The 54614-nt window shown below is 69.0% G+C and carries 56 protein-coding genes, 1 tRNA gene, 2 pseudogenes and 1 riboswitch (2 of these 60 running past the window's edge); of the genes and pseudogenes, 24 read left to right on the top strand and 35 right to left on the bottom strand.

What is annotated here, in order from left to right; all coding sequences use genetic code 11:
* The 3 genes from AB0D34_RS24210 to AB0D34_RS24200 form a co-directional block, all read right to left on the bottom strand.
* Positions 1-132, bottom strand: the start of a protein-coding gene (locus AB0D34_RS24210) for a hypothetical protein (RefSeq protein WP_362664617.1). 327 nt of this gene lie to the left of the window's left edge; the window shows 132 of its 459 coding nt (coding positions 1-132); its start codon is at positions 130-132; its stop codon lies beyond the left edge, outside the window.
* A gap of 225 nt (positions 133-357) precedes the next feature.
* Positions 358-1494 carry a sn-glycerol-3-phosphate ABC transporter ATP-binding protein UgpC gene (gene ugpC, locus AB0D34_RS24205; protein WP_362664615.1) on the bottom strand — a complete coding sequence of 379 codons (1137 nt, stop codon included), beginning with the start codon at positions 1492-1494 and terminating at the stop codon, positions 358-360.
* A 317-nt stretch (positions 1495-1811) separates the two neighbouring features.
* Entirely contained in the window at positions 1812-3101 is a 1290-nt protein-coding gene (locus AB0D34_RS24200) for an RNA-guided endonuclease TnpB family protein (protein ID WP_362664613.1), read from the bottom strand.
* A 175-nt stretch (positions 3102-3276) separates the two neighbouring features.
* Here AB0D34_RS24200 and AB0D34_RS24195 point away from each other — a divergent pair.
* Positions 3277-3352: transfer RNA gene (locus AB0D34_RS24195), tRNA-Thr, on the top strand.
* Positions 3353-3690: 338 nt separating this feature from the next.
* On the opposite strand, the gene AB0D34_RS24190 is transcribed toward AB0D34_RS24195, so the two are convergent.
* The 4 genes from AB0D34_RS24190 to AB0D34_RS24175 all read right to left on the bottom strand — a co-directional run bounded on the left by AB0D34_RS24190 (position 3691) and on the right by AB0D34_RS24175 (position 6735).
* Positions 3691-4269, bottom strand: a complete 579-nt coding sequence (locus AB0D34_RS24190) for an HAD domain-containing protein (protein WP_362664611.1) — start codon at positions 4267-4269, stop codon at positions 3691-3693.
* 31 nt (positions 4270-4300) lie between these two features.
* Positions 4301-4996, bottom strand: a complete 696-nt coding sequence (locus AB0D34_RS24185; protein ID WP_362664609.1) for a class I SAM-dependent methyltransferase — start codon at positions 4994-4996, stop codon at positions 4301-4303.
* Complete coding sequence (locus tag AB0D34_RS24180) at positions 4997-5908, bottom strand: aminoglycoside phosphotransferase family protein (protein ID WP_362664607.1); 912 nt, start codon at positions 5906-5908, stop codon at positions 4997-4999.
* Positions 5909-5985: 77 nt separating this feature from the next.
* Positions 5986-6735, bottom strand: a complete 750-nt coding sequence (locus AB0D34_RS24175) for a hypothetical protein (protein ID WP_362664606.1) — start codon at positions 6733-6735, stop codon at positions 5986-5988.
* 226 nt (positions 6736-6961) lie between these two features.
* Here AB0D34_RS24175 and AB0D34_RS24170 point away from each other — a divergent pair, with 226 nt between their 5' ends.
* Together AB0D34_RS24170 and AB0D34_RS24165 are read left to right on the top strand one after the other, a co-directional pair.
* On the top strand, positions 6962-8317 hold the full coding sequence (locus AB0D34_RS24170) for a tetratricopeptide repeat protein (protein WP_362664604.1): 1356 nt from the start codon (positions 6962-6964) through the stop codon (positions 8315-8317).
* Between the two features lie 35 nt (positions 8318-8352).
* Positions 8353-8853, top strand: a complete 501-nt coding sequence (locus AB0D34_RS24165; RefSeq protein ID WP_362664602.1) for an NUDIX domain-containing protein — start codon at positions 8353-8355, stop codon at positions 8851-8853.
* 115 nt (positions 8854-8968) lie between these two features.
* On the opposite strand, the gene AB0D34_RS24160 is transcribed toward AB0D34_RS24165, so the two are convergent.
* The 7 genes from AB0D34_RS24160 to AB0D34_RS24130 all read right to left on the bottom strand — a co-directional run bounded on the left by AB0D34_RS24160 (position 8969) and on the right by AB0D34_RS24130 (position 17463).
* Complete coding sequence (locus AB0D34_RS24160; protein WP_362664600.1) at positions 8969-10378, bottom strand: hypothetical protein; 1410 nt, start codon at positions 10376-10378, stop codon at positions 8969-8971.
* Positions 10379-10380: 2 nt separating this feature from the next.
* Positions 10381-12318: a DUF87 domain-containing protein gene (locus tag AB0D34_RS24155; RefSeq protein ID WP_362664598.1), complete on the bottom strand. Its 1938-nt coding sequence runs from the start codon at positions 12316-12318 to the stop codon at positions 10381-10383.
* A 26-nt stretch (positions 12319-12344) separates the two neighbouring features.
* Positions 12345-13568 (bottom strand): DNA methyltransferase, encoded by a 1224-nt coding sequence (locus AB0D34_RS24150; RefSeq protein WP_362664596.1) that lies wholly within the window; start codon positions 13566-13568, stop codon positions 12345-12347.
* Between the two features lie 356 nt (positions 13569-13924).
* On the bottom strand, positions 13925-14992 hold the full coding sequence (locus AB0D34_RS24145; protein WP_362664595.1) for an ABC transporter substrate-binding protein: 1068 nt from the start codon (positions 14990-14992) through the stop codon (positions 13925-13927).
* 1 nt (position 14993) lies between these two features.
* Complete coding sequence (locus AB0D34_RS24140; protein ID WP_362664593.1) at positions 14994-16067, bottom strand: DUF4037 domain-containing protein; 1074 nt, start codon at positions 16065-16067, stop codon at positions 14994-14996.
* Positions 16068-16086: 19 nt separating this feature from the next.
* Complete coding sequence (locus tag AB0D34_RS24135) at positions 16087-16569, bottom strand: GNAT family N-acetyltransferase (protein WP_362664591.1); 483 nt, start codon at positions 16567-16569, stop codon at positions 16087-16089.
* A 3-nt stretch (positions 16570-16572) separates the two neighbouring features.
* Positions 16573-17463 (bottom strand): aminoglycoside phosphotransferase family protein, encoded by an 891-nt coding sequence (locus AB0D34_RS24130; RefSeq protein ID WP_362664589.1) that lies wholly within the window; start codon positions 17461-17463, stop codon positions 16573-16575.
* 34 nt (positions 17464-17497) lie between these two features.
* Here AB0D34_RS24130 and AB0D34_RS24125 point away from each other — a divergent pair, with 34 nt between their 5' ends.
* Both AB0D34_RS24125 and AB0D34_RS24120 read left to right on the top strand, forming a co-directional pair.
* Entirely contained in the window at positions 17498-18139 is a 642-nt protein-coding gene (locus AB0D34_RS24125) for a rhomboid-like protein (RefSeq protein WP_362664587.1), read from the top strand.
* Positions 18140-18150: 11 nt separating this feature from the next.
* On the top strand, positions 18151-19548 hold the full coding sequence (locus AB0D34_RS24120; RefSeq protein WP_362664585.1) for an FAD-dependent oxidoreductase: 1398 nt from the start codon (positions 18151-18153) through the stop codon (positions 19546-19548).
* Positions 19549-19582: 34 nt separating this feature from the next.
* Here AB0D34_RS24120 and AB0D34_RS24115 read toward each other — a convergent pair whose 3' ends face one another.
* The gene (locus AB0D34_RS24115) at positions 19583-20563 is read right to left on the bottom strand and encodes a zinc-binding dehydrogenase (protein WP_362664583.1); all 981 of its coding nucleotides are present in this window, start codon (positions 20561-20563) and stop codon (positions 19583-19585) included.
* 42 nt (positions 20564-20605) lie between these two features.
* Complete coding sequence (locus AB0D34_RS24110) at positions 20606-21766, bottom strand: FAD-dependent oxidoreductase (protein ID WP_362664581.1); 1161 nt, start codon at positions 21764-21766, stop codon at positions 20606-20608.
* Between the two features lie 139 nt (positions 21767-21905).
* Here AB0D34_RS24110 and AB0D34_RS24105 point away from each other — a divergent pair, with 139 nt between their 5' ends.
* Positions 21906-22619: a pentapeptide repeat-containing protein gene (locus tag AB0D34_RS24105; protein ID WP_362664579.1), complete on the top strand. Its 714-nt coding sequence runs from the start codon at positions 21906-21908 to the stop codon at positions 22617-22619.
* 33 nt (positions 22620-22652) lie between these two features.
* Here the strand turns inward: AB0D34_RS24105 and AB0D34_RS24100 are convergent, their stop codons facing one another.
* Positions 22653-24044 (bottom strand): M1 family metallopeptidase, encoded by a 1392-nt coding sequence (locus tag AB0D34_RS24100; RefSeq protein WP_362664577.1) that lies wholly within the window; start codon positions 24042-24044, stop codon positions 22653-22655.
* A gap of 39 nt (positions 24045-24083) precedes the next feature.
* Here AB0D34_RS24100 and AB0D34_RS24095 point away from each other — a divergent pair, with 39 nt between their 5' ends.
* Positions 24084-24584, top strand: a complete 501-nt coding sequence (locus AB0D34_RS24095; protein ID WP_362664576.1) for a hypothetical protein — start codon at positions 24084-24086, stop codon at positions 24582-24584.
* Between the two features lie 223 nt (positions 24585-24807).
* Positions 24808-25125, top strand: a pseudogene (locus AB0D34_RS24090) (phosphotransferase); the annotation flags it as partial.
* A 141-nt stretch (positions 25126-25266) separates the two neighbouring features.
* Here AB0D34_RS24090 and AB0D34_RS24085 read toward each other — a convergent pair.
* From AB0D34_RS24085 to AB0D34_RS24070, 4 genes are all read right to left on the bottom strand, one after another.
* The gene (locus AB0D34_RS24085; RefSeq protein ID WP_362664574.1) at positions 25267-25524 is read right to left on the bottom strand and encodes a hypothetical protein; all 258 of its coding nucleotides are present in this window, start codon (positions 25522-25524) and stop codon (positions 25267-25269) included.
* Positions 25521-25868: a hypothetical protein gene (locus AB0D34_RS24080; RefSeq protein ID WP_362664572.1), complete on the bottom strand. Its 348-nt coding sequence runs from the start codon at positions 25866-25868 to the stop codon at positions 25521-25523. Before AB0D34_RS24080 ends, AB0D34_RS24085 begins: the two co-directional genes overlap by 4 nt.
* 132 nt (positions 25869-26000) lie before the next feature.
* A complete protein-coding gene (locus AB0D34_RS24075; RefSeq protein ID WP_362664570.1) occupies positions 26001-26855 on the bottom strand; it encodes a helix-turn-helix domain-containing protein in 855 nt (284 codons plus the stop codon).
* A gap of 140 nt (positions 26856-26995) precedes the next feature.
* Positions 26996-27520 carry an ATP-binding protein gene (locus AB0D34_RS24070; protein WP_362664568.1) on the bottom strand — a complete coding sequence of 175 codons (525 nt, stop codon included), beginning with the start codon at positions 27518-27520 and terminating at the stop codon, positions 26996-26998.
* A 155-nt stretch (positions 27521-27675) separates the two neighbouring features.
* Between AB0D34_RS24070 and AB0D34_RS24065 the strand changes: the two genes are divergently transcribed.
* Both AB0D34_RS24065 and AB0D34_RS24060 read left to right on the top strand, forming a co-directional pair.
* Positions 27676-28518, top strand: a complete 843-nt coding sequence (locus tag AB0D34_RS24065; protein WP_362664566.1) for a helix-turn-helix transcriptional regulator — start codon at positions 27676-27678, stop codon at positions 28516-28518.
* Complete coding sequence (locus AB0D34_RS24060; RefSeq protein WP_362664564.1) at positions 28515-28718, top strand: DUF397 domain-containing protein; 204 nt, start codon at positions 28515-28517, stop codon at positions 28716-28718. Before AB0D34_RS24065 ends, AB0D34_RS24060 begins: the two co-directional genes overlap by 4 nt.
* Positions 28719-28778: 60 nt before the next feature.
* Here AB0D34_RS24060 and AB0D34_RS24055 read toward each other — a convergent pair whose 3' ends face one another.
* Positions 28779-29354 carry a TerD family protein gene (locus tag AB0D34_RS24055; RefSeq protein ID WP_362664563.1) on the bottom strand — a complete coding sequence of 192 codons (576 nt, stop codon included), beginning with the start codon at positions 29352-29354 and terminating at the stop codon, positions 28779-28781.
* 188 nt (positions 29355-29542) lie between these two features.
* Between AB0D34_RS24055 and arfB the strand changes: the two genes are divergently transcribed.
* Both arfB and AB0D34_RS24045 read left to right on the top strand, forming a co-directional pair.
* Positions 29543-29980 carry an alternative ribosome rescue aminoacyl-tRNA hydrolase ArfB gene (gene arfB / locus AB0D34_RS24050; RefSeq protein ID WP_362664561.1) on the top strand — a complete coding sequence of 146 codons (438 nt, stop codon included), beginning with the start codon at positions 29543-29545 and terminating at the stop codon, positions 29978-29980.
* 130 nt (positions 29981-30110) lie between these two features.
* On the top strand, positions 30111-30950 hold the full coding sequence (locus AB0D34_RS24045) for a sigma-70 family RNA polymerase sigma factor (RefSeq protein ID WP_362664559.1): 840 nt from the start codon (positions 30111-30113) through the stop codon (positions 30948-30950).
* On the opposite strand, the gene AB0D34_RS24040 is transcribed toward AB0D34_RS24045, so the two are convergent.
* Both AB0D34_RS24040 and AB0D34_RS24035 read right to left on the bottom strand, forming a co-directional pair.
* The gene (locus AB0D34_RS24040; protein WP_362664557.1) at positions 30947-31426 is read right to left on the bottom strand and encodes a GNAT family N-acetyltransferase; all 480 of its coding nucleotides are present in this window, start codon (positions 31424-31426) and stop codon (positions 30947-30949) included. The genes AB0D34_RS24045 and AB0D34_RS24040 overlap by 4 nt on opposite strands.
* Before the next feature lie 42 nt (positions 31427-31468).
* Positions 31469-32014 (bottom strand): flavin reductase family protein, encoded by a 546-nt coding sequence (locus tag AB0D34_RS24035; RefSeq protein WP_362664837.1) that lies wholly within the window; start codon positions 32012-32014, stop codon positions 31469-31471.
* 371 nt (positions 32015-32385) lie between these two features.
* Here AB0D34_RS24035 and cdgB point away from each other — a divergent pair, with 371 nt between their 5' ends.
* Both cdgB and AB0D34_RS24025 read left to right on the top strand, forming a co-directional pair.
* Positions 32386-34041 (top strand): diguanylate cyclase CdgB, encoded by a 1656-nt coding sequence (gene cdgB / locus AB0D34_RS24030; protein ID WP_362664555.1) that lies wholly within the window; start codon positions 32386-32388, stop codon positions 34039-34041.
* Between the two features lie 120 nt (positions 34042-34161).
* On the top strand, positions 34162-35145 hold the full coding sequence (locus AB0D34_RS24025; RefSeq protein WP_362664554.1) for a carbohydrate-binding protein: 984 nt from the start codon (positions 34162-34164) through the stop codon (positions 35143-35145).
* On the opposite strand, the gene AB0D34_RS24020 is transcribed toward AB0D34_RS24025, so the two are convergent.
* The 3 genes from AB0D34_RS24020 to AB0D34_RS24010 form a co-directional block, all read right to left on the bottom strand.
* Positions 35142-36071, bottom strand: a complete 930-nt coding sequence (locus AB0D34_RS24020) for a 1-phosphofructokinase family hexose kinase (protein ID WP_362664552.1) — start codon at positions 36069-36071, stop codon at positions 35142-35144. The genes AB0D34_RS24025 and AB0D34_RS24020 overlap by 4 nt on opposite strands.
* A 79-nt stretch (positions 36072-36150) precedes the next feature.
* Positions 36151-37362, bottom strand: a complete 1212-nt coding sequence (gene nagA / locus AB0D34_RS24015; protein ID WP_362664551.1) for an N-acetylglucosamine-6-phosphate deacetylase — start codon at positions 37360-37362, stop codon at positions 36151-36153.
* Positions 37362-38306, bottom strand: coding sequence for an ROK family protein (locus AB0D34_RS24010; RefSeq protein WP_362664549.1), 945 nt, complete (start codon positions 38304-38306; stop codon positions 37362-37364). Before AB0D34_RS24010 ends, nagA begins: the two co-directional genes overlap by 1 nt.
* A gap of 106 nt (positions 38307-38412) precedes the next feature.
* Between AB0D34_RS24010 and AB0D34_RS24005 the strand changes: the two genes are divergently transcribed.
* Together AB0D34_RS24005 and AB0D34_RS24000 are read left to right on the top strand one after the other, a co-directional pair.
* A complete protein-coding gene (locus AB0D34_RS24005; protein ID WP_362664835.1) occupies positions 38413-39684 on the top strand; it encodes an extracellular solute-binding protein in 1272 nt (423 codons plus the stop codon).
* A gap of 39 nt (positions 39685-39723) precedes the next feature.
* Entirely contained in the window at positions 39724-39957 is a 234-nt protein-coding gene (locus AB0D34_RS24000; protein ID WP_362664547.1) for a DUF3263 domain-containing protein, read from the top strand.
* Between the two features lie 17 nt (positions 39958-39974).
* Here the strand turns inward: AB0D34_RS24000 and otsB are convergent, their stop codons facing one another.
* From otsB to AB0D34_RS23985, 3 genes are all read right to left on the bottom strand, one after another.
* Positions 39975-40814: a trehalose-phosphatase gene (gene otsB / locus AB0D34_RS23995; RefSeq protein ID WP_362664545.1), complete on the bottom strand. Its 840-nt coding sequence runs from the start codon at positions 40812-40814 to the stop codon at positions 39975-39977.
* Positions 40811-42274 (bottom strand): trehalose-6-phosphate synthase, encoded by a 1464-nt coding sequence (locus tag AB0D34_RS23990; RefSeq protein WP_362664543.1) that lies wholly within the window; start codon positions 42272-42274, stop codon positions 40811-40813. The genes otsB and AB0D34_RS23990 overlap by 4 nt, the downstream gene beginning before the upstream one ends.
* Before the next feature lie 97 nt (positions 42275-42371).
* On the bottom strand, positions 42372-43316 hold the full coding sequence (locus AB0D34_RS23985; protein ID WP_362664541.1) for a glucosyl-3-phosphoglycerate synthase: 945 nt from the start codon (positions 43314-43316) through the stop codon (positions 42372-42374).
* Between the two features lie 136 nt (positions 43317-43452).
* Positions 43453-43611, top strand: a riboswitch (SAM riboswitch).
* 17 nt (positions 43612-43628) lie between these two features.
* On the opposite strand from AB0D34_RS23985, the gene thrC reads away from it, so the two are divergent.
* The 7 genes and pseudogenes from thrC to AB0D34_RS23950 form a co-directional block, all read left to right on the top strand.
* Positions 43629-44909, top strand: coding sequence for a threonine synthase (gene thrC / locus AB0D34_RS23980; protein WP_362664539.1), 1281 nt, complete (start codon positions 43629-43631; stop codon positions 44907-44909).
* Positions 44906-45181 carry a MoaD/ThiS family protein gene (locus AB0D34_RS23975; RefSeq protein WP_123990075.1) on the top strand — a complete coding sequence of 92 codons (276 nt, stop codon included), beginning with the start codon at positions 44906-44908 and terminating at the stop codon, positions 45179-45181. The genes thrC and AB0D34_RS23975 overlap by 4 nt, the downstream gene beginning before the upstream one ends.
* Positions 45182-45624: 443 nt before the next feature.
* Entirely contained in the window at positions 45625-45831 is a 207-nt protein-coding gene (locus AB0D34_RS23970; RefSeq protein WP_007382895.1) for a cold-shock protein, read from the top strand.
* Positions 45832-46438: 607 nt separating this feature from the next.
* Positions 46439-48061, top strand: a complete 1623-nt coding sequence (groL, locus tag AB0D34_RS23965; RefSeq protein ID WP_355744181.1) for a chaperonin GroEL — start codon at positions 46439-46441, stop codon at positions 48059-48061.
* Between the two features lie 364 nt (positions 48062-48425).
* Positions 48426-49547: an NADH:flavin oxidoreductase gene (locus AB0D34_RS23960; protein ID WP_362664536.1), complete on the top strand. Its 1122-nt coding sequence runs from the start codon at positions 48426-48428 to the stop codon at positions 49545-49547.
* A 206-nt stretch (positions 49548-49753) separates the two neighbouring features.
* Positions 49754-50620, top strand: coding sequence for a metallophosphoesterase (locus AB0D34_RS23955; protein ID WP_362664535.1), 867 nt, complete (start codon positions 49754-49756; stop codon positions 50618-50620).
* 16 nt (positions 50621-50636) lie between these two features.
* Positions 50637-51006, top strand: a pseudogene (locus AB0D34_RS23950) (hypothetical protein); the annotation flags it as partial.
* 12 nt (positions 51007-51018) lie between these two features.
* On the opposite strand, the gene AB0D34_RS23945 reads toward AB0D34_RS23950, so the two are convergent.
* The 5 genes from AB0D34_RS23945 to AB0D34_RS23925 form a co-directional block, all read right to left on the bottom strand.
* Positions 51019-51588: a hypothetical protein gene (locus tag AB0D34_RS23945; RefSeq protein ID WP_362664533.1), complete on the bottom strand. Its 570-nt coding sequence runs from the start codon at positions 51586-51588 to the stop codon at positions 51019-51021.
* A 149-nt stretch (positions 51589-51737) separates the two neighbouring features.
* A complete protein-coding gene (locus tag AB0D34_RS23940; protein WP_362664833.1) occupies positions 51738-52592 on the bottom strand; it encodes a hypothetical protein in 855 nt (284 codons plus the stop codon).
* Between the two features lie 272 nt (positions 52593-52864).
* Complete coding sequence (locus AB0D34_RS23935; protein WP_362664531.1) at positions 52865-53398, bottom strand: DinB family protein; 534 nt, start codon at positions 53396-53398, stop codon at positions 52865-52867.
* 25 nt (positions 53399-53423) lie between these two features.
* A complete protein-coding gene (locus AB0D34_RS23930) occupies positions 53424-53618 on the bottom strand; it encodes a DUF397 domain-containing protein (protein ID WP_362664529.1) in 195 nt (64 codons plus the stop codon).
* The gene (locus AB0D34_RS23925; RefSeq protein ID WP_362664527.1) at positions 53602-54441 is read right to left on the bottom strand and encodes a helix-turn-helix transcriptional regulator; all 840 of its coding nucleotides are present in this window, start codon (positions 54439-54441) and stop codon (positions 53602-53604) included. The genes AB0D34_RS23930 and AB0D34_RS23925 overlap by 17 nt, the downstream gene beginning before the upstream one ends.
* A 115-nt stretch (positions 54442-54556) precedes the next feature.
* On the opposite strand from AB0D34_RS23925, the gene AB0D34_RS23920 reads away from it, so the two are divergent.
* Positions 54557-54614, top strand: the 5' portion of a protein-coding gene (locus AB0D34_RS23920) for a hypothetical protein (RefSeq protein WP_362664525.1). Its footprint extends 335 nt past the window's final position; the window shows 58 of its 393 coding nt (coding positions 1-58); the start codon lies at positions 54557-54559; its stop codon lies off the right edge, out of view.

The raw sequence follows: 54614 nt of genomic DNA, 5'->3' as shown, positions 1-54614 counted from the left end.
CCAGTTGACTCGGGTGACCGCGAGGGTCCCGGAGAGCACCAGGACGACGGGCAGGACAAGGGCGAGGGAGCGGCCGATCCGGCGGGCGGGGCCCCGGCCGCGTCGCGTCTGTTGGCTAGTGGAGTGCTTCACGCGTGTGAGGGTAGCGCGTGGTAATGATTTGGCGACATTTAGTCACCGGTTCGGGGGATGAGATAGTGCCGTTTTTTGGGTAGGGCGTTGACGCGCACTGCTCGAAATGACCGGAGTGCCGGGGTATTTGTCGACAACCCCGAGGTCTTCCGGGTGCGAGAAGGGCCCCGCAGACGCTCTGCGGGGCCCTTTTCGTCAACCTGGGTGAATTGCTGCGGTTCGTCCTCAGTCGGTGAGGCGCTCGCCCGTGGAGGTCGAGAACACGTGGGTCTCGCCCGGACGCGGCACGACGTGCAGCGTGGCGCCCTTCTCCGGGACCGCGCGACCGCTGACACGGACGACCAGGTCCTTCAGCTCGCCGTCGACCTTGGCGGACCCGTAGACGTAACCGTCGGCGCCGAGCTCCTCGACGACGTTCACGGAGACCGCGAGACCGGCCGGGGCGTCCTCGGTGTCCTTGGAGAGGGCCGTGGCGGCGGCACCGCCGTGCTCGACCACGTCGAAGTGCTCGGGGCGGACACCGACGGTGACGGTGGTGTCACCCTTGTCGGAGGCGGCCTTGAGAGCCTCGCGGTTGACGGGCACCACGCTGTTGCCGAACTTCACACCGCCGTCGGTGATCGGAACCTCGACGAGGTTCATCGCCGGGGAGCCGATGAAGCCGGCGACGAACAGGTTCGCCGGACGGTCGTACATGTTGCGCGGGGAGTCGACCTGCTGGAGCAGACCGTCCTTGAGCACGGCCACGCGGTCGCCCATCGTCATGGCCTCGACCTGGTCGTGGGTGACGTAGACGGTGGTGATGCCGAGACGGCGCTGGAGCGAGGCGATCTGCGTACGCGTCGACACACGGAGCTTGGCGTCGAGGTTGGACAGCGGCTCGTCCATGAGGAAGACCTGGGGCTCACGCACGATGGCGCGACCCATGGCGACACGCTGACGCTGACCACCGGAGAGGGCCTTCGGCTTGCGGTCCAGGTACTCGGTGAGGTCGAGGATCTTCGCGGCCTCTTCGACCTTCTGCCGGATCTCCGCCTTGTTGATGCCGGCGATCTTGAGCGCGAAGCCCATGTTGTCGGCGACCGTCATGTGCGGGTACAGCGCGTAGTTCTGGAACACCATGGCGATGTCCCGGTCCTTCGGCGGCAGGTGCGTGACGTCACGGTCACCGATGCGGATGGCACCGCCGTTGACGTCCTCGAGCCCCGCCAGCATGCGGAGCGAGGTGGACTTGCCACAGCCGGACGGGCCGACCAGGACGAGGAACTCGCCGTCCTCGATGTGGATGTCGAGACCGTCGACGGCGGGCTTCGTGGAACCCGGGTAAATACGGGTCGCCTTGTCGAACGAAACAGTGGCCATGGCTCAGAGGCCCCCTTCTACCGGCAGGAACGTGCCGGACGATCCGTTGTAGGAAGGTGGTGGTGTAGTCCACGCAGGTGGACTGAGTCAGGACGGTACCCGGCGTTCACGCGTATGTCAGTACCTATGCCCCTGTGAACTTCGCGGAAATTTTCGAACGGGGCAGAGCCACGCACTTTTGACCTCACCTCGCGGCTTCCTGCTTCATCGCCCACCGCAGGCCACGCGCAGCCCTGGTGAGCTGCGCCTGACCCGTCTTACACGGGCTCCACAGGCATTCCGGCCGACGGCCCGTCGGTCCGTACTGCGCCGATCACCTACGCGACCAGCAGACGCAAACCCTCGTCCCGAAGGTTCACGGCGGCATTCACATCACGATCATGCAGAGCCCCGCACCCGGCACACGTCCACTGCCGAACCGAGACATCCATCCTCGGACCCATGACATGACAGGCAGAACACCGCCGTGTCGAAGGGAAGAAACGGTCCACGACCACCAGCGCCCGCCCGTACCACTCGCACTTGTAGCGCAACTGCCGAAGCAACTCACCCCACGAGGCATCGACGATCGCCTGGTTCAGCTTCGCCTTCCGCCGCCGCCCCTTGCCACGCGCCGCCCGCATCAAGGTCCCGACGGACAGGTCCTCCACCACGAGCACTTGGTTCTCGCGCACGAGGCGGGTGGTGAGCTGGTTCAGCACGTCCCTGCGTACGTCACTGATCAGGGCGTAGAGCCGCGCGATCTTCTCCCTGACCTTCTGCCGGTTCTTCGATCCCCGCACCTTCCTGTGCAGCTCCCGCTGCAACCGCGCCAACCTCTCCGCGTACCGCTTCAACAACCGCGGATGATCGAACTTCGTCTCGTCGTCCAGGATGACCAGCGACGCCAGCCCGACATCCACGCCGACGGCCTTCGGCTTCCTCGTCCCCGTCACGAACACCGCAGGCAGCGGAGCTATCCGCTCCTCCACGAGCATCGACACGAAGTACCGGCCGGCCCGATCCCGCGTCACCGACAACCGCACCGGAACCTCCCCGGCAGGCAACGCCCGAGACCACCGGATGTCCAACGGCACCGACTGCTTCGCCAACGTGATCAGCCCGGTCCCCGGCCGCCCCGGATCCTCCACCCACTTGAACCCCGTCCGCACATACGTCGCCGTATCCCGCGCGCGACCCTTCTTCTTCCGCCTCGGATACCTGGCCTCACCCTTGAAGAAACGGCCGTACGCCTGATCCAGATGACGCAGAGACTGCTGAAGGACCGTCGACGACACGTCCCTCAACCACGCCGACTCCTCCTTCCGCTTCCAGCCCGTCAACGCACGACACGTCTCCGCGAACCCCACATTCACCCGATACCGCTCCCAGGCCCCCGAACGCAGCGCCAGACCCTCGTTGTAGACCCACCGACACGCCCCGAACGTCCGCCCCAGCTGCTCGGACTGCTCCTCGGTCGGATAGAAGCGGAACCGGTACAGCCGGTGACGCGTGTCGGGCGCCTTGGCGTGGGACTTCAGCGGAGTCGCCTTGCGCGTGTGGTGCTTTTGGCGGTCGCCGATGCCGAGGACCTCGCGCTTGACGCGCTCGGCCTCTGTCTCCCCCATGACCCCTCCCTGACGATCCGATCTTCGGAACAGCACGTCAGCTCGATCAACGAACGGGTGCGCGGATGGTTACGCGCAGTTTCGGGAGCGTGTGGAGTGCGGAACTTCGTGGCTTGGGGAAACAGGCTCTGTGTACAGTGGTTCAGCCTTCGTGCGTGGCACTGTGACGCACGTCGCCTCCTTAGCTCAGTCCGGCCCAGAGCGGCTGTCTTGTAAACAGCAGGTCGTCGGTTCGAATCCGACAGGGGGCTCTGAAAAGCCCAGGTCATATAGCTCGTGACCTGGGCTTTTGTGTTGCTCGGGGCCTGGCTCGTCAGGCGGGCGGGTGTCGGGATGGGGCCTGCGTGGGAGGAGTGGCCCGCGGCTACTCCTCAGGCTTCCGCTTGGGCTTCTTTCGGGCACTGGCCTGGGCGTTCGCCTCGTCATTCGGCTTGCTGCTGCCTGTCGACCTTGACCTTCTTGATGGCCTTCGCGGCTTTGCGGGCGGCCACGATCGCAGGTTCGGTTTCCACCCAGCAGAACCGGGAGCCCTGTCCTCAGCGGTGGCGATGACGATTGCCGTAGGTGCGAGATGCTTGGCTTGCCCGCTCTATGCGGCTTCCGCTTCGGACGAAGCGTCGGAAGTAGCAGGCGGTGCGATGGGCGACAGCGCGGCCCACCCCATAACCTCGACCAGATGCTCGGCCAAGAGGCCGACATGAGGATCGGGCTGAATCAGTGCGGTTGCCCGGCCGTGGGCGGTGCGTTCTGCGGCCCATTCGTGGTCGAGGGTGGTGAAGTCGTCGTCGATCCAGATGACGGGTGAGTCGCCGAGCCAGCTGTCGACGTGGTCGCGTTTCCAGAGGTAGCCGTCGGGGTGGCTGGTGGTGATCTGGAGACGCGGTAGGTCGACGTAGGGGAGGGGCGGGAGGCCGAGGAGTGGGCTGATGAGCGTGGTGGCGTCTTGGCGCCAGCTGGTGCACCAGATGGGGGCGACCAGGCCGGTTCGGATCACGTGCATGAGCAGGGGGCCGTGTGCGGGGTTGAGCCAGATGGTGACTGGGTCGTCGGTGCTGCTGCCTGTGGGAACGACATCGTGGCTGCGGTGGGTGGCCGGGGTGGTCCCATCGGCGTTGGGGAAGGGCATGAGGACGCCGTCGACGTCGAGGAGCAGGTAGGGAGGGCGCATCGGTTTCTCCCAGGGAAGCCGGGGCTGAGGGTTAGAGCTTGCGGGCGGTGATCAGCAGGGTGGTGGGCCAGCAGGCACCGTGGCGGGCGTCGTGGAACTCCTGGGCCGAGGTGAGCCAGAGGCCGGAGTAGGCGAGGTGTTTCTCCCAGCGGTCGGTGTCGAAGTCCCAGCGGGTGATGGGTAGTCGGGTGCGGTCAGGGAGGGTGACGTAGTCGCGGCAGGGTCTGTCGTGGGGGGTGGGCCGCCGACCGCGGCGTTGGGGGTGGGGGACGGAGAAGGCGAGGATCCGCCCGGGTTTGAGGTGCTGGGCGATGGCGGGTAGTAGGAGCTCGGGGGCTACCAGGCCGACGGCTCCGAAGACGGAATAGATGGCGTCGAAGTGCTCGTCGGAGGCTTGCAGGAAGTGCAGGGCGTGGCGGGCGACGAAGGTCAGATTGTTCAGCCGGCTGTAGTGAGAGCGAGCTCGGCGGACCTGGAGACCGACGAGGTCGACGCCGGTGACTTGGGCGCCGTAGCGGGTGGCGAGGTGGGCGGTGTTGTGGCCGGGGCCGCAGCCGAGTTCCAGTACTCGCCTGTGGCGTAGGTCCGGGCCGAGGATCTCGGCTCCGGGCCCTGTGCCCGGCCGGGTGGTCCACTCCATCCGTGCGGGTATGGACAGCGGCTCGGCGGGGCTGGCCGTGGTGCGTTGGAGGGCGTGGACGTACCAGGGGGAAGCCTGGGCGAGCACCTAGACCTCCAGGAGGCGCAGGACGTCGGTGAGGTGGCGGCGGACGGTCTTGATGTAGGCGGGGTCGGTGGCCGGGTCGTTGATCCATCGGATGGACTGCTCCATGAACCACTCGACGGCCCACATGCGGTGCCAGCCCAGTGCCCACTTCTCGGCGTGGAGACCGCCTCGTTCGGCGAGGGTGTCAGGGGTGCCGCCCTCGGTGACGTAGGTCTCCAGGAAGACGCGCAGCCGGACGGGGTCGGGTTCGTCGATGGTGCCGTGCCAGCTGGCGAGGTCGAGCAGGCCGGGGCCGGTGAAGGTGCGGGCGAAGTCGAGCAGTCGCCAGCCGTGTCGGCCGATGTGGAGGCTGGTGGGATGGAACTCGGAGTGCACCCAGCCGAATGGGGCCACGGCTGTATCGGCTGAGCGTTCCTCGGCGGCCTGGGCGATCTGGTCGAGCGCGTCCTCGATGTCGTCCGCGTCCTGCCACCTTTCGGTCTTGCGGAGCTGGGCGAAGTGGTCCAGGGCCCGGTTCGGCAGGCCGCGCAGCCGCTCCTGGTCGAGGACGGGGAGGGCGGAGGCTGTTCGGGTGTGGTGCAGGACCACGGCTGCGGCTGCGCCGTCGAGATCGTCGGCGTCGCGGATGGGGGTGCCGAGGTCTTCCAGCAGCATCCCGAGCCAGCCGTCGAGGACGGCGGAGGAGTGAACTGTGGGTACGGGGACACCGAGGGTGTGGGCTAGCCGGAGTGCTTGGTCCTCGCTGTCGAAGGGCTTCTTGGCGTACTTGAAGACGGCCGTGGTGCCGTCGGTGAAGGTGAGGCGTTCGACGCCGGACATGGACCACACACGTACCTCCTCGCGATGATTGGTGGTCCGGCCGGTCAGAGTGAGCAGGTGGTCGAGGAGTTCGGAGCTGGGGTTCGCGGTCATGTGGGGGCTCCCGGGAGGTCGGTGGCGTCCGGGGCGGGTGAGAAGGGCCGGCCCGCCCCGGATCCAGGGCAGTGGTGCTACGCGGCACGGCTCACGCGGTGGGCGTAGACCTGCTCGATCCATCCGGCCTTGAAGGCGGCAAGGTCGTCGCGGAAGGTGGCCATCGACGCACCGTAGGGCGCCACGACGCCGCCGGACTGGTCCGGCACGGACTGGCAGCCGTGCACCAGCCGACCGCCGAGGGCAGCGTGGGCCTTGATGGACTCGATGCGGCGGTGCTCGTTGAACCAGCCGCCGTGGTAGACCTCGTCGAGCGTCCCGCCCATCTCGTCGTCCAGGTCGAAGACGACCGAGGTGGCGGCGGGGAAGAACCAGCACGGGCCGACGTTGGAGATGTGCCCGTCCAGCTCGACCTTGTTGAGCGCCATCAGCGTGGCCGCCTCACGCAGTATCCGCAGGTGTTCGGCCGTGATCTGCGGCAGGCCGAGGCTGGCAAGGTGCTCGTCGCGGAAGAGGTAGGCGTACACCTCGTAGGCGGTGGTGAGCACGCGGGCGGCGTCCGAGATGGATTCGGCGTGGGTCTTGATGAACTCCAGCGTGAGCTGCTCGACCGCGCTCTCGGTGGTCTCCTCCACGTGCAGGAGCCGGGACTTGACAAGCTCCCAGTCGGCGACGAGCCACGTGTTCGACTCGAAGCGGAAAAAGTACTCGGCCGGGTCGATGGTGATGCGTCGGCCGTCGACCTGGACGCCGGGCAGGCGGCTCCAGCGCTCGTCGAAGGCCTGGGGCAGTACGGCCGTGATGGCCGCGGTGTCGATGGTGGTCACCGTGTCTCCGTCTCTGATCGGCCGGGTTCGGGCACAGGAGTGCCCGAACCCGGTGTAGGCATACGGAACTTCGGGGTGCCGCCCGGCCGAAGAGGGGAGCCTGGTCACGGTGTCGGACTGAGGCCGGGTGGCTGATGTTCAGTGAACCCTCTGTCACTCTCAGTGGGTACGGTGAGAGGCAGTTGAAGCGGTATACGCGGTTTACAGCTCCGAACGGGAGGCGATCGTGGCAGCGCCGAGAGGTCCTAACTCCCGTCTGCGTGATGTCATCGAGGCGATCGGCTGCACCTATGAGGCCCTGGCGAAGGAGATCCGGCGCATCGCCGCCGAGAACGGCGAGTTCCTCCAGACCAACAAGTCGGCCGTCTCCCACTGGGCGAACGGCACACGCCAGCCGACCGGACAGACCGGGCAGTACCTTGCCGAGGCCCTGTCCCGGCGGACAGGCCGCACCGTTACCTTGGTCGAGATCGGGCTCCGGGCACCGGATTCTGAGGGGGCGGACGAGCGGGATCCCGTGCTGGCCGCAACTGACCTGGGCCGCGCTGATGTCGAACGCCGCCGCTTCCTCGCAGTGGCCGCGTTCACCACTGCCGGCGTCGCCATGCCACTCGCCCACGACCATGAGGCGACTGCTCGCATGCTCCGCGCCCGCACCGGTACTTCCATGGTCGGGGCGGAGGAGGTGGATGTCGTACGCCAGATCACCGCAGCCTTCAGCGCGGCAGACGAACGCCTCGGGGGCGGTCATGGCCTGACCACGGTGACTGCCTACCTCGCCGACACCGCGGCCCCCATGCTCCGCGGGCGCTTCCCGAGCGAAGCCTTACGGCATGCGGCCTTCGGCGCTGTGGCCGAACTCGCTTACCTGGCAGGCTGGAAGCACCACGATCTCGGCCAGGAAGGCGCCGCCCAGCGCTACTACCAGGTCGGCTATCAGCTCGCCTGCGAAGCCGACCCGCACGGCCATGCGGCCTGGATGATGCGCGCCCTCGCCCACCAAGCCCTCAGCCTCAAACAGCCCCACCACTGCGTCGACCTCGTCGAAGGAGCCCTCACCCGCGGCCTGGGCCACGTCGACGGCCACACCGAGGCCCTGCTCCACATCACACACGCCCGCGCCTACGCCGCCGCAGGCGCGAAGCCCGCAGCGGCCCGCGCTCTGCTCTCTGCCGAAGACGCCCTACTGCGTGGCGACGGGCCGCAGCCCAGCTACTCCCGCGTCAGCGGCCCGGCAGCCGGCACCGTCGCCAGCCACACCGCCCGCACCCTGACCGACCTCGCCGACTACGTCGGCACCGCACAACAACATCGCGACGCTCTGGCGCGCTGGGACCCCGAGAAGTACAAGCGCGTCCACGCCCTCACCTACGCCGACCTCGGCGACAGCCTCGCCGCCCAGGCCCGAGCCGACGAGGCCGTCGCCGCCTGGTCACAGGCCCTGACTTTGATGGAGGGCATGACCTCCGACCGCACCCGCAAGGCCATCACCTCGCTCCGCTCCACCCTCGCCGTCTACCAGCGCCGCAAAGTGCCCGGAGCCACCGAACTCGCCCGCCGCGCACGCGAAGCGCTGGCCTAAGCTGCCCTCATCCGGCCGACGAAGGGACACACGCCGTGGCTCAGCGGACAACCGACGACCAGCCTAAAGCCCTGCCGCCCGCCCTCGAATCCATGACCCTGCTGGTCGCCGCCGTCATCGTCCACGACAAGGCCACCAACCGCATCGTCCTTCTCCAGCGCAGCGAGAATGCCAAGTTCGCGCAGGGCATGTGGGATCTGCCGGTGGGCAAGAGCGAACCCGGCGAGCCAATTACCGTAACCGCCGTACGCGAGCTGTACGAGGAGACGGGTCTGACCGTGAAGCCCGAGTCCTTGAAGGTCGCCCACATCATCCATGGGGCCTGGGGCGTCGAAGCTCCGAACGGCTTCCTCACCGTTGTCTTCGCTGCGCATGAATGGACTGGGGAACCTGAAAACCGTGAACCTCGCAAACATGCCCAGGTCCGGTGGGTTGACGTAGGTGCCATCCCGGCGAGCTTCGTAGAGACGACCGCCAGTGCGCTTCACCGCTACCTTGAAGAGGGTCCTGAGGTGTCACTCGATGGATGGCGATGAGGTCCTCGGGAATGTCTAGGGGATTCCTAAACAGCCTGGTCGGTCGGTTGCATGAAGGGCAGCCGAGGCGCCTATCGCTCCTCGGCCACCCTCGTCGATCGACGTACTGGGTTGACTACGTGCGGATGGTGCCGCGAGCGAAATTCTCCAGGATGCGACTGCTCGGAATCTCCGAGAGGGAGACAAGGCGATTCGCAAGCGCAACAGGAATCAAGGCGTTGTCATACATCGAGCAGCGGAGCTCCGAGACGACGGCCAGCACATTGGCGACGTTGATGTAGTCCTCGAACTTTGGATCGGACTTGTGTCCGCCGAGGGTCGGGACGGTCGCCACGTAAGTGCTGCCATCCTTCGCCTTGAAGATCATCTTTCCGCCCCAGTACGTATTCTGCCCGTACGTGATCGTCCCACCGGGATCACCGGGCACAACGTACTTGTAGATGTATTCGTTCGATAGAGGGAGTACGACACCAGCGAGGTCACCCTCGGCCTGGGCCTCTTCGAGCGCTTTGCCGAGGCTCGTCTCGATGTGTACGGCGTGCTCCACGAAAGATCCGCTCTTCTCAAGGCCCACGACGTTGAGAAGTGGAAGGACCTTGCTCTGGTCCGATGGATCACGGTACGAGGCAAGGAAGTTCGCCAGATCGCGCAGGGGCTCGGCGAGAGTGAAAACCTGACCGAAGAGAGCGAGCGGGCCGTCCTTGATGAACAAGAACTCCCGCAACAGGACCGGCTTCATCTCCCACAGCGCGTGGATCACGTGGACCAAGGCGAGAGTTTCGAGCGCGGAGAGCAGGTAGGAGGTGATTCGGCTGGCGCCTTGCTCGTCGTCGACGAGCTCATGCAGGCGCAGAACATCGGCCAAGTAGATCGGCCCGCCGCAGTTCATACACTCGGAACGGTACGGGGTGTCTGGGGTGAGCACGATCTCTTCCCGTGTGCACCCGTTGACGCTCTTGTTCGGGCAGTGTCGAAGTGCGCGCTGGACGTCCGGGGAAGTCGTCCAGCGACGGAAAAGCAGCCAGCGCAGGGTGTCGTAAAGGGACTTGTCGCCGTCGACCGGACGCGCGAGGAACTCGTGGAGCGTCAGGCGGATCGAGTCCTGGAGACCGAGCCCGTTGCGGGAGATGTTGCGCGTGGGAAGGGCAAGCTGGAATCGCTGGATCTTCTTGAGCTTGGCGAGGTCCTCGGGCGCGATGAATGTCTCATCGTCGAGCTGCCGCAGGTCGTCTAGCTTGAAGATTAGTGGGCCGAACGCGAAGAAGGTGACGGTGGCTGAGGGGAATTCGTCACGCACCAACGCCTCGCGGAAGCTGCCATCCACCGCGATGACGTGCTTGATGGTCTGGCTCGCTGGCAGTGGTACCCGGACGAGTAGATCTTGGACGGTCTCCGTGTCAGCAGGTCGCGGGATGGTGCACTCGGCCAAGAGGCTCTTGACTTCCTCCGAGGCGATGATGTTGGTGTGCGAGATCTTGCTGGCACGTTCCATGGGCTTACGCCCGTGCACGCTGGAGTAGGCCATGCTCAGACCCCCGCTACCTTGAACGGGTCGACCTGGATCGGCACGATGAACGTGTTCGAGTCGGTCTTGAGGCGAATGAATCCCTTGTCGGTGGTACGCCGCAGGCTCTCCGTGAAGTCCTCGAAGTCGTAAAATTTGTCGAGCTCGCGCAGCTCGTCGCGGTTGTTCAGATGTGAGACGAACCAGTTCTGGGTGTTCTTCAGAATGCTGCCGGAGATCGAGCTGACCTCCTGCGTCGCGTAGCACAGGCCGAGTCGGAGCTTCTGCCCCTCCTTGGCGATGCGGTTGTAGATCTGGGTGAGGTCCTTGTCGTCCTTGCGGGGGAAGAGGTTGTGGGCCTCCTCGAAGTACATCTGGATGAAGTTCGTCTGTTCGTTGTTGATGAACCGGTCCATTGCCTCGTTGAAGATCTTGCGCGAGACGCGGTCGGAGTAGGTGCGCTGGATATCAGGGTTGCCCTGGGAGAGGTCCAGAATCACGATCTTGCCAGCACGGAGCAAGCCCACGATCTCGTCGTCGAACGGGTTCGCGACGGTATCCGTGTGCAGCATCTTGTGTTTCATAAGCTTGCGGAAGCCCGCCTCGTTGGCGTTGCCACCGGGCTTGGCCTTACGAGTCAGGAAGCGCATAAGCGTCTGGGTGTCCTCGTCGGCCCAGTCGCGCCCTTTCTTCTGGCGCTTCAGGGTCTGGAAGGGTCCCTGGGCTTCGGCGTAGTTCTCCCACGCAGCTGTGAACCACGCGATGGCGTCGTCGAGGGAGATCCCCTTGCTTGGGTCGACTCCGTCGAGCCCGGGGATGCCACTGCCCATGATTACGGCGTTTGACTGGAACTTGATCGGTGCCCCGCCGTTGCTGTAGCCAGCGGCTTTCAGGCACGCCTGGTAAGCGGCCTTCTTGACGCCGTAGCGCGTGGTGGCTGATCGATCCTCAGGGTCGGGCTCGGTCCAGTCGATTGAGCAGAACGCACGGGTGTAAGTGCTCGAGTCGTCGTCGAGCAGGCCGGCCAGTAGCGAGTGACCTTCCGCGATTGAGCGATGGAAGTTCAGCTTCATGACCTTGAAGCCAGGCTTCCCGAGAACGCTGTAGCGGGTGACGTCGTTTGGGTACTGCTGGAAGATGGCAGTGCCGTCATCCTGCTGGTTGGCGTTGGCGTACTCGCCGTTGATGTCGAAGATGATCTGACCGACGGGGAGAATCTCCTCGTCTTTGATCTTCACGCCTGATCCGGAGATCCCGACCGTGGCCTGGATGATCTTCTTGACGGAGTTGGACTTGCCGGTGCGGGTCATGCCGAACAGGGCGGTTCGCTTGCCAAGGAAGTCCAAGGCGGATACGTAGACCGGGACCTCATCGCCGGTGTGGTGGCGGAGGCTGGAGCTGTAGCGGATCCGGCCGATTCGCTCGTCGCCTTTACCTCCAGGTATGCCCTGCTCGCGGAAGTTGACGATGTACTCGAGGACGTTGCCGCGAGGCTTGACGACGCGGTAATTGTGCGGGGCGTAGAAGTTGTCCAGGTCGCCGGCGAAGCGAGTAGTGCGGGTCTCGTCCCGATAGAAGGTGCCGATTACGCGGCACTCGAGACCCGAGAACTGGAATTCGGACCGGGTGTAGGAGTCGAGCGGGGTGCCGCTGTCGTCTCGAGGGGCTTCCTTGTAGTGGTCGACCATGGCCATCACCATGTCGTCGTCGGTCGGCAGCTTGGTGGGGCGCAAGACCCGCAGCAGGATGGCCTCATCTATGCCAGCTTCACCAGTGTAGAGCGCGAGGAGGAAGGCGCCGGCGGGAACACCACCGACGCTCTGCTTCCACTTGTCATTGCTCATCAAGCGCAGGCGGTCGAAGTCGAGGTAGAAGGGCCGGCCGACGAAGGCGTCTTCCTTGCGGCTCTCCGCGAAGAGATCGACGCTGGCGAGCTGCTTGAGCTCCTCGAGCATGGTCATGTTGCGGTTCCCCCTCTTGTGAGGTCCTAGCTGCGCGCGTTCGCGAACGACAACTTCTGTGCCCAGGACGGCGGGACGACGTCCGGGAGCTTCTGAGGTGTGGGGCTGAGTAGCAGAAGCCGGTCTACCTTGGTGGCCCGACCGCTGTTGTTCTTCCAGATGCGGCTCACCTTGCGGTCCTGAGGGATCTCATCGGCGATGATCCCGTGCAGGTGCCAGCCCTGGTCGTGCAGTACCTCGTCCCAGACGGCTTGGGCGAGGTTTAGGTCGTCGTCACCGCGGCGGACATCCCCGATCACGAAGCACAGGTAGCCGTCCTCGGCGATGACGTGCCTAAGGTTCGCCGAGACCGACTTCATGAACTCCATGTATCGAGTGAGTGAGGCAGAGGCCATGAGCCGCTGGTCGACATCGGAGGATGTCTCGCCCAGGAACCAGAGTCGGACCCAGTTGTACTTGCCGTACTTGATCACCTGCAGGTACGGGGGGGACGTGAAGATCAGCTTCGGACGTCGCTGGACGAGCCATGATGGTGCTGTTGTCGTGGCATCGTGGGCCCAGCTCTTGCCGCCCTCCCGCTTGGCGGTCGGCAGATCCAGGCGCTCCAGCCGATTCCGTAGCATGGCAAAGACATCGACCTCAGGTCGTACGAGGCCGTGCTCCTTGATGTACTTCGCCACGTAACCAGGGGACATCGCGAACGTGTTCGGCATGCTGATGGAGAAGCCCTGCGGGCCGGACTTGTTGTGGTTCGCGTGGAGCATCCCCAGGATCGTGGCGATCCAGAAGCAGTCGGTGTCGTTCGTCCGATCCAGCCGTTCCTTGAGCCAAACCAGCTGCCGCAGCGTCGTCTTGCTGTAGAGCATGGAGATGTTGGCGGGTTCGTCGGCGATCGACACGGCATGCGGCGAATAGCTGCCCTCGAGATCAGCGAGGCGCTTGAGCAGGGCGCGCTTGCTCGGCACCCGCGTCTTGGCCTGCGAGAGGACCACTGCCAGCGGGTTGGCGTCGCTGCCGTATCCGCGACGCCCCTGGAGAACAGCTTGGAGCGGTACGGTCCCGCGACCGGAGAACGGGTCATAGACGGACTCGCCTGGCTGGGTGAGCCAGTCGATGAAGAAGTGTGCCAACTGAGGCGGGAACATGGCGAAATAGCTGCACAGACTGTGCAGCGGATGGCCCCATCGCCGAGGGGCAGCGCGCCACTGTAGCGGGAGGTCCTGGATTTGGTAGCTAGCGGAGACGCCCATGCCTCTGATCATGTAGTACTGGTGCAGTCGCAGGCCAGTACGGCTCCCGACCCGAGTCAACTTGATGCTAGCTTGCGGTACTTCGGTAACGCGGAGAGTCTGCAAAAACAGTTGGCGAAGGTGAGGGCTGCCGCCGCCCCGCACCTCATCGAGACGGCTGTCTTGCGTGAGCGCTGCGTGAGCGGACGATGAAGCAGAGGCCGTCACGAGCGGGATCGGCCATCAGACTGAACGTCGCTGACCAGTTAAAACTGGACCGTCGAGTATCACCAGGACGCAGCCGTCATGATCGTGCAAGTCCTCGTACTGCGTAGGTCGTCGGTTCGAATCCGACAGGGGGCTCCATCGACCCCAGGTCAGACACTCTCTGACCTGGGGTTTTGGCTTGTGTGGAGGACTCGGAAGCGATCCGGCGCCCCCGGATCCCGGTCCACGACCTGGATGGGTGGCCGGGTCCACTGCCAGACGCCGACGCCGGGTGTGCGGGAGAAGCGGATCTCGCCGCGGGTGCCCTCCACCGTGATGTGGGGCCAGGACGCGGCGATGCGGGGGCGGTGCGGGCCGTGGGTGCGGAGCAGGGCGGTCAGGACCAGGATCGTGTCGTAGCCCTCGAAGGCGACGAAGGACGGGGGTTCGGGGAGGTGGTCGCGGAGGGTCTTCTCGACTCGGGTGGCGAGGGGGCCGAGGTGCTCGGGGAGGTAGCGGAGGAAGGGGATCTCCGTGCCGTCCTTGCCCAGTAGTGCGGACCAGGCGGTGAACTCCGGCTGGCCGGCCGGGGCGCCGATCAGCAGGTCGGTGAGGCGCTGGTCCTGGCGGATGGACCTGACGAGGGGGACCGCCGGTTCCGGGAAGCCGGTGAGGAGGAGTAGGGCCGTCGCGCGGTGGTCGACGAGTTCGTCGCACAGGGCCGTGCGGGCGTCGAGTTCGGTCACGGTGAGGTGGTCGCGGAGGATGCGGACCCCCGAGGCCCAGTACACGCTCGGTTCGGTCGCCACGGCGATGCGGCGGTGGCCCGCATCGAGGAGGAAGTCGGCGTAGGTCTGCCAGCCGCGGGACTGGGGTGGGGAGAGGCGTGCGACCCAGTTCGTCGGGTGCTCGGTGAGGGTGTCGAGGACGGCGGATGAGCACAGGTACGGGAGTCCGAGGGCGTCGGCTGTGGTGGCGGCGGCGCGGGCGGCGACGCTGTGGTACTCGCCGGCGAGGGCGGTCACGCCCAGGGCCGCGAGTTCGTTCACGGCTGCCGTGGCCCGTCCCGGATCGGCGGCCGTGTCCCGGACCACCAGTTCCAGTGGTCTTCCGTGGATCCCGCCGGTGTCGTTGACCTCGTCGACTGCCAGTTGGAGTCCGGCGAGGAGGTGTCGGCCCGCCTGGACCCAGCCGGGCGGGGTCAGGGGTGCGAGGGCGCCGATCAGGATGGCGTTCATGTCAGGCCCGTTCTGGTCGTGGCTTGCGCAGGTTCTCCGGCTCGGTGTCCGTGGGGCCGGGGAGGGGCAGGTCTCGGATCGCACGGTCCGCCACGCGGTCCATCAGCGCCTCCGCGAAGCGGTCCGCGCGCAGGACGCGGTAGGGGCGGGAGTGGTACGGCCTCGTTGTCGGGTCGACCCGGTCGGTGAGGCCGAGCTGGTTGTGCAGGCCGGCGACTGTTTCGTAGGCCGCGGCGAGATGGTGCTCGCGGTCGTGCCAGTCGGTGGCCGCGAGGGCCGCTGTGAGGATCGGGGTGAGGCGGTCGGCCGCCGAGGTGCGGGCGAAGGCGCTGCCGAGCCATTTGCTGTACGGGGGGTAGCGGCGGTCCATGAGGAGGCACAGGCGCATGAGGTCGCGGGTGAGGCGGGCGGCGACGACGGCTGAGCCGAGTTCGTCGCCGACCTCGCCGCAGCGGCCGACGAAGGCTTCCTCGTGGGCGATGCGTTGCCACTGGCAGGCCAGGACGTAGAGCCACAGGTCGTGGGGGTACCAGCGCAGGGCGGTGCGGGCGGGGGCGAGGGCGTGCAGGCCGTCGTGGAAGACGGCGCCGGCGGTGACTTCGGCGAGGTGCTGGGTGGGGGTGCCGAGCCAGTCGGCGGGGGTGATGGTGGCTGTGGGGTCGAAGCCGAGGGTGTGGGTGAACCAGGAGGAGACGTGGGTGACTTCGACGCGGTGGTGGACGGGGCCGTCGGTGGCTTCCATGACGCGGATGCCGCGGGTCTCGCCGGTGGGGGCGAAGTTGGTGGGGTAGCCGTGGAAGGTCTTCGGGAGGTGTTCGGCGAGGACGTGTCTGATGCGGCCGGCGTGGCGGGAGACGTCCCGGGGGCGGAGGAAGACCTGGAGTCGGGGGCCCCATTCGTGGTCGGCGGAGCGGGGGGTGTCGTAGCCGAGGACTTCGGAGCCGGGGCCGATGCGGGCGGCGGAGTGCGGGATGCCGGGGGCGGCCTCTTCGAGTAAGGGGCCGACGGCTTCGGCGTAGAAGCGGCGGGAGAGTTCGAGGCCGGGGAGGAAGGTGGGTGTGTGGGTGACGCTCATGTCGGTGAGCCGTGCCCATTCAGTGGGCGGGCATGCGTGAGACCTTCACGAGGGCTTCGTCGGTGAGGCGGTACACGGTCCATTCGTTCTGGGGGTGGGCGCCGAGGGAGTCGTAGAAGGAGATTGCGGGGGTGTTCCAGTTCAGGACGGACCATTCGAGGCGTTGGTAGCCGCGTTCGACGCAGATGCGGGCGAGTTCGGTGAGGAGGGCCTTGCCGTGGCCGCCGCCGCGGGCGGTCGGGCGGACGTAGAGGTCTTCCAGGTAGATGCCGTGGACTCCGCGCCAGGTGGAGAAGTTGAGGAACCAGATGGCGTAGCCGATGACGGTGTCCGTGGCGTCGGTCGCCACGTGGGCGTAGGCGGCGGGGCGGGAGCCGAAGAGAGCTTCGTGGAGTTGCTCCTCGGTCGCCTTTGCCTCCTCCAACGCCTTTTCGTAGTCGGCGAGTTCGCGGATGAGGGCGTGGATGACGGGGACGTCGGCGGGGGTGGCGGGGCGGATCACGTCTCAGGCTCCTGGGGTGCGCAGGCGGTGGGCGATTTCGAGTTGGCGTTCTTGGATGGGGCGGCCGTCCTCGATGTCCCAGAGGGCGTTCTGGAGGAGTCGTCCGAGGGTCCAGGCACGCGCGCGTGCGCGGTCCAGGCCGAGGGTGTCGGTCATGGCGTCGAAGCGCCAGAGTGTCTCGTCGGGGTCGTAGCGGTTGTGGAGGGCGGGCCAGAGTTCGAATCCGGGGTCGCCGGCGAGGGGTTTGGGGTCGATGGCGAGCCAGGGGGCGCGGCCTGCGGCGAGGACGTTCTCGTCGTGCAGGTCCCAGTGCAGGAGTCGGTCGCCGGGTTCGTCCGCGACTTCGCGTACGGCCGCCGCGCAGTCGGCGAGGGTACGGCGGGTCTGTGGGTCGGGGATGCGGCGCAGGGCGCCCGGGGTCTCGTCCAGCATGGCGTGCGCGATGTCGCCGAGTCGGCGTATTCCGGCGGGGGCGGGTCCCGCGGTCAGGTGGGCGAGCAGGCCGGCGATGACGAGGACCGCGTCGCGGGTGCCGGGCAGGGTGGAGAGCATGCGGGTGGGGTCGAGGCGCTCCAGGAGCATGGTGTGGGTGTCCGGGTCGTGGTCGAGGAGGCGGACCGCACCGTCGCCGTCCCAGGCGCGCAGGGCGACGGGTTCGCCGGCGCTCTCCTCGTCGAGGAGTTGGAGTTTGAGGACGGCCGGGGTGCCGTCGGCCCGGCGGAGGACGGGCAGGACCAGCGCGGTGACTCCGTGCATCGGGGAGCCGTCCGGTCTGAGCTCCCATCGCTCCAGGAAGTCGGCGACGAGCGAGGGGAGTCCGGCGATGAACTGCCGTCCCTTGTCGCCGTTGTAAAGCTGTTGTGTCGCCGCCAGTTCCGCCGGGATGTCGATCACGTGCCGGACCCTACCGGCGTGCGTGAATCGCCTCATGCGAATTAACCGGGGTGTCCACAGGGTGTGGGCGTATGTCCGCAGCGCCCCCGGCACCTATGTGTGGCTGGCGGTCCTCTTCGTGACGACGGTGGCGTTGCACCGTATGTCGCCGGAGTTCGAGGAGGAGTTCCTGCGGCAGCGGTCGACCAACATCCATGAGTTGTCGAACAATCCGGTGCGGGTGCTGGTCGCCAGTGCGATGTGGATCGACGGCGGGTACTGGCTGCCGTACGTCGTCCTCTACTCCGTCTTCCACGCGTCGGCGGAGCGTTGGCTGGGTACCGCGCGCTGGCTGGCGGTGTGTGCGGCGGCGCATGTGCTGGCCACGCTGATCAGCGAGGGGGCGCTGCTGTGGGGGATCCGGCACGGGATGGCGCCCGCGTCGGCGGTGAACACACTGGATGTCGGGGTGAGTTATGCGCTGGCGGGGGTGGTCGCGGTGCTGGTGTACCGGATTCCGGCGCCTTGGCGGTACGGCTACGGGTTCGCCGTTCTCGTCGTGTACGCGGTGCCGTTGGTGACCGGGCGGACGTTCACCGACCTGGGGCACTTCACCGCCGTCCTGATCGGATTCGGGTGTTGTCCGCTGGTGGGAGTACGGAATCCGAAGGAGACAGCGGGTGTGCCGGCGGGTTAACGTCCCTGGCCATGAGCAGCAGTGTCGTGAACGGCGGCATCTCCTTCTGGTACGCGGACGACGGCTTCCCCGGGGTGCGGGAGCCGCTCGGCGGTGACGCGTCGGCGGACGTGGTGATCGTCGGCGGCGGTTATACGGGGCTGTGGACGGCGTACTACCTGAAGAAGGCCGTGCCCTTTCTGCGGATCACCGTGCTGGAGCAGAAGTTCTGCGGTTACGGCGCCTCGGGGCGCAACGGCGGCTGGCTGTACAACGGCGTCGCGGGCCGCGACCGGTACGCGAAGCTGCACGGCCACGAGGCCGCCGTACGGCTGCAGAAGGCCATGAACGACACCGTCGGCGAGGTGGTGCGGGTGGTCGGTGAGGAGGGCTTCGACGCCGGGCTCCACAAGGGTGGCGTCCTCGAAGTCGCGCGTACGCCCGCGCAGTTGGCGCGTCTCAAGGCCTTCCACGAGCACGAGCTGTCGTACGGCGAGAAGGACCGTGAGCTGTACGGCGCCCGCGAGACGGCGGAGCGGGTCCGGGTCGCGGACGCGGTGGGGGCGTCGTGGACGCCGCACGGGGCGCGGGTGCATCCGGTGAAGCTGGTGAAGGGGCTCGCGGCGGCCGTCGAGGCGCTGGGGGTGACCATTCACGAGCAGACGCCGGTGACGGAGATCCGGCCCAAGCACGCGGTCACGCCGTACGGCACCGTCCGTGCGCCCTATGTGCTGCGCTGCACCGAGGGCTTCACGGCCGCGTTGAAGGGGCAGAAGCGGACCTGGCTGCCGATGAACTCCTCGATGATCGCCACCGAGCCGCTGACGGACGAGCAGTGGGCGGCGATCGGCTGGGAGGGGCTGCAGACGCTGGGGGACATGGCGCACGCGTACATGTACGCGCAGCGCACCGCCGACGGGCGGATCGCGTTGGGCGGGCGCGGGGTGCCGTACCGCTTCGGGTCGCGTACCGACAACGACGGGCGGACGCAGGCTGCGACGGTGGATGCGCTGCGGGAGATCCTCGTGGGGTTCTTCCCGATGCTGGCCGGGGTGCGGATCGCGCACGCCTGGTCGGGGGTGCTCGGGGTGCCGCGGGACTGGTGCGCGTCGGTGACGCTGGACCGTTCGACGGGGATCGGCTGGGCGGGCGGGTATGTCGGCTCCGGTGTCGCCACTGCGAACCTTGCCGCCCGGACCCTGCGGGACCTGGTCCAGCAGGACTCCGGACAGGGCGGGCGGACCGAGCTGACGGAACTGCCGTGGGCCGGGCACAAGGTGCGCAAGTGGGAGCCGGAGCCGTTGCGGTGGCTGGGCGTGCAGGGGATGTACGCCACGTATCGCACGGCGGATCGGCGGGAGTCGGTGAGTCACAGCGCGGAGTCGTCCCGGCTGGCGCGGTGGGCGGACCGGATCGCCGGTCGGCACTGAGCCGGGGTTCGGGCCAAGCCGCGTCAGCGGCGGGTCACGGCTCCAGAACCACCTTTCCGGTGGTGCCGCGGGTCTCCAGCGCCCGGTGTGCGGCGGCGGCCTCGGCGAGCGGGAAGCGCTGTACGGCGGGGGTGAGACGGCCTGCGGCGGCCTCGGTGAGGGCGCGCAGTTCGAGGGTGCGCATGGGGTTGGGTCCGCCGGCCTTGCGCATCATGACCGGGCCGAGGACCTGCTCGGACACGCCCTCGACGAGGTACGGCTGTCCGTCGTGGATCCCTTCGCCGGACCAGCCGAAGACGATGTGCTGCCCGCCGGGGCCGAGGAGCGCGGTGCTCTCGCGGGCCACGTCCCCGCCGACGCCGTCGAAGACGACGGTGACGGGCCGGCCGCCGAGGTGGGCGCGGACCTTTCCGGGCCATGCGGGGTCGTTGTAGTCGACGGCGAGGTCGGCGCCGTTCCGCTCGACGAGAGCGACCTTGTGCGGGCCGCCCGCCAGGCCGATCACCGTGGCTCCGGCGTTCTTCGCGTACTGCACGAGCAGGGTGCCGATGCCTCCGGCCGCGGCCGGGATCAAGGCCACGGAGTCCGGGCCGAGCTCGGCGAACTGCAGGATTCCCATGGTCGTACGGCCCGTGCCGATCATGGCGACGGCCTGGGCGAAGTCCAGGTTGTCGGGGATCTCGTGGACGCGGTCGACATCGGTGACGGCCAGTTCGGCGTAGCCGCCGGGCGCGAACCCGAGGTGGGCGACCACGCGCCTGCCGAGCCACAGTCCGGCGACGCCCTCGCCGAGGGACTCGACCACTCCGGCGACCTCGCGGCCGGGGATGGTGGGCAGCGCGGTCGGCTCGGGCAGCGGTCCCTGCTGGCCCTCGCGCAGGGCGGTGTCGAGGAGGTGAACTCCCGCCGCCCGTACGGCGATACGGACCTGGCCGGGGCCGGGCAGCGGGTCGTCGGTGGTCTCGTGGGTGAGGTTCTCGGCGGGGCCGAAGGTGTGCAGGCGGATGGCGTGCATGAGGAGAACTCCCTGTGTCGTCAGGGGGACCACTCTTCGACCTCAAGCGTGCTTGAGGTCAAGGGCGTGGCGGCCGAGAGCCAGCGACACGGCCGTGAGGGCGCTGTTGAAGGAGACCTCCGAGAGCACCCCGGGCGCCGCGACCTGGTCGCCCGCGAGATAGACGCCGTCGCCCCGGTCCACGGCGGGCCGGTCGCGCCAGCTGGTGCCGGGCAGGTCCACGGCTCCCGTACGGCCGCCCGCGACCGCCTCGCGCCGCCAGGTGACGCGCTCGCGCCAGCCCTCGAAGGCGAGATCGAGCAACTGCTCGGCGCGCGCGACCCCGTCGGCCTTGCTCTCGTGCGGGGCAATCGGGATCTGCCCCTGGACGAGCTGCTCGCCCGCGGGCGCCAGGCTGCGGTCCTGGGCGGTGAACCGCTCGATCCAGCCGGGGGAGTCGAGGTCGGACACGGCGAAGGCGTCGCCGCGGCGGGAGCGCAGGGCGAGGTCGACGAGGGTCGTGCGGCCGCTCGGCCAGGTCAGCGAGTCGTCGCCGAGGAGGCGGCGGGCCGCGTCGAGGGAGGTGGCGACTACGACGGGGGTGTCGGTGGGCAGGGTGTCGACGCGGGACAGGGTCTCCATCCGCACCCCGAGGTTCCAGGCCCGGGCCGCCATCCGGTCCACCACGCTCGCCCAGCCGCCGCGCGGGTACTGGGCCTCGGGCGGCAGCTTGGTGGCGCGTCGCAGCCGCTCCTGCACGAACGCGGCGGACAGGGCGCCGGGGTCGTGGTGGAAGAGGGCGACGGCGGAGTAGTGGGCGGCGGCCCGGGCGCCCTCCTCGCCCGCCTGCTCGGTCGCCCACGACAGGAAGTCCATGTCGACCGGGGCCTGTTGGGCGCTGCGGCGGAGCAGCTTGAGCATCGCGAAGGGCGGGGTGCGGCGGAGTACGCCCTTGTGCCGCAGCCGCAGCCGGGCCGCCTCCAGGGGCGGGATCGGCGCGAGCGGTCCGACGAGGTCGCGCTGCCTGAGCCAGGACCAGTGCGGGCCGCCGCTGTAGAGGGCGTGCGGGCCGTCGTTCGTCCTGTACTGCCCTTCGGCGGTCCTGGCCCGGCCGCCGAGCGTGTGATGGGCCTCGTGGATGGTGACCTTGGCGCCCGCCTCGGCGGCGGTGATGGCCGCGGTCAGTCCGGCGAGGCCGCCGCCGATGACGGTGATGCGGTGCATGTCCGGTGTCTCCTCTGCTCGGGATCGCGCGTCTCTTCGGTATGACTGATCGAGGGCACCGGAATGTGACATGGAGGCTGGGTTTCGCAGGTTCTCGCAGGTCAGGTGGATTGTCGGTGGTGGGGTGCAGGATGGGGGCATGGTGAGGCGAGCGGCGGGTGGAGCGGGTGGGTCGAGCGGTTCCGGTGGTCCGGGTGGCGGGTCGCGGGTGAAGGGGGCGCGGCGGCCGGAGGTGCGGCTGCCGCCGCTGGAGCCGTTCCGGGGAGGGGAGCTGGAGCCGGACGGGGACTACGACGGGCTGGAGTTCCTGGAGTCGGACTTCGTGGGCCAGGACGGGGCGGGGTCCCGCTTCATGGACTGCGCGCTGAGAGGCTGCGCGCTGGACGAGACGGGACTGCGCAACGCCCGGTTCCTCGACTCGTCCCTCACCGGCATACGGGGCGTGGGCACCGACCTCTCGGGCGCGACCCTCCGTGACACCGAGCTGATCGACGCCCGCCTCGGCGGCACCCAGCTGCACGGCGCCGCTCTCGAACGGGTCCTGATCCGCGGCGGCAAGATCGACTACCTCAACCTGCGGACGGCCACCCTGAAGGACGTCGTCTTCCAGGGCTGCGTCCTGGTGGAACCGGACTTCGGGGGCGCCCGCCTGGAGCGCGTCGAGTTCGTGGACTGCGCCCTGAAGGGGGCGGACCTCACGTCGGCCACCCTCAAGGACGTCGACCTGCGCGGGGCCGCGCCGCTGGAGATCGCCCGGGGGGTCGGCCGGCTGACGGGGGCGGTGATCAGTACGGCGCAACTGCTGGATCTGGCGCCGGTGTTGGCGGCGGAGGCGGGGATCCGGGTGGAGTGAGGGGCGTATCACCCGACTCGGCACCCTGAACCCTCAGGGCCGTTCCGGCCTGCCGTCCCCGTACAGCCAGTCCTCCCAGACCGGCCCGAAGTCCTTGTCGGGGGCCAGGTGTTCGACGTACGTCGTGAAGTCCTCGGTGGACGCGGTGCCGTGGCGGTGGGTGGTGGGCCAGTCGCGCAGGAGGGCCATGAAGGCGGTGTCGCCGAGCAGCTGCCGGATCTTGTGGAGGACCATCGCGCCGCGCTGGTAGACGGGGCTGTCGGAGAGGTGCGCGGCGCTCGACGGGGTGCCGGGCGGGAAGTCCCAGAGGTCCTCGTAGTCGTCCTCGCCGTGGTCGTAGAGCGCGTCGAAGGTCTCCTGGGCGCTGTCGCCGCCGTGGTCCTCGGCCCACAGCCACTCGGCGTAGGTCGCGAAGCCCTCGTTGAGCCACATGTCCCGCCAGGTCTTCGGGGTGACCGAGTCGCCGTACCACTGGTGGGCGAGTTCATGGACGAGGGTCCCGGTGTCGGGGGCGCCGGGGAAGAAGGGGCGGTTCTGGGTCTCCAGGGCGTAGCTGGCGTCTCCCTGGCGGTCGACGATCGCGCCGGTGGAGGAGAAGGGGTACGGGCCGAAGGTGTCCTCGGACCAGGCCATCACGGCCGGGAGCTGCGCCAGCATCTTCCGGCTCGCGTCGGCCTCGGCCGGGTCGACGGCGGTGTAGACGGGCAGGCCGCCCGGGAGGGTGGTGCGGTGGATGTCGTACTCGCCGATCGCGACGGTGGCGAGGTAGCTCGCCATGGGCTCGGCGGTGTGCCAGGTGGCGGTCGTACGTCCGCCGCTGGTGCTGCTGGCCGTCAACTCGCCGTTGGAGACGGCCTGGAGGCCCTCGGGCACGGTGATCGTGAGGTCGTAGGACGCCTTGTCGGAGGGGTGGTGGTTGCCGGGGAACCAGGCTGTCGAGCCGGTCGGTTCCCCGAGGGCCACCGCGCCGTCCTCGGTCTTGAGCCAGCCCTCCTCCGAGCCGTCGGGGTCGGTGATCGTCTTCGGGGTGCCGGAGTAGCGGACGGTCACGCGGAAAGCGGCGCCCTCGTCGAGGTCGTCGTGCGGGCGTACGGTCAGCTCCTGGCCGGTGCGGTTCCAGCGGGCCGGGGCGCCGCCGACGGTGACCTTCTCGACGTCCAGGCCGTCGAGGTCGAGGTTGAACGCGGTCAGGTCCTGGGTGGCGCGGGCGGTGAGGGTCGCGGTGCCGGAGAGATTCCCGCTGTCCGGGTCGTAGGTGAGGTCGAGGTCGTAGTGGGTGACGTCGTAGCCGCCGTTGCCGGCCTTCGGGAAGTACGGGTCGCGCAGGCCGGAGCCGCCGGGGGTGCCGTGCACTCCGCCGCCGCACGCGGTGAGGGCGCTCACGAGGAGCAGGGCGAGGGCGGTGAGCGGCGTGGATCGGGACACGCGGTGATCCTATGAGGGGCGCGTGACACCATCTCGTACGTGCTCGACATCGGCTACGCCCTCTCCAACCGCTTCCCCGACCCACCGCAGACCGACTACCGGCGCGCGGACGTCCACGCGCTGCGGCACGACCTGTTCTGCGGTGACGTCTACCTCGCGGACACCAAGGAGGACCGGGAACTGTCCACAGCCTGGGGATGGGTGCCGGTGCTCGACTTCGCGTGGGCGCTGTGCGACATCGTGGAACTCCTCGACCGCGACCCCGCGGGCTCCCGCGCATCCCGCCCCCAGCACGCCGAACTCGACTTCACCGAGTCCACCGACCGCATGCTCTTCGAGCGCCGCTTCGGCTGGGTGGACATCGAGTCCGACTGGATGCCGGCGGAGGAGCCGCCGCTCACCTTCTCCCACGCGGACCTGCGCCGCGAGGCCCGCGACTTCCTCCACGACCTCATCGCCGACCTGGTCGACCTCCACGAGGACCTGGGCGAGAACCCGGCGATCTGGACGCTCCAGGCACGATTCCCGCGAGTGAAGTGAGCACACGAACTCTGGCGTCTCGGTGAGGAGTTGGCGATACGGGTGCCCCACACAGCCCGCGCGGCAACTTCCCAGGGGCGCGGGGAACTGCGCGACCAGCCACGATGGATCCGCACCCGCCAGACGACCTGACCCGGCACCTCACTAGGCGACCGGCCCGCACCCGACCAACGAACCTCAGCTCGCCCCCGCCCAACCGCCGGAGGCCCACGCGCCCGGGGTCGACAAGGCGTTGCGGACGATGGACCTCGGCGAGTTCGCCGCGGAGGACCTCCGGCGGGTGTGGGAGGCGGGCCTGGCCGCCCCTGCCTGGCAGGGGTCTGGCCGGTGGCTGCACGGCGACCTGCATCCCGCGAACGTCGTCGTTTCGGACGACACGCTCACGGGCGTGATCGACTTCGGTGAACTGTGCGCCGGTGACCCGGCGACGGACCTCGCGGCCGCCTGGCTCCTCCTCCCGGACGGCGCAGCGACCCGCTTCTTCAAGTCCTACGGCACCGACGACCAGGCCCTGATCCAGCGCGCCCGCGCCTGGGCGGTCCGCGCCGCCTTCGGACTTGGCTGCCTGCGGGGCGGGCGACTTTGCGGCGGGTGCTGGCGTGAGTCCGGGGCGGCCGTGTTGGCGGTTCGCATCGGGTCCGTCGGCGCAGGTGCCGGTTTCTTGGAGCGGGCCAGGTATTCCTCAGAAACCCAAATAGGTGATCTGGACGACGTGGACACGTTCGCTGCGGATGACCACCTGATACGTGAACATGCCGCCGGGGATGATGACGTCGCCGCCCTTCGGATCCGTCCCCTCATGGGCGCGACCGTGGACGTGGACTGCCTCAGCGGCCCTGACCAGCTCGTCCGCTCTTCTTCCCAACTCCGCCAGGAAGTCCGGGGGAGCAGTGCGGGCGGCTTCCTCCGCTCCGAAGGCGTACTCCCACTTCCAGCTCACCCGCGAACTGCCTTCATGGCTTCGTCGAGGACCGCGCTGAGTTCCCGTAGAGCTTCGTGCGCGACGACCGGGTCCTCGTGCTCCAAGTTGCTCTTCGCACGTGCATGGCGACCGGACAAGTCAGGGCGGCGGGCGATCTCGATGTCCCGGGCCCAGGTCAGGACCCAGCTCTGCACCGGACTCAGGGACTGCCACTCAAGGGCCTTGGCGAAGGCTTCGTCCTTGGTGGTCTGCATCTCCTCCAGGCGTCCGGGGGCGACAACGGCGAGAGCCGCGCGCAAGGCGTCCGGGGTCTGCTCGGGACGCGGTACCAGGTCGTGCCTGTGATCGGACTGAGTGCTCATCGTGTCCTCCTGGAGGTGCCCCGGCCAGGCTATCCGGACATGCCGTGCTGGGAGAGGGACGCGGGCAGCAGGGTGCATGAGGGTGTGTCGATCCTGTCGGCGTGTGAGGGAACCGGCCATGAGCAAGCCCACTCAGGTGAGAGCTGCCGTATGAGTACGGCAGTCGCGGCAGCGGCCGGGGTCCGGGGTGCGGAAGACGCGGGTGCAGCCGTCGCAGGTCTGGAAGGGGTGTCTGGGCTCCGGGGCCCGTGGGGCCGGGGGCCTGAGCGGTGGAAGTGGCGGTAGCTGGACTGTCAGGCGGTGGGCCAGGAAGGCGGCCGGCCGGATCAGGGGTTCGTTCGGGAGGTTCTCGGTGAGGGCGTGGCGTACGGCGGTGGGGGCGATGTCGCGCTCCAGCCAGGCGGCGACGCCCGGGGCGAGGTGTTCTGCGTCGGTGGCCGAAAGGAGCAGGCGGGGGTCGCGGCGGCGGAGGCCGGCGAGGACATCGAGGGCTGTTCGGAGCAGTTCCGGAGCGGGGTAGCCGGGTTGGGGGACGGGCGGGAGCTTTCTGCGGGGTTTGTCCTGCGCGGCGGCCGGTCGGGAGGGTCTCCTGGGTCGGCCCGGTTCGGCGGGACGGCGTCCGGGCTGGTTGCAGGACGTCGTGCGGGTGATGATGCGGCCGCCAGGGAGGCGTTCGCGTTCGCGGCGCAGGTAGCCGTGGGTCTCCAGCTCGCGCAACGCGGCGGCGATACGGGTCGTGCCCTCCGGGAAGCGGGCCGCGAGGGTCTTGATGTCGACGCGGGCCTTGGCGGGGAGCGACTGGATGTGGACCGCGAGTCCGATAGCGAGGGCCGACAGCTCCGGGTGCTGGGCGAGGTGGTTGCCGATGACCGTGAAGCGGGTGGTGTGCCGGGCGTTCTCGTGAACGAGGCCACCCGCGTGGGAGTGGTTTTTGCCCGCGTTACGGGACTGTGCGCGCGGGGGCGCGCTAGGGTTTTGGGTGTCCATCGGGAAGCTGTTCTCTTCCTTGGTGGTCAGGCCCTCGCATTGGGATGCCAGTCCCGGCGAGGGCCGTTGCATGTCTGCGGTTGTGTTGCGGTGAGCGTAGAGCAAGCAACCGGGGCGAAATCCAGCTGAGTTGGCGATGTTCACTCGGGCGGGTGAGCTGCGCTTCGGGGCGGGAGGAGGGGTGGGGCTTGGTTGGGTTTCTTTCTCCCATGAGTTCCTTGGAAAAGACCGTCGGTGCCACCGGAGCACGGGTTTCTGGCGTTCGGTGAGAGGTCGATCTCGGCCCACACCGTCTTGCGCGGGCGGCGCTCCCGGGCGGCGCCCCAGCGGTCGGCGAGCGCGTCCACGATCACCAGTCCACGACCCGACTCCGCGTCCGGCGCCGGGAGTTCGGTGGGCGGCAGACGGTCACCCCGGGTGTCCGTGACCTCGATGCGCAGGGTGTCGCCGACGACGTAGAGCGTGAGACGGAAGTCGCGCCCCGGGACGCGTCCGTGCGTTGCCGCGTTCGCCGCCAGCTCCGCCACGATGTGCTCCGCCGGATCCAACGGGAGTCCCCACTCGCGGAGTTGCTCGACCGCCAGCAGTCGGGCCAGGCGGGCTCCGCGTGGTGTGGGGGACAGCAGGACGCTGAAGTTCCGGATGACGGCGGTTTCTTGATTCACGTCACTCAGCGTGGCCGTGGCTGCGTACCGTGAACAGTGACGACGCCGATGCGTACGGTGACTGTCCGGAGCTTGTCCGGTCGTGTCCGGGCTGTCGGGGGCGGTCGTAGGGGTAGGGGCGTCGCGGGTACGGACGTACGACGGAGGGGCGCGGGATGAGCGTGGACGGCGAGACGGTCGAGTCGGGCTGGGAGGTCGATCCCGACGACGAGTGGGGTGTCGCGGTCATCGCGACGGTCGGGCGGCAACTGAAGCTGCGGCGCGAGGCCGTGGGGATGCGGGCCGGTGACTTCGGGGAGGCGGTGGGGTACGGCGAGGACCTCGTCTACAAAGTCGAGGGCGGGAAGCGGATTCCCCGGCAGGAGTATCTGGACAGGGCCGACGAGGTGTTGAAGGCCGGTGGGCTCATCTCCGCGACGTGGGAGGACGTGAAGAAGGTCCGGTATCCCAAGAAGGTGCGGGAGCTTGCCAAGTTGGAGGGGCAGGCGGTTGAGATCGGGGTGTATGAGCCCAACAGCGTCCATGGGTTGTTGCAGACGGCAGAGCATGCTCGGGCCGTGATCTCCGCCGCGCAGCCGCCCTATTCGCCCGACGATGTGGAGCGCATGGTGACCGCTCGGCTGGCACGGCAGTCGGTCTTCGAGCGCGACCCGGCCCCGTCCATCCATTTCGTGCTGGAAGAGGCGGCCCTGCGTCGTCCCCTCGGAGGCACAATGGTGTGGCGACGACAGCTCGAACACCTGCTGGGGGTAGGGCGGCTGCACAACGTCATGCTTCAGGTGATGCCGCTGAACTCCGAGGTGCACTCCGGCCTGGACGGAAGGATCGAGGTGCTGAAGTTCCCCGATGGAACGGCGGTTGGGCGTTCCGACGGTCGTCCGACCTCGGATCCGAAACAGCTGCGCATCCTGGAACTGCGGTATGGCACGATCCGCGCGCAGGCTCTCTCACCAAGGGAGTCGCTGGCCCTCATCGAACAACTGCTGGGAGAAACATGATCCGCAAGTCCGCTGCCGGGGACGCCTCCGACCTGGCGTGGTTCAAGAGCAGCTACAGCAGCGGCAACGACGGCAACTCCTGCGTCGAGATCGCGGTAGCACCCCGCACGATCCACGTCCGTGACTCCAAGAACCACCACACCGGCCCCCGCCTGGCCTTCACCCCGGCCAGCTGGACCGCGTTCGTGTCACAGACCTGACGCCGGAGCCCCCGGCCGCGGTACGACCAGGGGCTCCCGCTCAGCTCAGCGCAGTGAACGTCAGACGTTCACGCCGAAGTCCGTCGCGATGCCGACCAGGCCGGACGCGTAGCCCTGGCCCACCGCGCGGAACTTCCACTCCGCGCCGTTGCGGTACAGCTCGCCGAAGACCATCGCCGTTTCCGTGGCCGCGTCCTCGGAGAGGTCGTAGCGGGCGATCTCGGCGCCGCCGGCCTGGTTGACGATGCGGATGTAGGCGTTGCGGACCTGGCCGAAGTTCTGCGAGCGGTTCTCCGCGTCGTAGATCGAGACCGGGAAGACGATCTTGTCGACGTCGGCGGGAAGGCCGGCCAGGTTGACGTTGATCGCCTCGTCGTCGCCCGCGCCCTCGCCGGTGCGGTTGTCACCGGTGTGGACGATGGTCTGGTCCGGGGTCTGCTTGTTGTTGAAGAACACGAAGTGGCCGTCGGAGTAGACCTTGCCCTGCGTGTTGACCGCGATCGCGGAGGCGTCGAGGTCGAAGTCCGTGCCGGTGGTGGTGCGGACGTCCCAGCCGAGGCCCACGGTGACGGCGGTCAGGCCCGGAGCCTCCTTGGTGAGCGAGACGTTGCCACCCTTGGACAGGCTTACAGCCATGGTTTGGGAGTCCTTCCCTCGTTAAGACGTCTGTGTACGGCAGTACCGCAGTACGGGCTCGAAGCTACAGCTACCCCTATGAACGCCGCGAGGGGTGGCCAAGGTTCCCCGTGTCTTTACTTTCTTTACCAATCCGGGGCGACGGCCCGGCGATATTCGGGTGACGTGAACCGGACAGAGCCGGGAACATGGACCCCATGTCCGGTCCCTATGTCATCCGCGGCTCCGTCTCGCTCCCCGAGGCCGAGCTCATGTGGCGTTTCTCGCGGTCGTCCGGGCCGGGCGGCCAGCACGTCAACACCAGCGACACGCAGGTGGAGCTGCGTTTCGACGTCGAGCGGACCGAGTCCCTGCCCGAGGTGTGGAAGCAGCGGGCGCTGGCCAAGTTGGCCGGGCGGCTCGTCGACGGGGTCGTGACCGTACGGTCCTCCGAGCACCGCTCGCAGTGGCGCAATCGTGAGACCGCGGCGGTGCGCTTGGCGGCGCTGCTTGCCGAAGCGACCGCGCCGCCGCCGAAGCCGCGGCGGGCTACCCGGATTCCTCGTGGGATCAATGAACGCCGGTTGCGGGAGAAGAAGGCGCGGTCGGACACGAAGCGGGGGCGGTCTGGGCGGGACTGGGGCTGACGGCTCCATTCGGGTGCGGCGACGTCGTGGCTTGTCGCGCAGTTTCCCGCGCCCCTAAAGGGGCGCGTCACATTCTCCTCGTCTTATCCGTCAACTGACTGACGGCTGACCACGACGAGAGCGGTGACCCATGGGCGACAGCGACTACCTGGCCGACCGGTTCGAGTCGCACCGCGGACGGCTGCGGGCCGTGGCTCAGCGGATGCTCGGGTCGGGGAGCGAGGCCGATGACGCGGTGCAGGAAGTCTGGGTGCGGCTCAGCCGGGTCGATGCGCGGGAGGTGGACAACCTCGGGGGGTGGCTGACGACCGTCGTCGGGCGGGTCTGTCTCGACATGCTCCGTTCCCGCAGGACCCGTGCCGAACTGCCCCTGGAACCCGAGGCACCGCTCCCGGCCGCCACCCCCGACCCCGAGCAGGACGCCCTCCTCGCCGACTCGGTCGGCACCGCCCTCCTGGTCGTCCTCGACACCCTCAGCCCCGCCGAACGGCTCGCCTTCGTCCTCTACGACCTCTTCGCCGTCCCCTACGACGAGATCGCCGGCGTCGTCGGCAAGAGCCCGGCGGCCACCCGCCAGCTCGCGAGCAGGGCCCGGCGACGGGTGCGGGGCGCGCAGGGCGCGGATGCCGACCCGGGCCGCCGACGCGAGGTCGTCGACGCCTTTCTCGCCGCCGCGCGTGCCGGTGACTTCGACGGGCTGCTGGCGGTCCTCGACCCGGACGTCGTGGCGCGGACGGAGGTGGGGGTGACGACGGGCGCCTGGGCGGTGGCCAAGGGGGCGAGCAGCTACTCGCACCTCGCCGGAGTCGCCGTACCCGCGCTCGTCGAGGGCGTCACGGGGCTCGCGGTGGTGCGGGACGGGCGCGTGGAGCGAACGCTCGCGTTCACGTTCGTACACGACCGGATCAGTGTCATCGACATCACCACGGACCCCGGGAGGGCGGCCCGGCTCGACGTCGCCCTGCTCTAGTCGAGGCTCAGCACCCCGACCGTCTCGCCCCCGCTCTGTTCCCCGGTCCTGCGGAAGCCGAGCCTCAGGTAGAACTCCGCGGGGCCGTCGGGGCCCTCGTGCCAGGTGACGTACAACTCCTTCGTGCCCCGGCGGCGCAGCTCGGCCGCGACGGACTCGACGGCGAAACGGCCGTACCCCCTGCCCTGGGCGTCGGCCGCGATGTTCAGGCGCCACAGGCCGGAGCGGCGCAGGCTGCCGCCGTCGGCGCGCCAGTCGATGTCGAGGAAGGCCATCAGGAAGCCGACCGCGCGCTCGCCGTCGACGATCAGACGGGGCCAGGCCACGCCCTCGGGATGGGCGTACGCCTCGGCGAGGGACTGCATGACGGGGGAGACCGCGAATTCCTGCTCGGGCCGGACGCGTATGCCGGTGGCGGATTCGAAATTAACGGGTGTGATCATTTCGAGGCGGGGGGCGGAGCTCGCGGAGGTCATCCGGGGACCCTAGTCCGGGCGTTCAGCGGGCCGCCACGGAATTCATCCCAACTGGCGGTACCTGCCACGGAAATAGGCCAGCGGCCCGCCGTCCGCGCTCGGCACGTCCGCCGTCAGGACGCGGCCGATCACCAGGGTGTGGTCGCCGGCCGCCACGCGCTGCTCGGTGCGGCACTCCAGGGTCGCGAGGGCGCCGCCCACCAGTACGGCGCCGGTGGCCGAGCCGCGGACGTACGGGATGTCCTCGAACAGGAGGCGGTCGCTGATGCGGCCCTTCATGGCGAAGCGGCCGGCGATGTGCCGCTGGCTCTCGGACAGGACGGAGACCGCCCAGTGGGGCTGTTCGTCGAGCAGGTCGTCCATACGGGAGCCCGTACGCAGGCTGACCAGCACCAACGGGGGGTCCAGGGAGACCGACAGGAACGCCGTGGCCGTCATGCCGACGTCCTCGCCCTTGGGCCCGTCGGAATCGAGCGGGGGCTCGAACGCGGTCACCAGGACCACGCCCGCGGCAAGCCGGGACATGGCGGCGCGGAACTCGTCGTTGCTCACCCCCACAGCATGCCCGGAGGCGGGCGCGGGGATCATCGGGACGGCGGTGGCGAGGGGAGTTTCGGGCACGTCCGAAACGCTAGTCTCCCCGCCGGGGCGGCCGCATCGGGCCTTCGTCCGAGGCCGGACCTAGGTCTACCGGCGGAGACGTGCACAGTCTCCACAAACACCCAAAGTTTGCGTTCAGTAAACGCACAGGGAAAACGCAGAAACCCTACTCAATTGTTCATCTTTCGCTGTGACTTGAGTCACAAGAGGTACTAATTGTTGACCCTGTGTACCGAGTGGGGAGCGCACTGTGATTCAGTGGCGGGGAAGTTCCGACAACCCACACCGACGAAACTGCACTCAAGATACGCCGAAGAGAACCCTTGATTCACTGCGAGGTCTCGGGGGGAGGGCGAGCGATGGAGACCGAGTCGGAGCCGTACGTCCGTCTTGCGTCCCTGCGACAGCTGCACCAGGTCATGGCCGACATGAACACGGCACGCAGCCTGGCGGACACACTGCAGACGGTCGCGAACGGCGTGACCCAGGCACTTGGCTACGAGCTGGCGTGCGTCAATCTCGTGCGCCCCGACGGCGACCTCGTCGTCGCCGCCTTCTCCGGGAACCAGGCGGCCGAGGCGCTCATCACCGGCCGGGTCGGCTCCCGCGAGTCCTGGGAGCGCCGGCTGAGCATGGGGGAGACCTGGGGCGACCTGGTCTTCATCCCGCACACCGAGGGCTGGGTCCTCGACGACGACGACGTCCCGCAGTGGTACACCGACGGCCCCGCGCCCCGCTTCGAGGACGAGTGGCACCCCTCGGACCGGCTGTTCGCGCCGATGTACACGCCCGCCATGAAGGGCGGGCAGTGCGGCGAGCTGATCGGCGTGCTCTCCGTGGACCGGCCCCGCAACGGCCGCAGGCCCGGCGCCTGGGGTCGCGAAGCGCTCCAGATGTACGCGTTCCAGGCCGCCATCGCGATCAGCAACGCGCGTCTACGCGCGAACATGCAGCGCGCACTGGTCAGGCTCGAAAGGGAGCAGCAGGCCCTCAGGGCCAGCGAGGAGAGCTTCCGCCAGGCCTTCGAGTACGCCCCCTCCGGCATGGCCATCGCCGAGATGGGCGGCGACCAGCACGGCCGCATCCTGCGCACCAACGACGCCCTGTGCCGCCTGCTCGGCCGCCCCGCGTCCGCGATGCGCCGCTACTCCTTCTCCGACCTCGTCCACCCCGAGGACATAGGCACCCTGCTGCGCACCTCGGCCGAGGGCGGCCGGGCCGAGCTGCGCCTCGGGCGCCGGGACGGCACCTACGTCTGGGTGTCGCTGCGCAACTCGGTGGTCGCCGACGCCGCCGACGGCCCGCGCTTCCTGCTCACCCACGTCGAGGACATAGAGGACCGCAAGCGCCGCGAGCTCCAGCTCGCCCACCGCGCCTCCCACGACTCCCTCACCGGCCTGCCGAACTCCGCCGAGCTGCGCGCGCGGCTGTCCTCCCGGCTCTGCCAGCGCCCCACCAACGCGGGCGCCCTGGAGACCATGGACGCGGCCTTCAGCCACCCGGCCTTCGACGCGAACGGCCACGGCTTCGACTTCCGGCCCGGCGGCGCCGAGGCGTACGACGCCTTCGACCACCATGTGCACACCGCCGCCCCCGAGGGGGAGCGCGACGACGGCACCAAGGGGCTCGCGGTGCTCTTCTGCGACCTCGACGGCTTCAAGTCCATCAACGACCGGTTCGGGCACAACGCGGGCGACGCGGTCCTCATCGAGGTCGCCCGGCGGCTGTCCCAGTGCGTGCGGGACGGCGACACCGTGGCCCGGCTCGGCGGCGACGAGTTCGTGATCCTCGCCGACGGGCTCGGCAAGGCCGACGCCGCCGACCTCGCCGTACGTCTGCGCAACGAGATCATCCAGCCGATCCGGGCCGAGGGACGGGCCGTCCGGGTCGGTGCCAGCTTCGGCATCGGCTGGGCGCACTGCGGCATGACCGCGGACGAAGTGTTGAAGTCGGCCGACGAGCGGATGTACATCGAGAAACGATCTCGTCCCAAACAACACAGACGCGCGGGATGATCCCCAGGTCAGCGAGCTGATGCGATCCGAGTCACCTGTTTGGGCCATCAGGAGCGGGTAGGCTCGCCATTCTGACCATCCGTATCGCATCAGCCCGCACCTGCCTGAGGAGTACAAGGGATGACGTCCGGCAACAACGGGGCGAGCACGCCCGAGGACGAAGACCCGTTCGGCTACCTCTACGCCGACGGCCAGGCCAACGGCGCCCAGCCGCCGTCCGGCGGCGGTTACGGCTACGGCTACCCGAACTCCGTCAACCGGACGCGTTCGGTCGGCCAGCGGCAGTACGGCCAGCAGCAGGCACCGGCGGCGCCGAACGGCCCGTACGGCCAGGTCCCGCAGCAGCAGGGCGTTCCGCAGCAGCAGGGCGGCTACGGCCAGCCCACCGCCCACTATGCGGCCCCCGAGACCTACCCGGGCGCCGCCCCCACCACCCAGCAGCCCCTGCCGGGCTACAGCGGTGGCGGCGGCCGGAGCGGCGGCCCCAACACCAAGGGTCTGCTGATCGGCGCGATCGCGGTGGTCGCCGCGGTGGTCATCGGTATCGGTGTGGCGATGATGGGCGGCGACGACCAGAAGGACAGCGGCAACCAGGCGGCCACGACTCCCAGTGCGTCCGCGAGCTCGCAGCCGAGTGCGTCGAGCAGCGCCGGCAGTGAGGCGAGCGAGGAGTACAAGCAGACGATCGACGCGAAGGCGCTGCGCCTCGGCGGCGGCGCGACCCTCGCCTCGGACGTCGAGGGCGCCCAGTCCGACGGCGGGATCTACGTCGGCAACCTGAACAACGTGGGCGCGTCGGTGACGTGGACCGTCAACGGCATCCCCTCGGACGGCATTTACACGCTGTTCGCGCACTACAGCGCCGCCAGCGACGACCAGGCGATGACGATCACGGTCAACGGCAAGGTCTTCGGCAGCAAACTCAACCTGAAGAACTACGCGAAGGCAGCCGACGGCGACCTCGCCAAGGGTTGGACGACCACCTACAACTGGCCCACCCTCACCAAGGGCACCAACACCATCAGCCTCTCCTGCGCGGCCGGCGACCAGTGCAACGTCCTCCTGGACCAGGTGTGGCTCAAGAAGGGCCAGGTCACCAGCTAGGCCGCGCTGGCCTCCCCCGTCACCGTCACCTGCTCCAGCAGCTCCTCGTAAGCCGCTCGGTCGAACTCGCCCGCCGCCGGGGCCAGTACGGTCGCCGCTGACAGCGCGGTCGCCCGGGACAGGCGGGCCGGCCACGGGAGTTGTTCCACCAGGCCCGACAGCAGGCCCGCCACCACCGAGTCGCCGGCGCCCGTCGGGTTGCCGTGGACATGGGTCGGTGGGGTGGCACGCCAGCGTCCCTCGGCCGTCGCCGCGAGGAGGCCCTCCTTGCCCAAGGAGGCGACCACGGCCTGCGCGCCCCGCCGCCGCGCGTCCCGTGTCGCGCGCAACGGCTCGTGGGAGCCGGTCAGTTCGGCCAGTTCGTCGGCGTTCGGCTTGACGATGTCCGGGCGGGCGGCGACTCCGCGGCGCAGTGCCTCGCCGCTGGTGTCGAGGAGGACCGGGACCCCGGCCGCCTTCGCCGTGCGGATCAGTCCGGCGTACGCCCCCACCGGCACCCCCGGCGGCAGACTCCCGCACAGGGCGACCGCCGCGACGGACGGCACGAGATCCTCGTACGCCTCCTGGAAGGCGGACCACTCCGCCGAAGTCACCGTCGGACCCGGCTCGTTGAGCTGGGTCGTGTCGCCGGTGACTTCGTCCATGACCGCGACCGTGCGGCGGGTCGTGCCGGTGACCGGGACGAGGGCGTCCACCAGGCCCGGTACGGCGGTGAGTTGGTCCTGGACGATCCGGCCCGTCGCGCCGCCCGTGAAGCCGGTGACCGTCACCTCGTGGCCGAGCGCCGCCAGTACCCGGGCCACGTTCAGCCCCTTGCCGCCCGGGCGTTCGGTGACCTCGGTGACCTGGTGGCTGGTGTGCGGCCGCAGCGACCGTACGCGGTAGGTGAGGTCGAGAGCGGTGTTCAGCGTGACCGTGAGGATCACCTGGACCGACCTCCCCCGAAGACAGAAACTGAGCCCGTCCAGTCTCCCAGGACCGCTGCGGCCTCAACAGCCGGACACATCAGCCCAGTTGGGGATCGACCACCCATTCTCCCCGGCGCATGACGCCCTTGAGGTCGAATTGATGGTCCAGAAGCACCAGGTCGGCGTCCTTGCCGGGCTCCAGGGAGCCGATGCGGTCCGACATGCCCAGTAGACGGGCGGGGTTGGCGGAGATCGCGGCCACGACGTCCTCCACGGGGAGCTTGTCGACGGTCACCGCCCGCTTGAAGGCGCGGTCCAGGGTGAGGGTCGAGCCGGCGATGGAACCGCCCTCCACGAGCCGGGCGACTCCCTCGCTGACCTCGACCTCCAGGGGGCCGAGCATGTAACGGCCGTCACCGAAGCCGGCCGCGTCCATGGCGTCCGTGATGAACGCGACTCTGCCGGAACGCGCGTGATGGAACGCCAGTTGCAGCGCGGCCGGGTGCAGATGCGTGCCGTCGTTGATCAGCTCGACCGTGATCCGCTCGTCCTCCAGGAGGGCGGCGATCGGGCCCGGGTCGCGGTGGCCGAGCGGTGGCATCGCGTTGAAGAGGTGGGTGGCCACGGTGGCGCCCGCGTCGATGGCCTCGACGGTCTGCTCGTACGTCGCGTCCGTGTGCCCGATCGCCGCGATGACGCCGTGTTCGGCGAGGAGCCGTACGGAGTCGATGCCGCCGGGGAGTTCGGTGGCGAGCGTGACCATCCTGGCCTGCCCGCGCGCCGCGTCGACCAGCTTGCGGACGTCTGCCGGGTCGGGGTCGCGCAGGAGTTCCTCCGAGTGCGCGCCCTTGCGGCAGGGGGAGATGAACGGGCCTTCGAAGTGGATACCGGCGATGTCGCCCTGCTCGGCGAGTTCGCTCAGCAGGCCGGCGCGCTGGGCGAGGAAGTCCATGTCGCCGGTGACGGTGGAGGCGACGAGGGTGGTGGTGCCGTGGGTCCGGTGGGTGCGGATTCCTTTGAGGATCTCTTCGGGCGTGCCTGAGGTGAACGAGGCTCCGCCGCCGCCGTGGTTGTGGAGGTCGATGAATCCCGGTACCAGCCAGTGTCCGGTTGCGTCGATGGCCTGGGTGTTCTCCGGGGCGCTGTCGGCGATGCGGGTGCCGTCGACGATCACTCGGCCGTTTTTGACGGTTCCTGTGGGGAGGACGACCGTTGCGCCGGACAGGACGAGGGGTGCCTTGCCCGTGGCGGGATGCGGGTGCGTCGTGGCTGGTCGCGCAGTTCCCCGCGCCCCTGGGGGGGTTGCCATCAGGGCGTTACCTCCGAACTGTTCGTCTTGTTGAGGAGATCCCAGGCCAGCAAGCCCGCGCCCAAGCAACCCGCCGTGTCGCCCAGGGCCGCCGGGACGATCGTCGGTGGTTTCTGGAAGGTGATCCGTTGCCGGAGTGCCTCCCTCAGTGGTGTGAACAAGGTTTCCCCCGCCTCGGCCAGGCCGCCACCGATGATCAGGGTGCGGGGGTCCAGGAGGGTGAGGGCGGTGAGGAGGCCGTCGGCCAGGGCGTTCACGGCCTGCTGCCAGACCTCCCGGGCCCTCGGGTCCCCCGACTCCACCGCCTTCGCGCAGTCCGCCGCGTCCGCCTGCGGGTCACCGGTGGCCGACGCCCATGCCTGCGATACGGCCGCCGCCGAGGCGTACCGCTCCAGGCAGCCCCGCTGGCCGCACGGGCAGGGGGTCCCTCCGGGCCGTACGACGATGTGGCCGATCTCGCCCGCGAAGCCGTGGGCGCCCGCCTCGACCCGGCCCGCGATGCCGATCGCGCCCGCGATGCCGGTGCCCAGGGGCACGAAGAGGAAGCGGTCGGCGCCCTTGCCCGCGCCGACGCGGCCCTCGGCGAGGCCGCCGGTGCGCACGTCGTGGCCCAGGGCGACCGGGGCGCCGCCGAGACGGGCGGTGAGCAGGTCGCGCAGCGGGAGGTCCCGCCAGCCCAGGTTGGCCGAGTAGGCCGCGATGCCGTGCTCCTCGTCGACGATGCCGGGGACGGCGACGCCGGCCGCGAGTGCGGGGGCGCCGAAGTGCTCGGTGCCGTGGGCGCGCAGCTCGGCGGCGAAGTCGAGGATGCCGTCGACGACCGCGTCCGGGCCGCGCTCGCGGCCGGTCGCCCGGCGGGCCTGGTGCAGGAGCTCGCCGCCCGCGCCCACCAAGGCCGCCTTCATCCCGGTGCCGCCCACGTCGAGGGCGATGACATGTCTCACGGGGGACAGTGTGACCCTTGGACCCGCGAGAGGTCTAGTCCACTTACGTGGTGTAGACCTGAGGGCGGAGATATGTATGACTTTTCGAAAGTTTTCGAACGTGAGTATGGGGCGGTTGTCGGTGCGGCGGCGTAGGACGGGAACGATCGCGGCGGTGTCCGCACTGGGTATGACGGCGGTCCTGGGCGGCTGCGGAGTGGGGAGCGGATCGGGCGAGGTGACACTGAAGCTGATCGCCGCGGACTACGGCGACAGCGCGGCCAACAGCTCCCAGAAGTACTGGGACGAGCTGGTCAAGGAGTACGAGGCCGAGCACTCCGGCGTGAAGATCGACGTCAGCGTGTACTCCTGGAACGACGTCGACAGCAAGGTCAAGGACCTCGTCGACGCCGGGAAGGCGCCCGACATGGCGCAGATCGGCTCGTACGCCGACTACGGGGACAAGGGGCTGCTGTACAAGGCGGACGACCTGCTCGGAATCCGCGAACAGGCCGACTTCGTCTCGCAGCTCGCCTCGGCGGGGCGGATCAACGGGGTGCAGTACGGGATGCCGTTCGCCGCGTCCACGAGGCTGCTCTTCTACAACAAGACCCTCTTCGCCGACGCCGGACTCACCCCGCCGAAGACCTGGAAGCAGCTCGCCGCGGACGCGGAGGTGCTCAAGGCGGCCGGGGTGAAGTACCCGTACGCGCTGCCGCTCGGGCCCGAGGAGGCACAGGCCGAGACCATGCAGTGGCTGCTGAGCGGGGGCGGCGGATACGTCGACTCGGTCGGGACGTACGGCATCGACTCCGACGAGAACGTCGCGACGCTCACCTGGCTCAGGGACGAGCTCGTCGGGAAGGGGCTGACCGGTCCCGTCGCGCCCGGGAACCTGAACCGGGCCGCCGCGTTCTCGGCGTTCGCCGCGGGGGACGTGGGGATGCTCAACGGGCATCCCTCGCTGATGAAGATCGCCGCCGCGAAGGGGGTGAAGTTCGGGATGGTGCCGATGCCGGGGGTCGACGGGAAGACCAAGAACTCCATGGGGGTCGCCGACTGGATGACGGCCTTCAAGCAGAACGGTCACGCCGAGCAGGTGGGGGACTTCCTCGACTTCGTGTACAGCGAGAAGAACGTGCTGTCGTTCTCGCGCGAGTACGACCTGCTGCCGGTGACCAACTCCGCGTCCTCGGCGATGGGTTCGGCCTCCCAGGACACCGACCTCAAGCCCTTCCTCGACGCGCTGCCCGACTCCGAGCTGCCGCCGGTGGGCAAGACGTCCTGGGCCTCCGTCAGTGCGGCCGTGAAGAAGCGGATCGGGTCGGCGGTGAGTTCGGGCGGTAACCCTTCGGAGGTGCTGCGCGCACTGCAGCTGACCGCGCAGAACGCGGAGTAGCCACCGTCACTGTCAGTCGCGGGAGGTACGGTTCCTGGCATGGAGCATCCGGAGCTGGACCGCAGGGAGCGGGACATCCTCGCCCTGGAGCACCGCGGCTTCCCCGGGCCCGGCGCGAAGGAGCGAGCGATACGGGAGGAGCTGGGCCTGGCACCGGTCCGCTACTACCAGCTCCTGAACGCGCTGCTGGACGACGAACGGGCCGTGGCCCATGACCCGGTGACGGTGAACCGGCTGCGGCGGGTGCGGGACGCGCGTCGCTCCGAGCGGTAGGGCTTTCCCTTTTTGCGTCAGCCGAGCCGGTTCGCCAGTGCTCGCAGCAGGGCCACCACACCACCGGGGCCGTCCACCACCAGGTCGGCCCGTTTCCGCAGTTCCGTCACCTCGTCGCTGCCGCTGCAGACCAGGAGCCCGGGGGTGCCGGCCGAACGGAGGTCGTCCACCGCGGAGAACGCCGGGAGGTCGCCCAGGTCGTCTCCGGCGTAGAGGACGGAGCCGGCGGACAGGTCGCGGACGTGGGTCAGCAGGGCCACGCCCTTGTCCATCCCCGGCGGACGGAGCTCCAGGACCAGGCGGCCCGGTTCGACGATCAGGCCGTGGTGGGTGGCGAGGCCGGTGAGGGGGGCGCGGAGGGCGTCGAAGGTGGCCTGGGGGTCGGGGGCCCGGCGGGTGTGGACCGCCACCGCCCGGCCGCCCTTCTCCTCGATCCAGGCGCCGGTGCCGTCGAGGAGGGCCGGCAGTGCGGCGCGGACCGCGGCCACGCCGGGGTGGGGCTCCGGTGCCGTGACCTCGCCGGTCGCCGCGTCCCAGCGCTCCGCGCCGTAGTGGCCGAGCACGGTCAGGTGCTCCAGGCCGGGGACGCCCGCGAAGCCGCCGTAGCGGACCGCGATCTCGGCCGGGCGGCCGGTGACGACCGCGACGGACGCCACCTTCGGGGCCAGGGCCGCGAGGGCGGCCACCGCGTCGGGATGCGCCCGCGCCTGCTCCGGATCCGCCACGATCGGCGCGAGCGTCCCGTCGAAGTCCAGCCCGATCACCGCCCGGTGCGGCGCGGCGAGGAGAGCGTGGAGGCCGTCCCGGCCGACGGGGGTCGCCGGGGTGGGCAGGGAGTCCGTGGCGTCGCCGGTCATCGGCCGGTCAGCTCGTTCAGCGCGTTCAACTGGTCCAGGAACCACTGCGCCGGCGGCAGCGCCGTGGCCGCCGTGGCCAGTCTCTTCGTGCGTTCGGCCCGCTCGTCCGGCGGCATGGTCAGCGCCTCGTGCAGGGCGTCGGCCGTCTCGACCACGTCGTACGGGTTGACCACGAGCGCGTCGCGGCGCAGTTCCTCCCACGCTCCCGCCTCCCGCGACAGCACCAGTGCGCACCCCTCGTCGGACACCACCGGCATCTCCTTCGCGACCAGGTTCATGCCGTCCCGGATGGGGTTGACCAGGGCCACGTCGGCCAGCCGGTACGCGGCGAGGGAGCGTGCGAAGTCGTCCTTGACGTGGAGCACGACCGGGCTCCAGCCAGGCGTCCCGTACTGGGAGTTGATCTCCTCCGCCAGCCGCTGGACCTCGGCCGTGTAGTCCCGGTAGACCGCCAGGTCCTGCCGCGACGGATAGGCGAAAGCGACATGGACGACCCGCTCCCGCCACTCGGGCCGGGTGTCCAGCAAGTGCCGGTACGCCAGCAGTCCGCGCACGATGTTCTTCGACAGCTCGGTCCGGTCGACCCGCACGATGGTCCTGCGGCCCTCGCCGATCTCCTCGCGCAGAGCCGTCATCCGCTCCTCGACGTCCGCCTCGTGCGAGCGGGCGTGCAGGAAATCGGCGTCGGCGCCGAGGCCGTGGACGCCGATGTACGTCGTGCGCAGGAGCTCCTTGCCCTGCCGGTGCTGGATCGCCCTGGGCGCTCCCGACGGCCACATGCTGAGGTAGCGCTCGGGGTCCAGCTCGTCCGCGCAGCGCTGGAAGGCGGTCGCCCACCGCCAGGTCAGGAACGCCACCCGGTCGGCGCCGAGCATGCCCTCCAGGAGCTGGGTGCGGATGTCGTCGGGCAGCATCGTGAAGTAGTCCACCGGCGCCCACGGCGTGTGCGAGAAGTGGGCGATCCTGAGGTCCGGGCGCAGTTCGCGCAGCATCCCCGGCACCAGGCACAGGTGGTAGTCCTGCACCAGGACCGCCGCCCCCTCGGCCGCCTCCTCCGCGAGCGCTTGTGCGAAGGCGCGGTTGTACGTCTCGTACGACGCCCACTGCCGCCGGAACTCCGCGTCGAAGGCCGGCTCCAGCGGGGTCTGGTAGAGCAGGTGGTGGACGAACCAGAGCACCGAGTTCGCGATGCCGTTGTACGCGTCCGCGTGCACGTCGGCCGGAATGGCGAGCATTCGCACGCCGTCCTCGCCGACGCCCCGCCGGACCGCCTCGCGGTCACCGTCGGACAGCGCCGAGCACACCCACAGCGCGCCCGCGTCCGGTCCGATCGCCGACAGACCGGAGACGAGCCCGCCGCCGCCGCGCTTGGCGTTCAGCGAGCCGTCCTCGCCCACTTCGTAAGAGACCGGGCCGCGGTTGGATGCGACCAGCACGTGGGCGCTGTGCGAGGAAACCATGCCTCGACATCTAGCCCGGCACCCAACCGCTCAAACGTTCCCGTGGGTCACGGTCAGGTGTTCAGGAGTCCGGGTCGCGGTCAGGCGTTCAGGAGTCCTACGCGGCTTTCCTCTTCACGTACTCCGCGATCTCCACCATCGGCGGCCGCTCCTCCGTGTCCACCGAGTACGTCCGCGGCTCGAAGCCGTCCGCGCCCCGCTCGAACTGGGTCAGGGACGGGCGGATCATGTGGCCGCGGGCCAGCCTGAGCTGGGCCGTGCGGTAGATCGCCGCCGACATCCGGCCCAGCGCCTGGCCGTCCTGGTGGCGGTGCTTGCGGACCCCGACGTCGACCTGCGCGAGGGCGTTCAGGCCCACCAGGTGCAGGGCGTCGACCAGCATGCCGAGCTCGATGCCGTAGCCGACGGGGAACGGGAGCTGTTCGAGCAGGCTGCGGCGGGCCGCGTACTCGCCGCCCAGCGGCTGCACGAAACCGGCCAGCTGCGGCCAGTGCATGTTCAGCAGGGGCCGCGCCATCAGCTCGGTGACCCGGCCGCCCTGGCCGGCGGCGCCGCCCAGGGGACGGTCGTACATGCCCTTGACCAGGTCGACCCCGGGGTCGGTGAGCAGCGGGCCGACGATGCCGGAGACGAAGTCCGAGGAGAACTCCTTCAGGTCGGCGTCGATGAAGCAGACGATGTCCCCGGTGGTGGCGAGCAGGGAGCGCCACAGGACCTCGCCCTTGCCGGGCACGGCCGGGATGCGCGGGAGGATGTCGTCGCGGTGGACGACCCGGGCGCCTGCGGCGGCCGCCACTTCGGACGTACGGTCGGTGGATCCCGAGTCGACGACGACGATCTCGTCGACGAGCGGGACCTGCATCATGAGGTCATGACGGATCACGGCGACTATGTCACCGACCGTCTCCTCCTCGTTGAGGGCCGGCAGGACGACGCTGACGGTCCGGCCCGTGCTCCGCTTCGCCGCCATGATCTTGTGGAGCGGGCGATCGGTCACGGACCAGGAACGGGTGGCCAGCCAGCGCTCGACTTCGTTCAGCACAGTGGGCGGCTCCTTAGCGTGTGATCCATCTCGCGGTTCGGACGACTCCCTCAACTGTCCTTGTCGTCGGTTACAGTCTTGAACAACGCGGATGACCATCGCATGTCCAGGGTGGCCGCCGTTAACAACTTCATACCGCTCATCCAGAGGGGCAGAGGGATACGGCCCGATGAAGCCCCGGCAACCCTCCAGTCGGTTCTCGTAGCGATCGATGACGATCGTCTCCGCGAGGCTCCCGACTCGGGAAGGTGCCAAATCCGTCTCACGGCGAAGTGCGTCGTGAGGAAGATGAGGAGAAAGGGCCTCGCCTCCATGGCTGTGCAGACTGTTGCAAGCACCACGAACTCCGTCGACCTGGGTCCCGCCGCGGCGCTGAGCTGCCGCGAATGCGGCCACCGCGTCCCGCTCGGCCCGGTCTTCGCGTGCGAGGAGTGTTTCGGCCCGCTCGAGATCGCGTACGACTTCTCGGCCTACGAAACCGAGGAGCTCCGCAAGCAGATCGAGGCGGGACCCGCGAACATCTGGCGCTACGCCCCTTTGCTGCCCGTCCCCGCGGACGTGGCGACCAAGCCGAACATCAACCCCGGCTGGACCCAGCTCGTCAAGGCCGACAACCTCGCCCGTGAGCTCGGCGTGACCGGCGGCCTGTACATCAAGGACGACTCCGGCAACCCGACGCACTCCTTCAAGGACCGGGTCGTCGCGCAGGCCATCGAGGCCGCTCGCGCCTTCAACTTCACCACCCTCTCCTGCTCCTCCACCGGCAACCTCGCCGGCGCCGTGGGTGCCGCGGCCGCTCGCGCCGGGTTCCGCTCCTGCGTGTTCATCCCGCACGACCTGGAGCAGGGCAAGGTCGTCATGGCCGCGATCTACGGCGGCGAGCTCGTCGGCATCGAGGGCAACTACGACGACGTGAACCGCTTCTGCTCCGAGCTGATCGGCGACCCGGCCGGCGAGGGCTGGGGCTTCGTCAACGTCAACCTGCGGCCGTACTACGCGGAGGGCTCCAAGACCCTGGCGTACGAGATCTGCGAGCAGCTCGGCTGGCAGCTGCCCGACCAGCTCGTGGTCCCGATCGCCTCCGGTTCGCAGCTCACGAAGATCGACAAGGGTCTGCAGGAGCTGATCAAGCTCGGGCTCGTGGAGGACAGGCCGTACAAGATCTTCGGCGCGCAGGCGGAGGGGTGCTCGCCGGTGTCGGTGGCGTACAAGGCGGGCCATGACGTGGTCCGGCCCCAGAAGCCGAACACCATCGCCAAGTCCCTCGCCATCGGCAACCCGGCGGACGGTCCGTACGTCCTGGACATCGCGCGTCGTACCGGCGGTGCGGTGGAGGACGTCAACGACGAGCAGGTCGTCGACGCGATCAAGCTGCTGGCGCGGACCGAGGGGATCTTCGCGGAGACCGCGGGTGGCGTGACCGTGGGGGTGACCCGCAAGCTGATCGAGAACGGCATCCTCGACCCGACGAAGACCACGGTGGTGCTGAACACCGGCGACGGTCTCAAGACCCTGGATGCGGTGGCCGGTACCGGGCTCACCGCCACCATCCGTCCCAACCTGGACTCTTTCCGAGAGGCTGGCCTCGCATGAGCGTTTCCGTCCGTATCCCCACCATCCTGCGCACCTACACCGGTGGCCAGGCCGAGGTGCAGGCCGAGGGCGGGACCCTCGCCGAGGTCATCGCGGATCTGGAGAAGAACCACACGGGTATCGCCGCGCGCGTTCTCGACGACCAGGGCAAGCTGCGGCGGTTCGTGAATGTGTACGTGAACGACGACGATGTGCGGTTCGAGCAGGGGCTGGAGACGGCGACGCCCGACGGGGCCGGTGTCTCGATCATCCCGGCGGTCGCCGGCGGGTGACCGTATGACTGGTCATTACCTTCGGTAACAGTAATTACCGAGTGTTCATCCGATTGCCCCCTCCGTGAGAGAAGCGGAGGGGGCAATTCTCTATGGTTGAGCACGGTACAGTTGGGGAAGCTGCGGCTCTCTTCATGCCGCATGCATATGAGTTCCCGCTTCTCGGGCGATGAGAAGTAGCCAAAGTGTGCACGTCTTATGTGCCTTATGCGTCGTTTATGGGGCCCGACTTGCCCCGAATTCGGGCGAATTCTCGCTACATTCCGGACCCCTTCCGTCCAGAATTCTCGTCCGATTGACCTGTTGCAGACGGCAGTTGGACAGATACATTCAGCCGCGGTCGACGCGTTCCGGCGCACGCCCCCAACCATGTGGGGGGTGAGGTCTGACCCGGATCCGCGAAGTGCGGGTCCGTGCAAGGGCCAGTAATAGGGGAGTTAGGCATGGCTCAGGGCACCGTCAAGTGGTTCAACGCGGAGAAGGGGTACGGCTTCATCGCGGTCGACGGTGGTGCGGATGTATTCGTCCACTACAGCGCGATCCAGATGGACGGTTACCGCACCCTTGAAGAGGGCCAGCGGGTCGAGTTCGAGATCTCGCAGGGTCAGAAGGGGCCGCAGGCGGACATGGTCCGTCTCGCGACAGGCTGAAGCACGCGCCGGGTAACAACAGCGTCGTTCTTCGTTCTTCAATCGAAGGGCTCGTACCCCATGGGGAGTCATGGGTACGGGCCCTTCGGCATGTGCCTCCGGCGGTGGGGCCGGGGCTTGTGCGGGTGTTGGTTCGTTGTCTTGTGCGGGTTGGGTGGGGGCGGGCGCCCTTGCGCAGTTCCCCGCGCCCCTGAATGCCTGCGGCGGCCCCTGCCGGCTCGGTGGGGGCGCGTGCAGCGCGGTTCTGCCTGGTGGGTCGGTGCCGGAGTCACCCCGTCCCCTGCGTGCCGTACGTGGCGAACGGCCCGTCGTGGCGCGGGTTGCTGCACCTACCCAGGGGCGCGGGGAACTGCGCGCTCGGCCCCCGCCGACCGGTAGCCGCCCGACAGCCGAACCCACCCCGGTCTTCGGCAGGCGCTTGCACTCGACCATGCCGAGTGCTAATCATTGGCGTTAGCACTCTGAAGGTGAGAGTGACAACGAAGGACCGGGTCGGTGAGGCCCGCAGGCCGGGTGGGGAAGGAACCCACGAGGCAGGCGAGCCGTCCGTCGCGGGCGCGGGCGCGGTCCGAAGGAATCACCCCCAGTCCTGGAGGGACCACTTCACATGGCCAAGATCATCGCGTTCGACGAGGAGGCGCGGCGCGGCCTCGAGCGCGGCATGAACCAGCTCGCGGACGCCGTCAAGGTGACGCTCGGCCCCAAGGGCCGCAACGTCGTCCTCGAGAAGAAGTGGGGCGCCCCCACGATCACCAACGATGGTGTCTCCATCGCCAAGGAGATCGAGCTCGAGGACCCGTACGAGAAGATCGGCGCCGAGCTGGTCAAGGAAGTCGCCAAGAAGACGGACGACGTCGCCGGTGACGGTACGACCACCGCGACCGTGCTCGCCCAGGCCCTCGTCAAGGAAGGCCTGCGCAACGTAGCCGCCGGTGCCAACCCGATGGCCCTCAAGCGCGGTATCGAGAAGGCCGTCGAGGCCGTCTCCGCCGCCCTGCTCGAGCAGGCCAAGGATGTCGAGACCAAGGAGCAGATCGCCTCCACGGCCTCCATCTCCGCCGCCGACACCCAGATCGGCGAGCTCATCGCCGAGGCGATGGACAAGGTCGGCAAGGAAGGCGTCATCACCGTCGAGGAGTCCCAGACCTTCGGTCTGGAGCTGGAGCTCACCGAGGGTATGCGCTTCGACAAGGGCTACATCTCGGCGTACTTCGCCACCGACATGGAGCGGATGGAGGCGTCGCTCGACGACCCGTACATCCTCATCGCCAACTCCAAGATCGGCTCCGTCAAGGACCTGCTCCCGCTCCTGGAGAAGGTCATGCAGTCGGGCAAGCCGCTGCTGATCATCGCCGAGGACGTCGAGGGCGAGGCCCTGTCGACCCTGGTCGTCAACAAGATCCGCGGCACCTTCAAGTCCGTCGCCGTGAAGGCCCCGGGCTTCGGTGACCGCCGCAAGGCCATGCTCGGCGACATCGCCATCCTCACGGGCGGCGAGGTCATCTCCGAGGAGGTCGGCCTCAAGCTGGAGAACGCGACCCTGGACCTCCTGGGCCGCGCCCGCAAGGTCGTCATCACCAAGGACGAGACCACCATCGTCGACGGTGCCGGCTCCTCGGACCAGGTCAACGGCCGGGTCAACCAGATCCGCGCCGAGATCGAGAACAGCGACTCGGACTACGACCGCGAGAAGCTCCAGGAGCGCCTGGCCAAGCTCGCCGGTGGCGTCGCCGTCATCAAGGCCGGTGCCGCGACCGAGGTCGAGCTCAAGGAGCGCAAGCACCGCATCGAGGACGCCGTGCGCAACGCCAAGGCGGCCGTCGAGGAGGGCATCGTCGCCGGTGGTGGCGTGGCCCTGCTCCAGGCCTCCAGCGTCTTCGAGAAGCTGGACCTCTCGGGTGACGAGCAGACCGGCGCCAACGCCGTGAAGCTCGCGCTGGAGGCCCCGCTCAAGCAGATCGCCGTCAACGGTGGTCTCGAGGGTGGCGTCATCGTCGAGAAGGTCCGCAACCTGCCCGTCGGCCACGGCCTGAACGCCGCGACCGGTGAGTACGTCGACATGATCGCCGAGGGCATCATCGACCCGGCGAAGGTGACCCGCTCTGCCCTGCAGAACGCCGCCTCCATCGCCGCGCTCTTCCTCACCACCGAGGCCGTCATCGCCGACAAGCCGGAGAAGGCCGCCGCGCCCGCCGGTGGCGGCATGCCGGGCGGTGACATGGACTTCTGATCGACTCCGGGCCGTAGGGCCTGACGGTTGATCAACGTCCTTGCCGGGGGCGGCCCTTCCTGGGAACAGGGGGTGGCCGTCCCCGGTGTTTTCTTGCGCTATGCTTGATCACGAGCCGCCCGACGTGAACTCCCGTCGGCCGACTACGCGTTGGTGGTCCAAGGAAAGACGCCCCGCTTCCTGCGGGGAAATGCAGGTGCAAGGCCTGCCCGGCGCTCAAGACGAAGCCCGTCCCACGATCGTGGGACGGGCTTCTTTCATGCGTGGCCGGAGTCACAGCCCGCCAGGAAATCCTGAGGCGGACGAGGTGGTTGGCACCAGGGAAACTGTCCATGCGCATGCACATACCGAGGAGTACCCCCACGTGACCGCCCCCTCCACCTCCCGTGCCGCCGAGATCCTTTCCCGCCCGGTCCACATCAACGGCCTGACCGTCCCGAACCGCATCGTCATGGCGCCCATGACCCGTTCGTTCTCCCCGGGCGGCATCCCCGGTGAGGACGTGGCGTCGTACTACTCGCGCCGCGCGGCCGCCGGAGTCGGCCTGATCGTCACCGAGGGCACCTACGTCGGCCACGAGTCGGCCGGGCAGAGCGACAGCATCCCGCGGTTCCACGGCGAGGAGCAGCTGGCGGGCTGGGCGAAGGCCGCCGAGCAGGTGCACGCGGCGGGCGGCACCATCGTCCCGCAGCTGTGGCACATCGGCATGGTGCGTGAGCAGGGACAGCCGCCCTACGCCGACGCCCCCGCCGTCGGCCCCTCCGGCATCCGCCTCGGCACCGACGAGCCCACCGGCAAGGCGATGACCCAGCGCGACCTGGACGACGTCATCGGCGCCTTCGCCGAGGCCGCGGCCGCCGCCGAGCGCATCGGCTTCGACGGCGTGGAGCTGCACGGCGCCCACGGCTACCTCCTCGACCAGTTCCTGTGGGCGGGCACCAACCGCCGCACCGACGCCTACGGCGGTGACCCGGTCGCCCGTACGAAGTTCGCGGCGGAGATCGTGGCGGCCGTACGCGAGACGGTGTCGGCCGAGTTCCCGATCATCTTCCGCTACTCGCAGTGGAAGCAGGAGGCCTACAAGGCGCGGCTCGCCGAGACGCCGGAGGAGCTGGAGGCGATCCTCGCCCCGCTCGCCGCGGCCGGTGTCGACGCCTTCCACGCCTCCACCCGCCGCTACTGGCTCCCCGAGTTCGACGGCTCCGACCTCAACCTCGCCGGCTGGACCAAGAAGCTCACCGGCCGGACCACCATCACCGTCGGCTCGGTCGGTCTCGACGGGGACTTCATCCGCGGCTTCATGGGGGAGGGTTCGCCGGTCAAGGGCATCGACGACCTCCTCGACGCCCTGGAGCGCGAGGAGTACGACATGGTCGCCGTGGGACGGGCCCTGCTGCAGGACCCGGAGTGGGCGGCGAAGGTGCTTTCCGGCCGCTTCGACGAGCTCAAGCCGTACGAGGCGTCGGCGCTGACGTCGTTGAGCTGACGGCAGTCGCTGCAAGGCGTGGGTCGAGAACGGGCCCATGACCCACGCCCCGGTCGTTGCAGAACGCGCTGGGGAAGGCGGTGTGGGGCCCCGCCTTCCCCGACGAGATCCACCTCGCCGGCGGCCAGGTCGTGACGACCATGTGGCGGCCGGGGCGTTGAAGGCACCCTGGTTGCTGTGGTCAACTCCGGCTAGCGTTCCGGTACATGCGAATCGTGCATCTCTCGGACACCCATGTGGAGCGCACCGACGCCCCCAACAAGAACGGCGTCAACGCCACCGAATCGCTGCGGCTGATGCTCGCCGAGCTACGGCATCTGCGGGATATCGACGCGGTCCTCGTCACCGGCGACATCGCCAACGACGCGGACGTCGAGGCCTATGCGGCGGTGCAGGAGCTCGTCGGCGACTTCGCCCGGACGCTGGGCGCCGCCGTCTTCTACACCACCGGCAACCATGACGAGCGCGAGGCCTTCGGCAAGGTGCTGGGCAGCGGGCACGACCGGCCGGAGGCGGTACTGGAGACCGAGGCCGCCGAGCGGGCGGCGGTGAGCACCGTCGACGGCTGGCGGTTCGTCACGCTGGACTCGCTCGTGCCGGGGAAGGTGTACGGGCGGATCACCGAGGCCCAACTGGACTGGCTGGGCGAGGTCTTGAGAACCCCGGCCGAACACGGCACCGTCCTCGCCTTCCACCACCCACCGATCAGCCTCGGCCTCTCCGTCCTGCAACCGGTCTTCGGGCTGCTCAACCCCGGGGAGCTGGCGGAGACGATCCGGGGGAGTGACGTACGGGCCGTGCTGACCGGGCACTTCCATCTCCAGCTGTTCGGGATGTTGGAGTCGGTACCGGTGTGGGTGACGCCGGGGGTGGTCAACCGCATCGACCTGACGACGCCGTACGGCACCGAGCGGGCCGTACGGGGGGCCTCGGCCTCGCTGGTGGAGCTGGGCGGGCCGGCGAGCCCGGTGTTCCACACCTTCCACGCGCGCGACCCGCGAGCGCACGAGACGGTGTACGAGCTGGACGAGGAGCGGACCCGGGCGGTGCTGGAGGAGCACGCCCCCCGGTGAGGGACTTGGTTGACCGGCCGCCGTGAACCCGCGTGAACTCCCCTCCGTGGGCGAGCGGTTGAGCCTGCGGATGCGTGAGTACGACCCCCGGTGGGGGCAGGTGGCACCCACCGTCACCCCCTTCGAGTACCGGCTCTTCCTGGATGTTCGCGCCGGGGGCGGAGGGCGAGCGCGCCTACCGTGCGGCCTTCCCGCGGGCCACGCCGACCGAGCTGTACGAGCGCGTGCAGACGGGCTGGACATCCCGCTGCTGTTCGGCACCTACGCGGCCGACCTCGGGAATCTGCTGTTCGCGGGGAGCGGGGAGCGGGGAGCGGGGTCCGGAGGATGTGTCGGGGCGGCTGTGGGAGGGGTACGACTTCCCGGCGCTGCCGCTGCTGAAGTAGGGCTCTCAGGCTCTAGAGGTTGCCGAGCGGCTCGATGTCCACCCTGACCGGCGTGCCCCACACGCGCAGCACCTCGTAGTCGGTGAACTCGTGCACGAGCCGGTACGCCATCGCCGCGCGCGGACCCCGGCGCTGGGCGTTGAGATACAGCTCCGCCTCGTGCCGGTCGCGCCTCGGCGTCCCGCACAGCTGCCATTCCTGGCCGGTCCACAGCTCGGGGAGCCAGCGCTGCTGGGGCTGCGGCCGGTCCTCGCGGACGCCGTAGCGGGAAGCGGTGGGTTCGGTGGCGCGGGGGCGCGCGGAAGGGCCGTTGATCTCGGCGCGACGGGCCGCCCTACGACGGGTCTCGCACAGCAGACACAGGTCGGGGGCGTTCTCGTCCACCGGGCCGTTCGGGTGCTCGGCGCAGCGGGTGGTGGGGGCGGCAGCGGTGACGCTGTCCTCCAGGAGGTCCAGGGCCCGCTTCAGGTCGGCCCTGACCTCGTGGAGCTTGGCGTCGGGAGTGTCCGCGGTGAGGGCGTCCCCGTGTTCGCCGAGGAGACGGAGGGCGCGGCCTAGGGCGGTGAGCTGGGCGTGGTTCATGGTGTCAGTCTGCGTAGTCCTTGAGCTTTTCGGTATCGAGCGTGACGTTCACGGGGACCGGGATCTCGACGGTGGCTCCCCAAGGGTAGGACGGGGCGTGCCGGTACTGACCGTCCTTCGGCTCGCTGTAGACCGTGATCGTGGTGTTGTCACGGTCGACGAGGAGGTAGACGGGGAGGTGTCCTCGCTTCTTCTCGCTTCAGGGACATCGCAGCCCGGATCCCGTCCGCGCGGGCGTGGATTTCGAGGGCGGGCAGGAGTGCGCTGGGGCGTGTGGGGGCGTGTTCGCCCCGGCAGCCGTTGCACACGCCCCCTGGCAGGGCCTCCGGGCGGCCGGGTACTCCGCACTCGGCGCACTCTAGAATCCGGCGAGGTGGGCTCGGCTCCGGCTCCGGCTCCGGCCCCGGCTCCGGTGGGAGTTTGCTGATCAGGCGCGAGCGGACGAGTGCGGCCGGGTGGTGGACGGGGGCGGGGAGACCTTCGGTCAGGGCGCGCAGTACGGCCTCGCCAGTCGCCCCGCGTGCGAACCAGTCCGTCAGGAGCGGGGCAAGAGCGACGCACTCGGCGGCGGAGAGAGACAGCACGGGAGCCGTGCGGCCGAGAGCGGCGAGGAGGATGTGGGCGCGGGAACGGGTCGGGCGGCGGGACGGGGACTCCTCCGGGACGTCACCCCGCGTGAAGGCGGCCCACCAGTCGTCATCTCGTGCGGTACGGGAGAACCACGATCGGGTGATCCAGCGGGTACTGCCGGACTCGGAGTCCAGCCGCTCCCGCCCCCGGCGCAAGTGGCCTGCCTGTTGGAGGCGGTTGAGGGCGGTGCCAAGTGCGCATTGGCCGTACGGCAGCGTCTTGGCCAGCGTCTTTACGGAGATGTCGGCGCCGTCGGGGAGCCGGTCGAGGTACGCGGCGATGGCGGCTTCGCGAGGTGGGAGGTGGGCGAAGTCGTGCGCGGTGCGGGGGTGTTGGTCGGGGGCGCTGCGTTTTCCGTATCCCGGGTTCGCCATGGGGTGCGGGGATGCGTGCGCGGGCAGGAAGGTGCCACTAAGCTTGGCTCCAGCCATGGGATCGGGCCTTCGATCTCGTAGGTCAAGCCCCCGCAGGTGTTGGTAGCACCTGGCGGGGGCTGTTCGTTATGCGGGCACGCTAGACGATTGTGACGCTACGTGGCAAGCCGGTCGCGTCGAGTCAACTCGCGGGGAGGGTGGGCGGGTTGAGGCCCTCCACCCATTCCTTGAAAAGAGGGCTCGGAGCTGGGGGCTTGAGCTTCGGGACCGGGTCAGCCCATGCTCTTGGCGCCGTCCAGGGACTCGCGGATGATGTCGGCGTGACCCGCGTGCTGGGCGGTCTCGGCGGCGATGTGCAGCAGCACCCTGCGGGCCGACCATCGACCCCCGGGCTCGTTCCACGGCGCCTCGGGGAGCGGATGGGCGGCGTTCAAGTCGGGCAGGGCCATGACGAGTTCGTCGGTGCGGCGGGCCATCTCGTCGTAGTCGGCCAGCACACCGGCCAGCGTCTCGCCGGGCTGCATCCGGAACTCGTCGGCCCGCCGGGCGAAGTCGGCCTCGGCCATGGCGGTGAAGTCGGGCATGGCGGAGGGGCCGTTGAGAATGAAGTCCGCCCAGTGCCGCTCCACCGACGTGACGTGTTTGATGAGGCCGCCCAGACACAGCTCGCTGGCGGTGGTCCGCTGTCCGGCCTGCTCGTCGGTGAGGTCGCGGGTGGTGAAGCGCAGGAAGCGCCGGCTGTGGGCCAGCGCCTCCAGCAGGTCGGTGCGCTCGTCGGTGGTGAGGGTGTGCGTGGTGTCGGTCATGGGGCCACGCTAGGAGCCGTATAGGTCAGATCCTGACCTCTATGACCGCCTCGACGAAAGCTGACCATGCCTGCGGCCGGAGCATGAGCTTCGGGCCTTGGGGGGTCTTGGAGTCGCGGACGGGGACGCGGGTCGGGTGGCCCACGGCCACTTCGAGGCAGTTGCCGCCGCCGCCCCCGCTGTAGGTCGACTTGCGCCAGATCTCAGGGTTGTTCCTCATGGACGTAATCCTGCGCCAACGACTCGATCAGGGCCAGGGACTTCTCCCGCGAGAGCGCGGAGGCCACGAGGAGGTCGAACGTGAACCGCAGTTGGACGACCGTGGCGGGGTCGTCCTCCAGTCGGCCGATGCGCACTCCCTCGTAGTAGGCCAGTGGGGGCGCGTCCTCGAACTCCATCAGTTTCAGGGCGCCTTCCATCGCGGAGTGGGCTCCCGCGCTGAAGGGCAGCACCTGCACGATCGCGCGGCTCCGGCGGGCCAGCTCGGCGATGTGACGCAGGGCCTCCGCCATCACCGCCCGGCCACCGGTCTCCCGGCGCAGCGCCGCCTCGTCGAGAACCACCCACAACACCGGCTTTGTTGGATGGTCGAGGAGTCGGATCCGCTCCATCCGGCCCTCCACCCACACGTCGATGGTTTTCTCCGGGACCGTGGGGTCGTAGGCGCGGTTCACGGCCCGTGCGTACGCGGGAGTCTGGAGCAGGCCGGGGATGAGGAGAGGTGCGTACTCTCTGATCGCCGTCGCTTGGGCCTCCGACTCCGCCGCCTCCGCGAAGTGCTCGGGGTACTTGGACTTCGCTGCCGCCGCGCAGTTGCGCTGGAAGAACCCGTCCGTCCCGAGCACCTCGTCCAGCAGTCGCGCGACATCCGGCTGCATCCTCCGCGTGCCCGCCTCCAGCTGCCCCACGAACGACCCGCTCACGAACAGCCGTTGCCCCAGTTCCTCCTGGCTGAGTCCCGCCTTCTCCCGCGCGTGCCGCAGCTCCGCGCCCAGCAGTGCCCTCGGTGACGACGACGGGTCGAGGTCCTTCGGTCCCGGCATGTGCGACTCCCCATCCACCAGGTGAGGTTGTTGGGCTGGTCCGTATGGCCAGGTTAGAGCCATAACGGACACGCTGTGTTGTGAATCACCAACCCAGCGTGCCGATGGAGGAAGCGTGCGGTCCACCGAAGAAGTCCTGGAGTCCCTGCGGGAGGCTCTCGTCGGCGTGGGCG

The organism is Streptomyces sp. NPDC048420, assembly GCF_040651535.1.
Classification (GTDB): domain Bacteria; phylum Actinomycetota; class Actinomycetes; order Streptomycetales; family Streptomycetaceae; genus Streptomyces.
The sequence above is the reverse complement of the archived record's forward strand: the minus strand, read 5'-3'. Positions and strand labels throughout refer to the sequence as shown.

Coding starts and splice junctions, on each gene's coding strand:
- AB0D34_RS24180 (WP_362664607.1), bottom strand. CDS start 5,908: ATGACCGCGAACCCCAGCTCCGAACTCCTCGACCACCTGCTCACTCTG.
- AB0D34_RS23990 (WP_362664543.1), bottom strand. CDS start 42,274: ATGGTTTCCTCGCACAGCGCCCACGTGCTGGTCGCATCCAACCGCGGC.
- AB0D34_RS24115 (WP_362664583.1), bottom strand. CDS start 20,563: ATGCACGCCATCCGCCTGCACACCTTCGGCCCCGCCGAGAACCTCACC.
- nagA (WP_362664551.1), bottom strand. CDS start 37,362: ATGGCAACCCCCCCAGGGGCGCGGGGAACTGCGCGACCAGCCACGACG.
- AB0D34_RS24200 (WP_362664613.1), bottom strand. CDS start 3,101: ATGGGGGAGACAGAGGCCGAGCGCGTCAAGCGCGAGGTCCTCGGCATC.
- AB0D34_RS24005 (WP_362664835.1), top strand. CDS start 38,413: ATGGGGCGGTTGTCGGTGCGGCGGCGTAGGACGGGAACGATCGCGGCG.
- AB0D34_RS24040 (WP_362664557.1), bottom strand. CDS start 31,426: ATGACCTCCGCGAGCTCCGCCCCCCGCCTCGAAATGATCACACCCGTT.
- AB0D34_RS23940 (WP_362664833.1), bottom strand. CDS start 52,592: ATGGCGAACCCGGGATACGGAAAACGCAGCGCCCCCGACCAACACCCC.
- AB0D34_RS24035 (WP_362664837.1), bottom strand. CDS start 32,014: ATGATCCCCGCGCCCGCCTCCGGGCATGCTGTGGGGGTGAGCAACGAC.
- arfB (WP_362664561.1), top strand. CDS start 29,543: ATGGACCCCATGTCCGGTCCCTATGTCATCCGCGGCTCCGTCTCGCTC.
- AB0D34_RS23935 (WP_362664531.1), bottom strand. CDS start 53,398: ATGACCGACACCACGCACACCCTCACCACCGACGAGCGCACCGACCTG.
- AB0D34_RS24190 (WP_362664611.1), bottom strand. CDS start 4,269: ATGCGCCCTCCCTACCTGCTCCTCGACGTCGACGGCGTCCTCATGCCC.
- AB0D34_RS24045 (WP_362664559.1), top strand. CDS start 30,111: ATGGGCGACAGCGACTACCTGGCCGACCGGTTCGAGTCGCACCGCGGA.
- AB0D34_RS24025 (WP_362664554.1), top strand. CDS start 34,162: ATGACGTCCGGCAACAACGGGGCGAGCACGCCCGAGGACGAAGACCCG.
- AB0D34_RS24155 (WP_362664598.1), bottom strand. CDS start 12,318: ATGACCATGCTCGAGGAGCTCAAGCAGCTCGCCAGCGTCGATCTCTTC.
- AB0D34_RS24160 (WP_362664600.1), bottom strand. CDS start 10,378: ATGGCCTACTCCAGCGTGCACGGGCGTAAGCCCATGGAACGTGCCAGC.
- AB0D34_RS24080 (WP_362664572.1), bottom strand. CDS start 25,868: ATGAGCACTCAGTCCGATCACAGGCACGACCTGGTACCGCGTCCCGAG.
- AB0D34_RS23925 (WP_362664527.1), bottom strand. CDS start 54,441: ATGCCGGGACCGAAGGACCTCGACCCGTCGTCGTCACCGAGGGCACTG.
- AB0D34_RS24000 (WP_362664547.1), top strand. CDS start 39,724: ATGGAGCATCCGGAGCTGGACCGCAGGGAGCGGGACATCCTCGCCCTG.
- otsB (WP_362664545.1), bottom strand. CDS start 40,814: ATGACCGGCGACGCCACGGACTCCCTGCCCACCCCGGCGACCCCCGTC.
- AB0D34_RS24140 (WP_362664593.1), bottom strand. CDS start 16,067: ATGAGCGTCACCCACACACCCACCTTCCTCCCCGGCCTCGAACTCTCC.
- AB0D34_RS23945 (WP_362664533.1), bottom strand. CDS start 51,588: ATGAACCACGCCCAGCTCACCGCCCTAGGCCGCGCCCTCCGTCTCCTC.
- AB0D34_RS23975 (WP_123990075.1), top strand. CDS start 44,906: ATGAGCGTTTCCGTCCGTATCCCCACCATCCTGCGCACCTACACCGGT.
- AB0D34_RS24120 (WP_362664585.1), top strand. CDS start 18,151: ATGAGCAGCAGTGTCGTGAACGGCGGCATCTCCTTCTGGTACGCGGAC.
- AB0D34_RS24060 (WP_362664564.1), top strand. CDS start 28,515: ATGATCCGCAAGTCCGCTGCCGGGGACGCCTCCGACCTGGCGTGGTTC.
- AB0D34_RS23955 (WP_362664535.1), top strand. CDS start 49,754: ATGCGAATCGTGCATCTCTCGGACACCCATGTGGAGCGCACCGACGCC.
- AB0D34_RS24145 (WP_362664595.1), bottom strand. CDS start 14,992: ATGAACGCCATCCTGATCGGCGCCCTCGCACCCCTGACCCCGCCCGGC.
- AB0D34_RS24065 (WP_362664566.1), top strand. CDS start 27,676: ATGAGCGTGGACGGCGAGACGGTCGAGTCGGGCTGGGAGGTCGATCCC.
- AB0D34_RS24125 (WP_362664587.1), top strand. CDS start 17,498: ATGCGAATTAACCGGGGTGTCCACAGGGTGTGGGCGTATGTCCGCAGC.
- AB0D34_RS24055 (WP_362664563.1), bottom strand. CDS start 29,354: ATGGCTGTAAGCCTGTCCAAGGGTGGCAACGTCTCGCTCACCAAGGAG.
- ugpC (WP_362664615.1), bottom strand. CDS start 1,494: ATGGCCACTGTTTCGTTCGACAAGGCGACCCGTATTTACCCGGGTTCC.
- cdgB (WP_362664555.1), top strand. CDS start 32,386: ATGGAGACCGAGTCGGAGCCGTACGTCCGTCTTGCGTCCCTGCGACAG.
- AB0D34_RS24110 (WP_362664581.1), bottom strand. CDS start 21,766: ATGCACCGCATCACCGTCATCGGCGGCGGCCTCGCCGGACTGACCGCG.
- AB0D34_RS24150 (WP_362664596.1), bottom strand. CDS start 13,568: ATGGGCGTCTCCGCTAGCTACCAAATCCAGGACCTCCCGCTACAGTGG.
- AB0D34_RS24075 (WP_362664570.1), bottom strand. CDS start 26,855: ATGGACACCCAAAACCCTAGCGCGCCCCCGCGCGCACAGTCCCGTAAC.
- AB0D34_RS23930 (WP_362664529.1), bottom strand. CDS start 53,618: ATGAGGAACAACCCTGAGATCTGGCGCAAGTCGACCTACAGCGGGGGC.
- groL (WP_355744181.1), top strand. CDS start 46,439: ATGGCCAAGATCATCGCGTTCGACGAGGAGGCGCGGCGCGGCCTCGAG.
- AB0D34_RS24105 (WP_362664579.1), top strand. CDS start 21,906: ATGGTGAGGCGAGCGGCGGGTGGAGCGGGTGGGTCGAGCGGTTCCGGT.
- AB0D34_RS23970 (WP_007382895.1), top strand. CDS start 45,625: ATGGCTCAGGGCACCGTCAAGTGGTTCAACGCGGAGAAGGGGTACGGC.
- thrC (WP_362664539.1), top strand. CDS start 43,629: ATGGCTGTGCAGACTGTTGCAAGCACCACGAACTCCGTCGACCTGGGT.